General features: G+C 43.3%; 37 protein-coding genes (2 of these 37 only partly in view). 32 read left to right on the top strand and 5 right to left on the bottom strand.

Annotation, left to right across the window (positions count from 1 at the left end; all coding sequences use genetic code 11):
- The 18 genes from SNE26_RS09930 to SNE26_RS09845 form a co-directional block, all read left to right on the top strand.
- Nucleotides 1-1291, top strand: the end of a protein-coding gene (locus SNE26_RS09930; RefSeq protein ID WP_321559205.1) for a hypothetical protein. 2171 nt of this gene lie to the left of the window's left edge; 1291 of the gene's 3462 nt are visible here — the last part of the coding sequence; its start codon lies off the left edge, out of view; its stop codon occupies nucleotides 1289-1291.
- Nucleotides 1292-1295: 4 nt separating this feature from the next.
- Nucleotides 1296-1532 carry a hypothetical protein gene (locus tag SNE26_RS09925; RefSeq protein ID WP_321559204.1) on the top strand — a complete coding sequence of 79 codons (237 nt, stop codon included), beginning with the start codon at nucleotides 1296-1298 and terminating at the stop codon, nucleotides 1530-1532.
- Nucleotides 1533-1908: 376 nt separating this feature from the next.
- Nucleotides 1909-4077: an alpha-galactosidase gene (locus SNE26_RS09920; RefSeq protein WP_321559203.1), complete on the top strand. Its 2169-nt coding sequence runs from the start codon at nucleotides 1909-1911 to the stop codon at nucleotides 4075-4077.
- A gap of 536 nt (nucleotides 4078-4613) precedes the next feature.
- Nucleotides 4614-5423: a DUF4350 domain-containing protein gene (locus tag SNE26_RS09915; RefSeq protein ID WP_321559202.1), complete on the top strand. Its 810-nt coding sequence runs from the start codon at nucleotides 4614-4616 to the stop codon at nucleotides 5421-5423.
- An 80-nt stretch (nucleotides 5424-5503) separates the two neighbouring features.
- Nucleotides 5504-6040 carry an RNA polymerase sigma-70 factor gene (locus SNE26_RS09910; protein ID WP_321559201.1) on the top strand — a complete coding sequence of 179 codons (537 nt, stop codon included), beginning with the start codon at nucleotides 5504-5506 and terminating at the stop codon, nucleotides 6038-6040.
- A 180-nt stretch (nucleotides 6041-6220) separates the two neighbouring features.
- Nucleotides 6221-7108, top strand: a complete 888-nt coding sequence (locus SNE26_RS09905; RefSeq protein ID WP_321559200.1) for a FecR domain-containing protein — start codon at nucleotides 6221-6223, stop codon at nucleotides 7106-7108.
- Between the two features lie 129 nt (nucleotides 7109-7237).
- Nucleotides 7238-10636 carry a SusC/RagA family TonB-linked outer membrane protein gene (locus tag SNE26_RS09900; protein WP_321559199.1) on the top strand — a complete coding sequence of 1133 codons (3399 nt, stop codon included), beginning with the start codon at nucleotides 7238-7240 and terminating at the stop codon, nucleotides 10634-10636.
- An 11-nt stretch (nucleotides 10637-10647) separates the two neighbouring features.
- Nucleotides 10648-12357, top strand: coding sequence for a RagB/SusD family nutrient uptake outer membrane protein (locus SNE26_RS09895; RefSeq protein ID WP_321559198.1), 1710 nt, complete (start codon nucleotides 10648-10650; stop codon nucleotides 12355-12357).
- A 47-nt stretch (nucleotides 12358-12404) separates the two neighbouring features.
- Nucleotides 12405-13961 carry a glycoside hydrolase family 28 protein gene (locus SNE26_RS09890; RefSeq protein WP_321559197.1) on the top strand — a complete coding sequence of 519 codons (1557 nt, stop codon included), beginning with the start codon at nucleotides 12405-12407 and terminating at the stop codon, nucleotides 13959-13961.
- A gap of 12 nt (nucleotides 13962-13973) precedes the next feature.
- Nucleotides 13974-15257 carry a PQQ-dependent sugar dehydrogenase gene (locus tag SNE26_RS09885; protein WP_321559196.1) on the top strand — a complete coding sequence of 428 codons (1284 nt, stop codon included), beginning with the start codon at nucleotides 13974-13976 and terminating at the stop codon, nucleotides 15255-15257.
- A gap of 58 nt (nucleotides 15258-15315) precedes the next feature.
- On the top strand, nucleotides 15316-15729 hold the full coding sequence (locus tag SNE26_RS09880; protein WP_321559195.1) for a cytochrome c: 414 nt from the start codon (nucleotides 15316-15318) through the stop codon (nucleotides 15727-15729).
- 23 nt (nucleotides 15730-15752) lie between these two features.
- A complete protein-coding gene (locus SNE26_RS09875) occupies nucleotides 15753-16970 on the top strand; it encodes a glycoside hydrolase family 88 protein (RefSeq protein WP_321559194.1) in 1218 nt (405 codons plus the stop codon).
- A 2-nt stretch (nucleotides 16971-16972) separates the two neighbouring features.
- Entirely contained in the window at nucleotides 16973-18577 is a 1605-nt protein-coding gene (locus SNE26_RS09870; protein WP_321559193.1) for a glycosyl hydrolase family 28 protein, read from the top strand.
- A gap of 26 nt (nucleotides 18578-18603) precedes the next feature.
- Nucleotides 18604-20661, top strand: a complete 2058-nt coding sequence (locus tag SNE26_RS09865; RefSeq protein ID WP_321559192.1) for a hypothetical protein — start codon at nucleotides 18604-18606, stop codon at nucleotides 20659-20661.
- 18 nt (nucleotides 20662-20679) lie between these two features.
- Nucleotides 20680-21519 carry an ATP-binding protein gene (locus SNE26_RS09860; RefSeq protein WP_321559191.1) on the top strand — a complete coding sequence of 280 codons (840 nt, stop codon included), beginning with the start codon at nucleotides 20680-20682 and terminating at the stop codon, nucleotides 21517-21519.
- Between the two features lies 1 nt (nucleotide 21520).
- On the top strand, nucleotides 21521-23986 hold the full coding sequence (locus tag SNE26_RS09855; RefSeq protein WP_321559190.1) for a glycoside hydrolase family 2 TIM barrel-domain containing protein: 2466 nt from the start codon (nucleotides 21521-21523) through the stop codon (nucleotides 23984-23986).
- A 1-nt stretch (nucleotide 23987) separates the two neighbouring features.
- Nucleotides 23988-26558, top strand: coding sequence for a glycoside hydrolase family 95 protein (locus SNE26_RS09850; protein ID WP_321559189.1), 2571 nt, complete (start codon nucleotides 23988-23990; stop codon nucleotides 26556-26558).
- 91 nt (nucleotides 26559-26649) lie between these two features.
- Nucleotides 26650-28713 carry a TIM-barrel domain-containing protein gene (locus SNE26_RS09845; protein WP_321559188.1) on the top strand — a complete coding sequence of 688 codons (2064 nt, stop codon included), beginning with the start codon at nucleotides 26650-26652 and terminating at the stop codon, nucleotides 28711-28713.
- A 19-nt stretch (nucleotides 28714-28732) separates the two neighbouring features.
- On the opposite strand, the gene SNE26_RS09840 is transcribed toward SNE26_RS09845, so the two are convergent.
- Together SNE26_RS09840 and cobA are read right to left on the bottom strand one after the other, a co-directional pair.
- Nucleotides 28733-29092 carry a hypothetical protein gene (locus tag SNE26_RS09840; protein WP_321559187.1) on the bottom strand — a complete coding sequence of 120 codons (360 nt, stop codon included), beginning with the start codon at nucleotides 29090-29092 and terminating at the stop codon, nucleotides 28733-28735.
- A 4-nt stretch (nucleotides 29093-29096) separates the two neighbouring features.
- Nucleotides 29097-29825, bottom strand: coding sequence for a uroporphyrinogen-III C-methyltransferase (gene cobA / locus SNE26_RS09835; RefSeq protein WP_321559186.1), 729 nt, complete (start codon nucleotides 29823-29825; stop codon nucleotides 29097-29099).
- Between the two features lie 288 nt (nucleotides 29826-30113).
- Here cobA and nirB point away from each other — a divergent pair, with 288 nt between their 5' ends.
- The 6 genes from nirB (at nucleotide 30114) to SNE26_RS09805 (ending at nucleotide 41594) form a co-directional block, all read left to right on the top strand.
- Nucleotides 30114-32609, top strand: a complete 2496-nt coding sequence (gene nirB / locus SNE26_RS09830) for a nitrite reductase large subunit NirB (RefSeq protein ID WP_321559185.1) — start codon at nucleotides 30114-30116, stop codon at nucleotides 32607-32609.
- Nucleotides 32610-32675: 66 nt separating this feature from the next.
- Entirely contained in the window at nucleotides 32676-33026 is a 351-nt protein-coding gene (gene nirD, locus SNE26_RS09825) for a nitrite reductase small subunit NirD (RefSeq protein ID WP_274988601.1), read from the top strand.
- A 597-nt stretch (nucleotides 33027-33623) separates the two neighbouring features.
- On the top strand, nucleotides 33624-35165 hold the full coding sequence (locus SNE26_RS09820; protein ID WP_321559184.1) for an alginate export family protein: 1542 nt from the start codon (nucleotides 33624-33626) through the stop codon (nucleotides 35163-35165).
- A 58-nt stretch (nucleotides 35166-35223) separates the two neighbouring features.
- A complete protein-coding gene (locus SNE26_RS09815) occupies nucleotides 35224-36516 on the top strand; it encodes an MFS transporter (protein ID WP_321559183.1) in 1293 nt (430 codons plus the stop codon).
- Nucleotides 36517-36631: 115 nt separating this feature from the next.
- Nucleotides 36632-40147 (top strand): molybdopterin-dependent oxidoreductase, encoded by a 3516-nt coding sequence (locus tag SNE26_RS09810; RefSeq protein ID WP_321559182.1) that lies wholly within the window; start codon nucleotides 36632-36634, stop codon nucleotides 40145-40147.
- A 4-nt stretch (nucleotides 40148-40151) separates the two neighbouring features.
- The gene (locus tag SNE26_RS09805; protein WP_321559181.1) at nucleotides 40152-41594 is read left to right on the top strand and encodes a rubredoxin; all 1443 of its coding nucleotides are present in this window, start codon (nucleotides 40152-40154) and stop codon (nucleotides 41592-41594) included.
- Nucleotides 41595-41978: 384 nt separating this feature from the next.
- Here the strand turns inward: SNE26_RS09805 and SNE26_RS09800 are convergent, their stop codons facing one another.
- Entirely contained in the window at nucleotides 41979-42956 is a 978-nt protein-coding gene (locus SNE26_RS09800) for a DUF1080 domain-containing protein (RefSeq protein WP_321559180.1), read from the bottom strand.
- A gap of 123 nt (nucleotides 42957-43079) precedes the next feature.
- Here SNE26_RS09800 and SNE26_RS09795 point away from each other — a divergent pair, with 123 nt between their 5' ends.
- From SNE26_RS09795 to SNE26_RS09765, 7 genes are all read left to right on the top strand, one after another.
- Nucleotides 43080-43673, top strand: coding sequence for a sigma-70 family RNA polymerase sigma factor (locus SNE26_RS09795; protein ID WP_321559179.1), 594 nt, complete (start codon nucleotides 43080-43082; stop codon nucleotides 43671-43673).
- Between the two features lie 70 nt (nucleotides 43674-43743).
- Nucleotides 43744-44688: a FecR domain-containing protein gene (locus SNE26_RS09790; RefSeq protein ID WP_321559178.1), complete on the top strand. Its 945-nt coding sequence runs from the start codon at nucleotides 43744-43746 to the stop codon at nucleotides 44686-44688.
- Between the two features lie 124 nt (nucleotides 44689-44812).
- Nucleotides 44813-48166 (top strand): TonB-dependent receptor, encoded by a 3354-nt coding sequence (locus SNE26_RS09785; RefSeq protein ID WP_321559177.1) that lies wholly within the window; start codon nucleotides 44813-44815, stop codon nucleotides 48164-48166.
- Nucleotides 48167-48184: 18 nt separating this feature from the next.
- Nucleotides 48185-49723 carry a RagB/SusD family nutrient uptake outer membrane protein gene (locus tag SNE26_RS09780; protein WP_321559176.1) on the top strand — a complete coding sequence of 513 codons (1539 nt, stop codon included), beginning with the start codon at nucleotides 48185-48187 and terminating at the stop codon, nucleotides 49721-49723.
- Between the two features lie 73 nt (nucleotides 49724-49796).
- Nucleotides 49797-50849 carry a metallophosphoesterase gene (locus SNE26_RS09775; RefSeq protein ID WP_321559175.1) on the top strand — a complete coding sequence of 351 codons (1053 nt, stop codon included), beginning with the start codon at nucleotides 49797-49799 and terminating at the stop codon, nucleotides 50847-50849.
- A gap of 6 nt (nucleotides 50850-50855) precedes the next feature.
- The gene (locus SNE26_RS09770; RefSeq protein ID WP_321559174.1) at nucleotides 50856-52211 is read left to right on the top strand and encodes an ectonucleotide pyrophosphatase/phosphodiesterase; all 1356 of its coding nucleotides are present in this window, start codon (nucleotides 50856-50858) and stop codon (nucleotides 52209-52211) included.
- 45 nt (nucleotides 52212-52256) lie between these two features.
- The gene (locus SNE26_RS09765) at nucleotides 52257-54110 is read left to right on the top strand and encodes an FG-GAP-like repeat-containing protein (RefSeq protein WP_321559173.1); all 1854 of its coding nucleotides are present in this window, start codon (nucleotides 52257-52259) and stop codon (nucleotides 54108-54110) included.
- 374 nt (nucleotides 54111-54484) lie between these two features.
- Here the strand turns inward: SNE26_RS09765 and SNE26_RS09760 are convergent, their stop codons facing one another.
- The gene (locus tag SNE26_RS09760; RefSeq protein WP_321559172.1) at nucleotides 54485-54901 is read right to left on the bottom strand and encodes a DUF1003 domain-containing protein; all 417 of its coding nucleotides are present in this window, start codon (nucleotides 54899-54901) and stop codon (nucleotides 54485-54487) included.
- Nucleotides 54902-55297: 396 nt separating this feature from the next.
- On the opposite strand from SNE26_RS09760, the gene SNE26_RS09755 reads away from it, so the two are divergent.
- Entirely contained in the window at nucleotides 55298-56812 is a 1515-nt protein-coding gene (locus tag SNE26_RS09755; protein ID WP_321559171.1) for a lipase maturation factor family protein, read from the top strand.
- A gap of 161 nt (nucleotides 56813-56973) precedes the next feature.
- Here SNE26_RS09755 and SNE26_RS09750 read toward each other — a convergent pair whose 3' ends face one another.
- Nucleotides 56974-57671, bottom strand: partial view of a RagB/SusD family nutrient uptake outer membrane protein gene (locus SNE26_RS09750; RefSeq protein WP_321559170.1) — the final stretch only. Its footprint extends 1033 nt past the window's final position; the window shows 698 of its 1731 coding nt (coding positions 1034-1731); its start codon lies off the right edge, out of view; it ends in the stop codon at nucleotides 56974-56976.

The raw sequence follows: 57671 nt of genomic DNA, 5'->3' as shown, positions 1-57671 counted from the left end.
CAACAAATTTTATTACATGCTGGTAAAGGATGCCAGTACCGGAACCAATAGTTCATCAACCAAATTCGCGTTGTACGATGCCAGTACCGGATCTATCGGGACAGGGGCAAGCCGTTATGCTTTATCAGGGCAGGGCTTTTTTACAGTGGCTACATCCGCATCCGCTATTAAGTTTGATGAAACAATGAAGGTAGCTTATTCAAGCTACAGTCTTCCATCTACCCCGGTGTTTAACGTGGTTGGTAATCCTGCAAAAAACATTTCAGCTTCCTATGCAGCAAGCAAGGTAACCAATGACATAGAAAGTGATATTCCCCGTCTTACAATGGAATTAGTAAAGGATACCATAGTACACAACTCCACCGATATCAATTTCGATGGAAACGCTACCGCCAAATTTGTTCCCGGCGAAGACGCACCGTACTACCAACCATCGGGGCAGGGTGATTTGTTTTATTCGCTAAGCAGCGATTCGATAGGTTGTTTTGCCAATTACACTGGCAATCTTGAAAAATTAAAACGTGTAAACCTCATCGTTACTTTCTCTAATTATGGAACATACAAACTTACCTCTCCGGTAAAAAAGAATATTGACGAACGGTATTCGATATACCTGAAAGATAAATATACCAATGATTCACTTGATGTTGTGCATAATGCCGAGTATGCATTTAAAGTAGAATCTAATCCGGCAAGCTATGCACATGATAGGTTTTATTTGGCAATTGGTATAGTGCCCGGGCATGATTATCGCTTGCTGAGCTTTAACGGTAAAAAAGTTATTGAAGGAATAGCTCTTAATTGGGAAACCAATAATGAGAGCAACTTTACCAAATTCGCCGTTCAGAAAAGTGCCGATGGAGGCAAAACGTTTTTAACTATCGACAGCCTGCAGTCAACAGGTGCCGGCAAGTATACCTATATTGACCAAACACCGGGCACCGGGCATCTTATTTACCGTCTTAGCCAAAACCTGGTAACCGGCGAAAATAAATTCTCTGACAACCTCAATTTTGAGATCCAGCCGGGTAAGGGCATTAATAAATTCCTGGTATATCCAACCGTGGTTTCGGCCAGTACAGTTAATATAAAGATAGAACAAACATCTTCCAGGCCGATCAGGATTAATATAGTGAGTCCTTCGGGGGCTATCGTCAGAAAGTTATCGGCAACAGGCACAAATACTATACAGGAAAACGTTAATAGTTTGAGCCGGGGACTATACATTGTAGTTGCAGTTAATGAAGGTACTGAAGATAGAATTGGGAGCGGAATGTTTTTTAAACAATAACAACATGTTTGAATTAGCTACGATTAAATTAAAGTGGAAATACATACTGGCAATCATTGCCATTAATTTACTGGCTGTATCCGTAAGCTTTGCCGATCCTGGGGATGGTCTTTGCGATGGTAATGACGGCGGGCCCGACGGTTGTCCGCTGGATACCTGGGTATGGGGATTGATTTTAGTAGCTATGCTGTTTACTGTACGGCACCTGGGCCGGAAGAATAAAATAAAGCAATCCATTTAATCCGGTAGCCTTCATTCAAATAAAGTAATAACAGGTCGGATCCCCCTCTCTTTCTAATCGACCGGCAGTCATAGTATAATAAATCCCGGAAAGCATTTTCGTAAATTATTGCATAGTGTCATAGTACCAAACCTCATGACACTTGTATTATAGTATAAAAGCAGTATGGTTGCTTATGCATGCTCATTGCTTAATATTATAAACCATTGCAGTTATATCCGCTACAAGCTGATGTGTTAGCGTGATATGCCGCATATAAACCATTTAACCAACGGGCTGCAAATAATAATTACACCACTTAAATACCTTCTTTAATCCGATATCAATTTCCTTTGAATATCAAAGGTTTATGCCGTATTAAAGTAAAACTTATGATATGAATAAATTTATACGGGTTGTTTCCCTGGCCCTTTTTTGCTGTTCGGCTATTGCGGATGCGCAAACGGGGAAATCAATATTGATAACTACAAATAATGTAAGCATGGTGCTTACGATTGGCGCAAATAACAGGATATACCAATCATATCTGGGTAAGCGCTTTTTAAATAACGAAGAAACCGGGCTGATCCCTAATGGCAAACATGAAGCATATATTACCGGCGGGATGGAAGATTTGCTGCAGCCTGCCATCCGTTTGATCCATAGTGATCATAATCCTTCGCTTGAGTTGAAATATGTTAACCATACTACAAAAAGCCTTGACGATGACGTTAATGAAACAACCGTTCAATTGCAGGACCCCAAATATCCTGTACAGGTGATATTACATTACCAGGCTTTTAACAGGGAGGATATTATAAAGACATGGACAGAAATTAAAAACAATGAAAAAGGAACGATAACCCTTGAAGATTATGCCTCCTGCATGCTTCACCTGGAGGCGAGGGATTATTGGCTTACCCAGTTTCATGGTGACTGGGCCTCCGAAATGAAAATGCAGGAAAGTAAACTTACCAGCGGCGTAAAGGAAATTGACAGTAAACTGGGTACAAGGGCAGATATGTATCAAACACCGGTGTTTTTTCTGGCACTAAATAAACCGGCAGACGAAACGACCGGTGAACTGGTAGCCGGAACACTGGCATGGACAGGCAACTTTAAGTTCCATTTTGAAATTGATGAGCGCAACGCCTTAAGAATCATACCGGGTATTAACTCTTATGCGTCGGCATATGAGTTAAAAAAGGGAGAAACTTTTACTACACCTGCCTTTATTTTTACTTATTCGGTTAACGGAAAGGGTCAGGCCAGTCGTAATTTGCATAAATGGGCCCGCAATTACGGGGTTCTTGACGGTAATAAGCCGCGCCTTACTTTGCTCAATAACTGGGAGGCTACACATGTTAATTTCGATGAAAAAGAATTGGTTAATTTATTTGACGATGCCAAAAAACTGGGTACCGATCTGTTTTTATTAGATGACGGATGGTTCGGAAATAAATATCCCCGTAATAATGATAAAGCAGGTTTGGGCGACTGGCAGGAGAATAAATCAAAATTACCCAATGGCATTGCTTACCTGGTAAAGCAAGCTAAGGCTAAGGGCCTGAAATTTGGAATCTGGCTTGAACCAGAAATGGTAAACCCTAAAAGCGAACTATATGAGCAACATCCCGATTGGATACTGAAATTACCCAACCGCGACGAAAATTATCAGCGCAATCAATTGGTGCTTGATCTTACCAACCCTAAAGTGGCCGATTATGTGTACCATCTTGCAGATGATATGCTAACTAAAAACCCTGATCTGGCTTATATAAAATGGGATTGTAACCGCAACATGACCAATGCATGGTCGCCATATTTAAAGGACAAGCAATCTGCTTTGTATGTTGATTATACTTTAAGCCTGTATAAGATCCTGGATCGGTTACGTCAAAAATACCCCCATCTGCCAATTATGTTATGTGCCGGCGGCGGCGGGCGTACCGATTACGGAGCCTTAAAATATTTTACAGAGTTTTGGCCCAGCGACGATACTGATCCATTAGAACGTGTGTATATACAATGGGGATACAGTAACTTTTTCCCTTCATTAACCATATCAAGCCATATCACTTCATGGGGTAAACAATCCATAAAATTTAAAACAGATGTTGCCATGATGGGTAAGCTGGGATACGATATCAAGGTTGGCAAAATGACGGATGATGAGCTGCAGTTTAGCCAACAGGCAATTAAAAACTATAACCGCCTGAGCAGTATCATTTGGTTCGGTGATCTGTACCGTATCATTTCGCCATACGAGGAGAACCGCATGGTGGCGATGTATGTAAATGATGAAAAAACAAAAGCGGTACTGTTTAACTATAACCTGAACACGCGTTATAAGGAAGTGTTTAACCGGGTACGTTTACAAGGACTTGACAGCCGCAAATTATACAGGGTAGAAGAGATCAACCTGATGCCGGGCGCCAAATCAAACCTTGCAGAAAGCGGTGGTACGTTTAGCGGGGATTACCTGATGACCATGGGACTTAATTTAACTCATGGAAAATTAATGCCCTTGAGCAGTATGACCATAGAAATAAACGTTTCAAATTAGAAGTATTTCACAACACTAAGCCCTTGCTTGTCGGTTAAAAAGGGTACGTACACGTTAATGTGCATTCATAATAACAACAACTCAAACGTTTGCGTATTTTGTAGCAAATTATCATTTTACTATTAAATTTTATCTCTACTTTAGTTTTGCCAATTATAGCCCGGAAATGCATAATCATAACTTTTATAACTTGGTTGTTTGATTTTGATATTGACAAGGGTATTAATAAGATAAATAATATTGCTGCCATGTTTAAGCTCAGTTAGCTTGTTAGGGCTCAGGGGCCTGAAAAAAATGAATGAGCCTGGTATAAAGTGTATTCGATACACGAAGGTGGGCTGGTGATGTTATTTACTGTTGTTTGATTTCAGCAAACTTAAGTTTGATGCTTTATACCTGAAGCAATTCAATGGTAGCATTTCAAAATGGGAATAAGGAGGCTTTTAATCATATTTTTAATATGTCGGTGGGTATCTGGCAGGTTTTAACTTACAATAATATTAATCATTACAACATACAAGCCGATACGAAATTACATGAGAACGACTAAAGGTTACATTATACTATTGTTACTTAATTTACTGGCAGCCCCAATGGTAATAGCGCAGGGTAAGACCGTTACTTTAGATTATTTTTTCAATAATGAATACCGTAAAAATTCGGCAGGTACTTTGGAACGATATCATTATACCTGGGAAGACCAACGGAGCAGCGGCTATTCTATATGGGGTGATGTTTTTAAAAAGAATGGCGCCATTCTTAAAAGCCTTGAAAATGCACCGAATGCCCCAAATTTAACCGGAACAGATATTTATATCATAGTTGACCCTGATACCAAAAAGGAAACCGCTAATCCAAACTACATTGCCCCCAGGCATATTAAAGCTATTGCCGACTGGGTTACGCTCGGAGGAATACTGGTATTAATGGCAAACGACAGTGCGAATGCCGAATTACCCCACCTCAACAAACTGGCCGAAAAGTTTGGGATCCATTTCAACGATGATTTGTACAAGCATGTAATTGGTACCCGGTTTGAAATGGGAGCGATAACCGTTCCTGTAAATGATCCCTTATTTAAAACGGCAAAAAAGATCTATCTGAAAGATATCTCCACGCTTAAATTATCGTCTCCGGCAGTGCCGCTGTTGACTGATAGTGACCGGGTAATTATTGCCACAGCCAAATATGGGGCCGGAACGGTGATTGCGGTCGGCGATCCTTGGTTATATAATGAATATACCAACGGGCGGCTCCCAGCGGCTATGGGTTTTGATAATGATAAAGCAGCCGATGATTTAAGCAAATGGCTGTTATCCAGGATTCCTGCAAAAGCTAAACAATAGGGCATGCAGTTTAAATACTTATTGTTCAAGCAAAAATCAGTTATATACCGATGATAATTAAAGTCAATTAGTTTAAAGTAATGCTTTCAGAAGTTGAATTAATCGCATTAATTAAAGCAGGGGACATAAACGCCTTCGATGAATTTTATAAGCGGAATTGGAGGGCTTTGTATCAAACGGCCTACCGTTCAACCGGCTCGTCGGATGATGCGAAGGACCTTGTACAAACCGTTTTTATTAATTTATGGAATTGCCGGTATAGCTTGCAGCCGGATAGGTATAATGCCTCTTATCTTTTCAGGAGTTTAAAAAACAGTATCATCAATTTCCACAAAAAGGATTCGGTCAGGAAAAAAAGTATGGACAACCTGTTATATGTGGAGTATGGTGACCAATACACCCATGAAGATAATTTAATAGCAAAAGAGCTTTCGGTTGTAATTGAAGGAGAGATCCGGGAATTGCCAAAAAAAATGCAAGAGGTCTTTATTTTATCGAGGCAGCAAAACTTATCCGTCAATGAAATTTCAGAGGCCCTCAATATTGCCCCCCGTACAGTTAAGAACCAGCTCTCAAACGCATTGAAAATACTGCGGACAAAGCTGGGGATATTTTGAAAATCATTTAAATGCCCTTAATTACGTTACCGCTTTTTCTGCTCATAATGGGCATCAATATTTTATTGTAAAAAAGTAAAATAAATCTGGTACCAAAACCAGTTGGCTTTGTATATACGGTATCAAAGCCCAAAAACTGCTTTAAGCGGTTGAGATAAACTTAAAATAATACTATTCATAATGATAAAATGGCGCAAGCCCGGCCGCGGCCCTCATCCCGGAGATGACCATCTTGAGGATGAAAAAGCTATGCAGGCTATAGAGAAGGAAATGCTTTATCAGATTCATAAAGAAATTTATGGCAGATGGCATTTTATAAAAATATCAGCAGCCAAATATGCCGTTGCCGCTTCACTGGTATTGATGTGCAGCGCGGTGCTTTTTTACTTCAAATTGTCGGTTAAAGATAAAGCCGCCATGATTGCCGTAACTGCAAAAAAAGGCAATCTCAAAACAATAACCCTTCCCGACGGATCAACCGTATGGTTAAACTCAGGATCAACAATTAAGTTTCCCGAACGCTTTGGAAAAAGCAGGGAGATACAATTGGTTAATGGTGAAGCTTACTTCGATGTAAAGCATGATAGCACCTCGCCTTTTATAGTTCATTATGGCCGTTTACATGCACAGGTATTAGGCACAGCTTTTAACGTAAAATTTTATAAGAACATCAGCGATGTAAGGTTAACAGTTACCAGGGGGCGCGTTGCTGTTGGTAATAGTGCCGAAAATTTCGGGGTGCTTACGCCGGATAAAGAGATTATTTACGACCAGGAAAAGGCTACTCATCATATCAGGACAATTGATGCCGAAAAGGTAGCAGCATGGAAATCAAGCGAAGTTAATTTATATAATGTTTCATTTGATGAGTTGGTGATGAGGCTTGAAAATACCTATGATATTCATGTGAACTATAACCATAAAAAGATTGATCATTTAACAACAACTATTCATTTTTCAAATAATAATACGCTGCCGTATGTGCTGGAAATCATTAAAACCATCCATCATTTAAATTATGTTTTGAAAGGAAAGGAGGTTTACCTGGCGAAAAACGAAAACAGTTAAACCCAAAAAGCCAATACCCCCGAAGCCAGGCTGCAGGGGTACAGGCAGAGAGTGCAGATATAAATTATTGGCAGGTTCCAAGCTAATCCAATAATTCATATAGTTTTTAAGAATAAAAACCTCGTAAAGATGAAAAAAAAATCGACTAAATTTTTTAATTTTTTCATGAAGGTATCAATGATTGCTATGGTTAGTTCCATGGTATTTTGCCAGGTATTGCTTGCTAAACATGCAAAGAGCCAGATTTCAGATTTCCCCGTAAAAATTGCGTTTGGCAACGAATCATTGCAAAGCTCAATTGATAAACTTGAAAAACAAACCAATATTAAGTTTTCTTATAACCCGGATGAATTAAAAGGTTATAAAATAAACCCGCGTAAATTCAATGATGAGCCGCTGGGTAAAATCCTTAATTACTTATTTGCCAAAACCCGTTTGTCATATAAAGAGATAAATACCGGAATTGTAATTTATGATAAATCAGCTTCTGTTAAATCCAGTGTACTAACCAATAAAACCAATGAGCAAAATATTGAAGCTGCTGATATTACAGTTACAGGTAAAGTAACCGATTTAAATGGCGGATTGCCGGGTGTTTCTGTAAGTATTGAAGGCCTTGGAAGAGGGGTGATCACTAACCCCAAAGGCGAATACACTATTAAAGTAGCTGCCGATGCTACGCTTATATTTTCTTCAGTTGGTTATAAAACGCAAAAAGTAGCGGTAAACAATCAAACAAGTATCAATGTAACCATGATCAGTGACTTGAAATCATTAAGTGATGTTATTGTAGTTGGTTACGGTGTTCAGAAAAAGTCAGATGTAACAGGTTCAATTGTTTCAGTTAGCGAACAGTCGCTGCGTGACGTCCCGGCCGCTAACCTTGGCCAGGCTTTGCAGGGGCAAGCTGCTGGTGTAGATATTCAGAAAAGCGGAGGTAATAGCCACCCGGGAGCATCTCCTTCTATCTTAATTCGTGGAAACAGGTCTATAAATGCCTCAAACTCACCCCTGATTGTAGTTGACGGGATCCCGTTTAATGGCAGTTTGAATGATATCAACCCTGATGATATCACCTCGTTAGAGATCTTAAAAGATGCTTCTTCTACAGCTATCTATGGTTCAAGAGGTGCAAACGGTGTTTTGCTCGTTTCTACACGCAGAGGTAAAAAGGGCGGCGCAGCTTCTATCACCTATAGCGGATATGCTGGTTTCAATAAACCAATGGGGCAATATAATATTATGAACGGACCTCAGTTTGAGGATCTGAAAAAATGGGGCCTGATCAACGGAAATCCAGGTAAATATACCGGCATTGATGATCCCGCATTTTTAACCGATGGTTCCTTTGCTCCGCAGGAGGTAGCTTCCATAAAAAGCGGGCGCAATACCGACTGGCAGAAGCTTATTTATAAAAATGGCTTTGTAACCGATCATCAAATAGGTGTTGCAGGAGGTAACGAGCTTACCCAATATGCTATATCGGGCGGATATTACAACGAAACCGGGATCTATTTCGGACAGTCATTTGTTCGGTATTCTGTTAAGCTGAGTGTTGATCAGCAACTGGGAAAATATGTAAAAGTTGGTTTAAGCAGCCTGAATACCCTGAGCTATACCAATGGTGAAAATGCAAACCCGCTTGGCCAGGCTTTAAGGGCAAGCCCGCTTTCAACACCTTATGATGATGCTACCGGCAAACTGGTAGGTTTTACCGCCGGAAGTGCTAACCAGGTATGGAACCCGCTTGCAAATTTTGTTCCGGGCGCTGCTGTTGAAACACGTAAAAGGTTTGGAACTTTTACAACAGCTTACCTCGAAGCCAGCCCTGCACCCGGTTTAAAATACAGGTTTAATGGCGGTGCTGAAATAAGGCCTGATATTTACGGTAACTACTACGCCAGTGCTACTACCAATAACCTGGGTGGTGCATCAACAGCAAATAACCAAAGTACTTACAGCTATAATTATACGCTTGAAAACATATTGACTTACGATAAAGTATTTGCGCAAAAACACCATGTTAATTTTACAGGCCTTTACAGTTTGCAGGAGAGCCAGTCGCAGTCAAACTCCTTTAGTTATAATAATATCCTGTCAGATGGAGTGCAGTATTTTAACCCGCAGTACGGAGCTAATTTAAACGGCTCGGGATCATACTCCAAATGGGATATTATTTCGTACATGGCCCGGATTAATTATGGCTATGCCAATAAATACCTGCTTACCTTAACCATGCGTTCAGATGGATCGTCGCGCCTGGCGCCGGGCAATAAATATCATGTATTCCCTTCGGCGGCAATAGCATGGAATGTTACGAAAGAGCCTTTTTTAATGAACTCAAACGTACTGTCAAACCTTAAATTAAGGGCAAGTTACGGTACCGTTGGTAATACCTCTATTAATCCTTACCAAACTTTGGGTGCTTTATCATCGGTTACCTATAATTTTGGCTCTACAAACCTTACCGGAGCTTATCCAACAAATGTTCCTAATCCAAATCTAACATGGGAGTATACTTCTACATTAAATGCGGGCGTTGATTTCGGGCTTTTCCAGGGGCGGGTTACGGGTACAGTTGAAGCTTACCATCAGTATACCAGGTCGTTACTGTTGCCATTGTCGTTACCGCCTACTTCGGGTATTCCAAACAGTATTTTAACCAATGTGGGCCAAACACAAAATAAGGGTATTGAAGTAAGCATAAGTACTATCAATTTACCCGGCAATGGCAGAAACACAGTTAGCTGGAGCACCAATTTTAACATCGCCTTTAACAGGGGCAAAGTAACCAAATTAGCAAGCGGGGTTACCCAGGATATCACAAACGGTTTGTTTGTGGGGCAACCTATTAATGCCATATTTGATTATAAAAAAATTGGTATCTGGCAAAATACTGCCGCCGATACTGCCCAGGCTAAAAGCTTAGGCCTTACAACCACCGGCACAGGTTCTGTAATTGGTACCATCAGGGTAGAGGATGTAAATAAAGATGGAAAGATCAGCGCTGCCGACAGGATTGTGCTTGGATCTGATCAGCCAACTTATACCGGCGGTTTTACCAACCGCATAGGTTATAAAGGATTTGATTTTACCGTAGTGGCTGCTTACAGGGTGGGAGGATTAATAACTTCAAAAATGTTCCAGAGTGGTAGCTTTATCAATACCTTCCAGGGTAATTATAATAACCTGAACGAGGATTACTGGACGCCAACCAATCATCAGAATTATTATCCTAAACCCAATTCTGCTTCAACCAATACGCCTTATTCATCAACGTTAAGTTACTTTGATGGCACTTTTCTTAAGATCAGGAGCCTCACTTTAGGCTATAACATGCCCGAATCCATAACAAAGCGTATCAGTGCCCGGTCGCTGAGAATATATGCTACGGCGCAAAACCCATTTATTCTCTTTTCTCCGTATCGTAATACTTATCACGGGTTGGATCCGGAAACAGCCGGAGCTTTAAACGTAGATACGCCTCCTACAAAGTCATTTACATTCGGTATTAACATGACACTTTAAATTTAAATAAGATGAAAAGGATATCTATATATTTATACACCTGTTTGTTTTTAGGTCTGATAACTACAGCTTGTAAAAAAACACTGATAGAGGACCCGAAATCAACACTTACCCCCGCTTTTTTTACAACAAGCCAGGGTTTTCAGGCAGGTCTCACTGCAGCCTATGCAGGCTTCAGAACTATTTGGGGCCCGGATACCTATTTTGAAATGACCGTCCCCGGTACAGATGAATTTATTGCCGGTAACGATGGTAACAACGGCATGGTAAAATATAACAGTAACTTTAATACTGCCGATGGTACTGTTGCCACCATCTGGAAAAATTGCTACACCTATATCAACACCTGTAATGGTTTGATCGGTAGTGTTCCGGCCGGTATTGACGCCACATCGGCAGCCAGCATGGTTGGTGAAGCCAAGTTTTTGAGGGCAAATTATTACTTTATATTAGTCCAGTTTTGGGGCGATGTAACTTTAAATAAAACATTCCAGTCGGTGCCTACAACTTCGGCCACCAGGGCCAAAATGGCCGATGTGTATGATTTCATAGTTCAGGACTTGAAAGATGCTATAGCAGTTCTTCCGGCAACCCCTTTAACCAATGGTGTGCAAACCGGCAGGGCAACAAAAGCAGCAGCCATGCATATGCTCGCAAAAGTATACTTAACAAGAGCAGGTTCATCGGCTAAACAGGCAGACGATTATAAAAATGCCTACGCTACTGCAATAGACCTTATAACCAATGTTGCACCCGCGGGCGGCATGAAATTGCAGCAGGATTTTGGAAAGGTATTTGCCGAAGGCAATGAAGCCAACAGTGAAATATTGTGGACTGTACAGCACACAACTACATTGGCTTATAACGGTTCGGCTACACAAAATAACAGCGGCCCGGATAACCTGCTATGTCATTTATTTGTGCCTAAGTATGAGGTGCAGCCCGGTATGCAGCGCAGTACCCTTTACGGGCGTCCATACATTCGCGTGGTGCCCACACATTGGCTTACCGATACCATATTTAGTGAAAGGGTTAATGACCAGCGTTATAATAAAACGTTTCAAACCGCCTGGTTATGTAATAATGCAGCCTCAATACCTACATGGTCTAATCCCCTGCCGGCCGGGGCGCCTGCCGGCGCTCAGCCCGGGGGGCCTAAATTTACTGTAGGCGATACTGCTATCTGGATGCCGGGTAAGGCTATGACTTCGGATCAGATCGCCGGTTATCGTTACCAGGTTATTCCGCCTGCTAAGTATAGCATTGCTTTGTCGCCTGCTATGATCAAATATTTTGACACCAAACGGCCCGATCAAAATTCGCCCTCAAGCAGGCCTATAATTATCTATCGCTTAGCCGAAACCTATTTAATTGCTGCCGAGGCATTAGTTATGGATGGCCGTGCCGGCGATGCGGTGCAATATGTTAACGCAATCCGCGAAAGGGCTGCTTATCCTTCGGGCAACGCTGCGGCAATGGATATTACTGCCGATAAGCTGACGCTGGATTTCATTTTGGATGAGCGTTCGAGAGAATTGTGCGGCGAGCTTGTGCGCTGGCTTGACCTGGCAAGGACAGGCAAGCTGTTGGAAAGGGTGAAACTGCATAATACCGATGGTAAAAGTAATATTAAACCATTTCATGTGCTGCGCCCTATTCCGCAAACACAAATTGATGCAACAATTACCGGTACCCCATATCCACAAAACCCAGGCTGGTAAGCCAGGGTTAAATTCAAGGTATATATTGTAAAGTGATAAAAAATACTATGAAAAAACACCACACTGTAATTCGTGTTCTTTTAATTTTTCTTTTGCCCTTTTGCTTTTTTAAAGCTGAGGCAAATGGTAGTACATCGCCGGAAACACCCCCATATAATGTAAAGTTATATGGGGCAAAAGGCGATGGGAAATCTGTTGACACCCCAAATATCAATAAAGCAATTGAAGCTGCGGCCGCAGCCGGCGGCGGAACGGTTTATTTCCCGGCAGGGAATTATTTAAGCGGTTCTATTCATCTTAAAAGTGGTATCAGCCTGTATATCGATCAGGGGGCTACTATAATTGCCGCTCCTATTGACGCTGCCTCAGGTTATGACGAACCCGAAGCTAAAATTGACAATAACTACCAGGATTTTGGGCACAGGCATTGGCACAACAGCCTGATCTGGGGCGAAAACCTGCACGATATTTCCATATTGGGTCCCGGTACTATTTGGGGTAAAGACCTGGTGCGGAGCAATAAAGGGGAGGATGATAAGCGCCCGAACAAAACCATCAGTCTTTATTTGTGCCGGAATGTGATTATCAGGGACATTTCCATATTGCATGGCGGCTGGTTTGGGATCCTGGCCACGGGGATAGATAATTTTACCATCGATGATGTAAAAATGGATACCAACCGTGACGGTATGGATATTGATTGCTGCCGGAATGTGCGCATCTCAAACTGCAGTATAAATTCACCTTATGATGATGGTATTTGTCTTAAAAGCACTTATGGATTTGGATTTGCCAGGGCTACCGAAAATGTTACCATTACTAACTGCCAGGTGAGCGGTTATGATGAGGGCTCATTTTTGGCCGGTACTTTTACCCGCAATGAAAAAAAATATTCTGACGGTAACCCTACAGGCCGCATAAAAATGGGTACAGAATCAAACGGAGGTTTTAAGAATGTCACTATTTCCAACTGTATATTTGATTACTGCCGTGGTCTGGCGCTTGAAACTGTGGACGGTGCACTTTTAGAGGATGTTACCATCACCAATATCACCATGAGGGACATTGTTAACGCGCCAATATTTGTAAGGTTGGGTGCACGTATGCGCGGGCCGGAAAGTGCACCGGTAGGCGCGCTCAGAAGGGTGATCATTAGCAATGTAGTGTGTTATAACGCCGATTATAAACATGGGGCAATTATAAGTGGGATCCCGGGCCATGATATTGAAGATCTGCGTTTGAGCAACATCCGCATTTACTACCGGGGTGGTGGTACTAAAGAGCAATCTATGCGTGAAGTTCCTAGTTTGGAAAAAGAATATCCAGAACCTTATCGCTTCGGTACGATGCCTTCTTACGGCTTCTTTATTCGTAATGTTAAAGATTTAAAAGTGAACGATGTGGAGGTTAGTTACATCACTGACGATTTTCGCCCGCCATTTATTCTTGATCATGTATCCGGCGCCGATTTTCAGCATGTTAAAGCACAAAAATCGGCAGGCTCAGCAACGTTTGTTTTAAATGAGGTAAAGGATTTTAATATCTACAACAGCCGTCCGGTAGCAGATACCAAACTGGCGAATGCGAATAAAAAAGAATTATAATTAAATAACAGCATGAAAAATATACTATTTAGATGGGTGATAATTCTTACACTACTGCCGGTAAGCATAATACTTTATGCCTTGAAACCAGGATCGGAAGTGGTGCCCGATACTGATAACGCGGGCCTAAAACTACCTGCCGGTTTTGGTGCCCTGAAAGTTGCCGAAACCGGTGCAAAGGCCCGGCATTTAGTAGTTACGCCGCAGGGCGATATTTATGTAAAGCTCGCTAAACCTAATAAAGAAGGCAAGGGTATTTTAGTGCTACATGAAACACCTAATGGTAAGGCCGAGCTTAAATCGGGCTTTGGTACCTATGGCGGCACCGAAGTTTATTTGAAGAACGGATACCTGTACGCATCATCAAATACCGAAGTTTTTAGGTATAAGGTAAATGATAACAATGAAGTGATCAACCCGGATCAGCCGGAAAAAATCATTACCGGGTTAAAAGCCGGTCGCCAGCATGAAACCAAATCGTTTGCGCTGGATAATGATGGCAATATCTACGTAAATATAGGTGCCTGGTTCAACGCATGCCAGGAAAAAGACCGTGGCTTGCATTCGCCGGGAATCCCGGGATGCCCGATACTGGATTCGATGGGGGGAGTGTGGCAATTTAAAACCGATAAGTTAAACCAAACCTATGGAGATGGCGTACGGTACGCAACCGGTTTAAGAAACATGGTAGGCTTGGACTGGAACCAGCAGGACAACCAGCTTTTTGTAATGCAGCATGGCAGGGATAACCTCAACAGTTCATGGCCCGAATTATATACCACTAAACAATCTGCCGAATTACCTGCCGAATGCTTATATGCCCTTAAAAAAGGGGACAATGCAGGCTGGCCATATATGTATTATGACCAGATCCAGCATAAAAAGATACAAGCCCCTGAATACGGCGGCGACGGAAAAAAAGAAGCTGATGTTAAGTTTCTTGATCCCGCCGCCGCCTATCCCGGTCATATGGCGCCCAATGGCTTATTGTTTTATACCGGAAACCAGTTCCCGGCAAAATATAAAAACGGGGCTTTTATAGCTTTTCACGGTTCCTGGAACAGAGCCCCTGAGCCGCAGGCAGGATACTTTGTGGTTTTTCAGCCTTTCAAAAATGGCAAGCCTGATGGTGCGTGGGAAGTATTTGTCGATGGCTTTTCCGGCTCACCTGAGAAAACAGCCGCCGGGCGTGCTGATCATCGTCCCTGCGGCCTTGCCCAAGGTGCAGACGGTTCATTATATGTAACAGATGATTCAAAAGGTACCATATACCGCATTATCTATCTTAAAAAGTAATAAACAAATGACTAAATATTTATTGACCCTTTTTTTTGCTTTTAGCTGTTTTCAGCTAATGGCACAGCTTAAAATTAAGGTGAAATCAAAAGCGAAGCCGGTTGCAGGTATGGCCACCTCTATGGCAAATGGCAAGGCCATCTATGTAAACCATTGTTTAACCTGCCACCAGGCCGATGGTGGTGGCGTGCCCAATATGAACCCGCCATTAATTAAAACCTCCTATATAACAGGTGATCATGCACGGTTAATTAAAGTGGTGCTCAACGGCTTTTCAGAAAACGTGGATATTGACGGTGAGTCATATTCAAACGTGATGCCTGCACACGATTTTTTAAAAGACCGGGAAATTGCAGACGTGTTAACCTATGTACGGAAAAGCTTCGGTAATAAGAGTGGTGTAATTACCGCGGCACAGGTAAGGGCAGTCCGCGAGAAAAATAAAAAGAAAGTGGCCATTAAAAACACATAATAATCAAATTAAAAAGAGCTAAAATGAAAACATTTTTATACTTGTTGCTTATTGCTTACACGTCGGCCGCATTTGGGCAGGACGTTAATACTGAAAATATTGTACGCCGTGTTGCCGATAATATTGTTAAGGAAACTTCTTTCCAGTTTGTAAATTCCAAAACAAATGAAAAATACAATTCTACAAAGGGGTTAGCTTCATCGACAGATATTAAGGTGGACAGTAAATACAATAAATGGGCATACGTAAATGGCGTTTTAGCCATAGGCATGGTGCAAACGGCGGATGTGCTCGGCGACAAAAGATATTCAGATTATTCCCAGCGTAATTTTGCATTTATTTTCGATAACCTCGGTTATTTTGAAACCCTTTATAAAGCTAAAGCGGGCAAAGTAGAATACGGTTCTGTATTCAATATAACCAATCTTGATGCCTGCGGTGCTATGTCGGCCGGATTGTTCGATGTTGATGCCCTCGCTCACCGGAAAGATTACCAGGCATATTTAGAAAGATCTGCCGCTTATATCTTAACTAAACAAATGCGCCTGCCCGATGGTACACTTGCCCGTCCGCAGCCTCGTTTCGGTACGCTTTGGGCCGATGATATGTTCATGAGCATTCCATTTTTAGCCCGCATGGGCAAGCTGACCGGAGATAGTAAATATTTTGATGATGCAATTAAGCAGGTTGAGAATTTCAACAAATACCTTTATGATCCGGCCACAGGTCTGTTCTTTCATAATTATTATGCCGACGATCAGACCAATGGTGTAGGCCACTGGGGCCGCAGCAATGGCTGGATAGCTATGGCACAGGTTGAACTGTTAAACAATTTACCAGCAAATCATCCTAAACGCGCTGAGCTGATTAAGTTGCTGTTGAGGCAAATAGTAGGTTACGCCCGCTACCAGGATCAAACCGGTTTGTGGCACCAGTTATTGGACAAACCCGATTCATACCTCGAAACATCCGTTACCGCTATGTACACTTACGCTGTGGCCAGGGCGGTAAACCAGGGCTGGATCAATAACAAATATATAGCCATTGCCCTTGAAGGATGGAAAGGCTTAGCCTCAAAAATAACCGCTGATGGACAACTGCAGGATGTTTGTATTGGTACCAATATGGACACAGCCATTAAATTTTATTACACCCGCCCAACCGAACTGAACGATACACATGGTTTAGGCGCTTTATTACTTGCCGGAACCGAAGTGCTTAAAGCAGAAAGAAAAAAATAACTATGCAGAGGTTAACGGGGTCATTGTTATGTACTATCACAATAGTGCTGATATCCGGCTGTAGTTTATTCGCGGCCGATGTGGATATTACGGCTTATGGCGCTGTAGGCAATGGTACAACATTAAATACCGGGGCCATTCAAAAAGCCATTGATGCCTGTTATAAAAGTGGCGGTGGCAAAGTTGCGGTACCATCAGGCGTGTTTTTAACCGGTACAATTGCATTGAATGATAATATCACCCTACAGCTAAAAAAAGGGGCCGTTTTATTAGGAAGCACCGATATTAACGATTACCGGAACCTTGATCCCTTTGTTGAGGGGCTTGGCATTAGTGTGGGCTGGGCACTGGTTGTCGCGGTTGATAAAAAGAACATCAGCATTGAAGGCGAAGGCATTATTGATGGCCAGGGAGCAAAATTAAAAGCGCAGCAGATATTAACCGATACCCGTGCCGAATCACAACGCTGGGGACGGCGCCCTTTTTTATTGCGGGTTGTACGCTGCCATAATGTTTCTGTAAAGGGTGTTACTTTAAATTACTCAGCCGCCTGGACCTCGCATTATTTTCAATGTAAGGAGGTAAATATTCAAAAAGTAAAAATTGTAAGCAGGGGTGTTGCCCATAATGATGGGATGGATATTGACGGCTGCCAGGATGTTATCATTAAAAATTGCGATGTGGTAAGCGGCGATGATGCTTTATGCTTTAAAACAACATCAAGTAAAATGGCCTGCAGAAATATTGTGATTTCGGGTTTGCGGTTAAAAAGCGGGCAGGGGGCCATTAAAATCGGCACTGAATCTATGGCGCCGTTTGAAAATATCAGGATATCAAAATGTTACATCTATGATACAACCAACGGAGGTATCAAGCTACTCTCTGTTGATGGCGCCAATATCAGGAACATCGAAATTGGTGAGATTACCATGGTTGAAGTAAAAACACCTATCCTGATCCGTTTAGGGGCAAGGTTAAGTGTGTTCCGTAAAGATCAGGATACCCAGCAGCCAATAGGAACTATTGAAAACGTAACCATTAAAAACATAAAAGCAAAAGCAGCGGATACGGCACAGTTGATGCCGCCATCGGGCATCCTGATAACAGGCATCCCCGGACACAATATTAAAGGGCTTACATTAAAAAACATCGAGCTAAACTTGGCAGGCGGTGGAACTGAAGAAAATGCCCGGCAGGTTGTACCCGAAGCTATTGATAAATATCCCGAAGTAAAAACGTTCGGTCCGCTCGTACCTGCCTACGGCGTATGGGCCCGGCATGTAGAGGGGTTAAAACTCGACAATATAAAATTCACATTGGGCCACAATGACCTCAGGCCGGCTTTTATCTGTGAAGACGGAAAAAACATCGAACTTAATTCCTGCATAATCCCTGAAACTACAGGTGCAAAGGCTGTAATAAGGTTAGAGAATGTTGCCGGTGCTCACATAAGCAATACCGTCGTTGCCGGATCTGCGGACGCATTTGTGCGTATTGAAGGTAATGCGAGTAGTAGGGTACAGCTCCTGAAAAATAAAATCCCCAGGATACAAAAAAAAGTGGAGTTATCTGCTGACCTGAAGGCCGGCACAGCCATTTTAGATTAGTCCGAATGGGGAATTGACTATAGCATATGAAGATAGATAAACATAAAATATTTTTAAGCCTCCTGGTCTTTTTGTTCCATTACATGGTTTACGCCCAGCAGGTTGCTTTACCGACACCAACAGACCGTTGGGTAATTCAACCTGATGGTAGCATTAAATGGGCCATTAACGGCCGCTTACCCCATACAGATCATATCGAAATGTCGGGCGAGAAAGTATCTGTGTGGGTGCAGTATGGATTAGATAGTGCCGGCAGCGCCTCTGTTTCAAGAACTGTTGTTTTCCCCACATTCAGGATGCTGCCTGATGGCACCCGTACGCACATCGATTATACATTTCAGGACAACGAACTGCCTCGTTTTTTTGTTAATAACCGTAAATTAAAGTCAGATCTGGCTAACGGGAAAAAATCAGGCGACCTTTCGTATAATATCAAAAGTATCAGCCATAAAGGGATCATGAGAATAGCCGCTACTGCCGGTAATCCTGAACTGGTGAAAATAGACAGGAGCATCTTTCCATCTGTTGACAAACCCCTGGTAATTGAAAAGTTTGTATTTACCAATGTAACTGATAAGCCGGTTACCGTTAGCATGGAATATCTGCGGCGTGAAGAAAGAACGGATAGCGCTAAAAGTAAGGTGAGGCCCCATTCGGTTATCATGGGCACTGTTGATGACGGCAGTAGGATAGTTCAGCCCGGAGCAAATGCCGCATTTTCAGTTTATTACCTGGCTACAGATTTTCCTGCCCAGCCGGTTAAAATTAATGCCGATGCTGAAGAAAAGGCACGCGAAAGCCGGATAAATACTATTTTATCGCCCCTGCAATTAAAAACACCCGATACTTTATTGAATACGTCTTTCGCTTTTGCCAAGATCAGGGGAACGGAGAGCATTTACAAAACCAAGGTTGGATACCTGCATGGCCCCGGGGGGCTTGCATATTATGCCGCCATCTGGGCTAATGACCAGGCAGAATATATCAGTCCATTTTTCGCTTTTTCGGGAGATAGCATAGGTAACCTGTCGGCGATGAACTGCTACAGGCTATTTGCAAAGTATATGAACCCGGAATACAAGCCTATTCCAAGTTCCATCGTAGCTGAGGGAGATGCGGTTTGGAAAGGAGCGGGTGACCGTGGTGACCAGGCTATGATCGCCTATGGTGCATCAAGGTATGCATTGGCTTGTGGCAAACCCGACTCTGCAAAAAAGCTGTGGCCGCTCATTACCTGGTGCCTGGAATACAGTCGCCGGAAGTTGAACGACCAGGGAGTTGTTACTTCGGATCATGATGAACTGGAAGGCCGCTTTCCATCTGGCAAAGCCAACCTGTCAACCAACAGCCTTTATTATGATGCGTTGATATCCGCAGCATACCTTGGCAAACAATTACATCGGCCCAAAGCCCAAACTAATGATTATTTAAAGCAGGCCGCAGCGCTTAAAATTAATATCGAAAAATACTTTGGGGCAACTATCGAAGGTTTTGAAACCTATAAATACTACGAAACCAATGATGTACTGCGTGCCTGGATCTGCCTTCCGCTTACGATGGGTATTTTAAACCGGAGCGAAGGAACCATTAATGCCCTGTTTTCACCCCGCCTGTGGACGGCCGATGGTTTAGCCACACAAGCCGGCAAAGAAACTTTTTGGGACCGCTCCACGCTGTATGCGCTTCGTGGCGTATTGCAGGCGGGTAAAACCGAAAAGGCAATGGAATACCTGCGTTATTATTCGCGCAGAAGGTTGTTAGGTGAGCACGTGCCTTACCCGGTGGAAGCTTATCCCGAGGGTAACCAAAGACATTTATCGGCCGAGAGCGGACTTTACTGCAGGATCTTTACCGAAGGTTTATTCGGTATCAGGCCAACAGGCTTCAGCAATTTTGATTGTACACCCCGCTTACCAAACGGATGGAATGAGATGGCATTGAATAATATCCACTCATTTGGGCATGTTTTTAACCTTCAGATTTCACGGCAAAGCAAAGAAAAGCTGCTTATTACCATTACAGAAGGCGGTAAAGTAATTAAATACAGTATAAAAGATGGTGGAACACAATTAGTTGTATTGTAAGCTATATAAACAAAAGCTATGAAAAAAATATTGAAATGCACATTGCCCGCTTTAATGGCCTTGATGGTACAGGGGGCTTTTGCTCAAACGCACCAATTGGAAAAACTTTGGGAAACTGATACCGTTGTACGAATCCCTGAATCGGTTTTACCTGATTTTAAAAAGAAGGTTTTATATGTATCGGAAATTGAAGGAAATCCAAGCGCAGTTGATGGTAAGGGAGGAGTTGCAAAGATCGGGCTGGATGGAAAGATCATTGATCTTGATTTTACAACCGGTTTAAACTCACCTAAAGGCCTCGGAAGAGTTGGTGATCAATTATATGCAGCCGATTTATCGGAAGTGGTGATTATTGATATCAAAACAGGCAAAGTGGTTAATAAGATCCCGGTTGATAGTGCAAAAATGCTAAATGATATTACCGTAAATAGTAAAGGAATAGTTTATGTGTCGGATAGTAAAACCAAAAAGATCCACCGGATTGACAAAGGCCGGGTAACAACTTTTTTAACAAATGTAAATGGGGTAAACGGGCTTAAAGCGATCAATGATGATCTTTATATCCTCGGCGGACCAAAGTTCCTGAAAGCGGACAGTAAAGGTAATTTAACCCAAATAACCACGCTCAGCTGCGGAGGGGATGGTCTTGAGCCTGTAGGTAATGGCGATTTTTTGATCACCTGCTGGTCGGGCCACATATTTTATGTAACTGCCGATGGCAAAATAGAAACGCTGCTTGATTCGGAGGCGCAAAAGTTAAATACTGCCGATTTAGGCTACGATACAATTAATCATATTTTGTATGTGCCAACTTTTTTCGGAAAAAAGGTAGTGGCTTACAAACTAATCACCCGTTAATATGCAGTTGAAAAATTGGAGACTGTATTTAATATTGGTTTGTGTTTTAAGTACTAATCCTTTATTGGCGCAGCAAAGTATCCGTTTAAATACAGGCTGGGAATTTATACAACGTGATTTAGGCGGCATCTGGGAAGCTATCCGTCCCGAAGATAAAGGCATCCCGCATGATGTTCCGCACTGGCAGCAGGTAACGCTTCCGCATTGTTTTAATGCTCGTGACGCGGTTGATCCTGATGTGAACTATTATCAGGGTACTGGTTGGTACCGCACACAATTAAGCATTAATAACCCCTATGAGGGAGGCCGAGTATTATTGCATTTTGAAGGCGCCGGGCAAAAAACCGACGTTTATGTATATAATACGAAGGTGGGTTCACATTTGGGCGGATACGATGAATGGACAGTAGATATTACTAAAGCTGTTGATGATTTTAAGAAAACGGCTATTTGTCAAACGCAATTTAAGGGAAATGTCCCTATCGAGATAAGATGTGATAACTCCCGCGACCTTGAAAGTATTCCATCGCGTTTATCAGACTTTACTGTATATGGTGGGGTCTACAGATATCTTAATTTAGTATATACACCCGCTGTTTCGCTCGATAAAGTTTTTGCCAAAGCCGAAGTTGATAAAGATGGCAAACAAGGCAGGTTAAATGTAAGTGTCCGGATCTATGATCCTGAAAATATAAATACTACCGAAGGGGATATAAAGATCATTGATCCGCAGGGCAAAGTTATTCGGCAATCAAAGTATAACTTATCATCTACAGCAGGGCAATTGTCCATCGGTTCATTTATGGTTAAAAAGCCGCAGTTATGGTCGCCGAATACCCCTCTATTATATACTGTTGAGGTTACTGCCCATGCAAATGGAGGCACTTTTACCCAAAGAGAGAAGATAGGCTTTCGGAATTTTGAATTTGTGGATCATGGCCCTTTCATGCTTAATGGTCAGCGCTTATTGTTAAGGGGCACTCACCGGCATGAAGACCAGGCTGGTGTCGGCGCTGCCATGACTGAAGGTATGATTCGGCAGGAAATGCTGCTGATGAAAGATATGGGCGTAAATTTTATTCGCCTGGGGCATTACCAGCAATCGCGTATTGTACTTAATCTGTGCGATAGCTTGGGAATTTTAGTCTGGGAGGAAGAGCCCTGGTGTCGTGGTGGTTTAGGGGGCGAGGTTTATAAGAACGAGGCTCGGCAAATGCTCACCAATATGATTGAGCAGCATTATAATCATCCGGCTATTATTTTATGGGGATTAGGGAACGAAAACGATTGGGAGGGAGATTTTCCGGAGTTTGATAAAGAAAAGATCAGGGCCCTTATGAGCGAACAGAATGATCGTGCCCACCGGCTTGATCCTTCGCGCAAAACCACCATTCGCCGATGTGATTTTTGTAAGGATATTGTTGATGTGTATTCGCCATCTATATGGGCAGGCTGGTACCGTGGTATTTATAACGAGTATAAGCAAACAACTCTTGACGAATTTAACAAGGTAGACCACTTCTTTCATGCGGAATGGGGCGGGGACAGCCACGCATTACGTCATTCCGAAGATCCCGATAAAGCTTTTGTGAATATTAAAGCGGGCGGTGGTGCCGATGAACGTGCAGGCGATGCGTCACTTTCCGGCGGCGACTCAAGGGTTTCAAAGGATGGCGACTGGAGTGAAAGTTATATCTGCAACCTTTTCGACTGGCATTTAAAAGAGCAGGAAACAATGCCATGGCTCACAGGGTCGGCTTTTTGGGTATTCAAAGATTTTGCTACACCATTAAGACCTGATAATCCAATACCGTATATGAATCAGAAAGGCGTTCTGGAACGGGATATGACCAAAAAGGAATCATACTATGTTTTTCAGTCGTACTGGACTACCAAACCTATGGCCCATATTTACGGGCATACCTGGCCCGTGCGATGGGGAAATGAAGGGGAGCAGAAAGTAGTTAAGGTTTATTCAAATTGCGAAACAGCCGAGTTGTTTTTGAATGGCAAAAGCTACGGTGTAAAAAAGCGTAACAGCCAGGATTTTCCGGCAGCGGGCCTGCGTTGGGTACTGAGCTTTAAAAAAGGCAGCAATAATATCCGCGTAGTGGCTAAAAAAGGAAAAGCTACCGTAACCGACGAAATTACCCAGGTTTATCAAACCGATAAATGGGATAAACCGGCTAAACTGATAGTTGATAAAACAGCCGACGAAAATGGCTTGGCTACTGTACAAGTTAAAGTTTTGGATAAAAATGGCATCCAATGCCTTGATGCCGTAAACTGGATCAGCTTTTCCTTAAGCGGAGATGGCATCTTACTGGATGATCTGGGTACATCCGGCGGGTCGAGAAAAGTGCAGGCTTACAATGGTCGCGCTATTATTAAGGTACAAACCCAAAATGGTAAAAGTGTGGTTGGCGTACAATCGCCGGGATTACAAACTGTATTTATAAATCTTTAATATGCATCAGCTTAAAAGGTATTTAGTTTTTGCAGGTTTAATAAGCGCTAAACTTACTGTTGCTCAAACACAAAGCAATAGTGCTGCTTTAAAACTCTGGTATACCAAACCTGCAGTTGCCTGGGAAGAAGCGCTGCCTTTGGGTAACGCAACTACAGGAGCTATGGTATTTGGCGGTGTTAATCACGAACGTTTCCAACTGAATGACCATAATCTTTGGTCGGGCTACCCCGAACCGGGAAATAATCCGCAGGGACCGGCCCATTTGCCTGAAGTGCGCGCAGCAGTTTTTCAAGGCGACTTCGATAAGGCGGCAGCAATATGGAAAAAATATTTACAGGGGCCTTACACTGCCCGGTATCTACCTTTAGGTGATCTGTTGCTCAATTTTAACCTGGCCGACAGCACCTCCACTGATTATTATCGCGACCTGGATCTAAATAATGCCGTATCCACAATAAGGTACAAGCTAAACGGAGTTAATTTTTCGCGTGAAACGTTTATAAGTTACCCTGATAAGGCGATGCTGGTACGTATTACTGCCGATAAAAAAGGGGCTATTAGCTTTATCGCCAACCTACAAAGTAAATTACGCTTCACTGTTACTGCTGAAGGTGGCAACAAATTGGTTTTGACCGGAAAAGCGCCGACCTACGTGGCCAATCGTGATTATGAACCCCGGCAGGTAATTTATGACGAGCCTAAAGGCGAGGGCATGGATTTTCGCATCAATCTTAAGATAAAGAATTATGGAGGCAAAGTAACTGCTGTTAACAATGCCCTGCGGGTTAGCGGCGCAAACCAGGTTATTCTTTATTTAACCGAGGCTACCAGTTTTAACGGTTTTAACAAGTCGCCTGGCTTACAGGGTAAAAATCCTGCTATCGAGGCTGATGGAAACCTGTTGGCGGCCGGAAAAAAAACATATGAGCAGCTTAAGCAAAAACATATTGCCGATTATCAGCATTTGTTTAAACGTGTGAGTCTTAATTTAGGTGCAGATGGTGCAATGGTAAAGCAACCTACAGATGAGCGGCTTAAAAATTTTAACATAGCGAAGCCTGATAAGCAATTGCAAACCCTGTATTACCAATTTGGGCGTTACCTGCTCATTGCCAGTTCAAGGCCGGGAAGCGCTCCGGCCAATTTACAGGGGATCTGGAACGACCAGGTGATCCCGCCATGGGGAAGTAATTATACTACCAATATCAATACCGAAATGAATTACTGGCTGGCCGAGAATACTAATTTATCGGAATGCCATCAGCCTTTATTTAACTTTTTGAAAGAGCTTGCCGTAAATGGTAAAATCACCGCTAAGGTTAATTACGATATTAATGAAGGATGGGTTGAGCATCATAATACCGATATCTGGGCTAAAACATCAACGGTTGGTCATTTCGATCAGGATCCTAAAAGCTCGGTGAGGTGGTCGGCCTGGCCAATGGGCGGGGCATGGATGAGCCTTCATTTATATGATCATTACCTTTTTACCGGCGATAAAAACTTTTTAAGTAAAACTGCTTACCCTGTTATGAAGGGTGCCGCGCAATTTATGCTGCATTGGCTGATTACTGATCCTAATACAGGCTATCTTGTAACAAACCCATCAACCTCTCCCGAGAATACAGTAAAGATCAACGGTAAAGAATACCTGGTGAGTATGGCCTCTACCATGGATATGTCAATTATTCGCGAATTGTTTCAGGATTGCATCAACGGCGCCCAGACCCTGGATATCGATAAAGACTTTGCCGCCCGGGTAAGGGAGGCGTATAGTAAGCTGTATCCATTTCACATTGGCAGGCATGGCCAGTTGCAGGAATGGTTTAAAGACTGGGATGATACGGCAGATACCCACAGGCATATCTCACAACTGTTCAGCCTGTTTCCCGGTAGGCAGATCTCCGTATTTAACACACCCGAATTAGCCGCCGCCGCAAAACAATCTATGATTTACCGCGGAGACGTAAGTACAGGCTGGTCAATGGCCTGGAAGGTGAACTGGTGGGCACGGATGCATGATGGTAACCATGCTTATAAAATATTGGCTGCTGCATTTAATTATATGGATCCTTTACAAATAAAAGGCCAGATGAGCAGAGGCGGCACCTATCCTAACTTGTTTGACGCACATCCACCTTTTCAGATAGATGGAAACTTTGGAGGAACAGCCGGCATGACCGAAATGCTGCTTCAAAGCCAGGATGGTGAAATAGAATTATTACCGGCCCTGCCCGATGCCTGGCCCGATGGCAGTATCAAAGGAATCAAAGCACGGGGAAATTTTGAGGTAGATATCGACTGGAAAAAAGGAAAGCTGAGCAAAGCGATCATCAAATCAAATATGGGGGGTAACTGCAGGTTACATACACCTATCCCCGTAAAGATTGCAGAGGTAAGCAGCAAGACTGCTGTTGGTACAAATAGCAATGCATTAAACGTTTCGCCCGCGACGCCGGTTTATCAAAAAGCGGATAGCGCCAGTCTTCCCGACATATCATTAAATAAAGGTTACTTAATTGACTTTGCTACACAAAAAGGCAAAATCTATACTATTATACCCAGGTAATACCATGAAAAATTTAAATTGCTGTTTGCTGTTTTGTTTATTTTTAAGTTTCGTTACTGCGGTTAATGCGCAAAACATAACTTGGACGGAAGTGGAGCCAGGGATTTGGAAAGGTGTAATTGGTAAGCCCGAAGAGTTTGATCTGTTGAGAGCTTCAGGCGTACAACCATATCATGCCGGTTTACAGCAATTGCCTGCAGCTGGTTTTCCCCTGCAGCAGCAGGAAATTACCGGCAACGTGAAAGATGGGAAAACCTATCTTAGGTTCCCTCTCGAAAAAAAAGAACAATTGTTTGGCTTCGGTTTAAATTTTCAGACTGTATTTCAACGCGGAAAGGTGCTTACCCTGCATGTTGACAATTATGCAGGCAAGGATAATGGCCGCACACATGCGCCAACTCCATTCTACGTGTCATCAAAAGGATATGGTGTGTTTATCAATTCGGCAAGATATATCAGCGTTTATGCAGGTACGGCGGTAAATCGCGATAGCAAAATCCCCCCTGATGTGAAGGATCGAAATCTCGATAAAACATGGAGCTCGCACCCGTATTCAGACGGAGTGGAAATGCTGGTACCTGCTGCGGGTACGGAGATCTATGTATTTGCCGGGCCAACCATGCTGGATGTTGTAAGGCGTTATAATTTGTTAAACGGCGGCGGCTGTTTGCCGCCGCGCTGGGGACTCGGTTTTACTCAGCGAATGCAGCGTTTAACCAACGCACAGGGCGTTGAGAATGAAGCAAAGGCTTTTGAAGATAAAGGTTATCCGCTTGATTTTATCGGTCTTGAACCAGGCTGGCAGAGTAAATCGTACCCTTGTACTTTTGAGTGGGATCCAAACCGCTTTCCCGATCCCAAAGCTTTGGTACAGAACATGCTGAAGAAGAACATAAAACTTAATTTATGGACTAATCCTTACGTATCACCTGAAGCGCCGGTTTATAAAAGTATTTTACCTTACAGCGGTTCTCATACTGTTTGGAATGGTATAGTGCCCGATCTCAGTATGCCAGAAGCCAGGAAGATCTTTTTTGGCGAATTGGAAAAAGGGAAGATAGATATCGGCATCAGCGGGTATAAAATGGATGAGGTTGATGGAGGCGACAATTATTTATGGCCTGATGTAGCTGTTTTTCCATCCGGTCATGCTGCCGAGCAAATGCGCCAAACTTATGGATTGATGATGCAGCGTTATACCAGCGAAATTTACCATCAGCGCAACCAGCGTACATTTGGCCTGGTACGTGCATCAAACGGAGGCGGGGCATCGTTTCCCTATGTGATCTATAACGATTACTATGACCATCGTGATTTTATCACAGCACTGGTAAACAGTGGTTTTGCCGGTGTGCTGTGGACTCCCGAAGTACGATCATCCAAAACCGGGGAGGAGTGGCTGCGCAGGTTCCAGTCAAATGTATTTTCGCCAATGGCCATGATCAATGCCTGGGCAAGCGGCACCAAACCATGGTCGTTTCCCGAAGTCGCCGCACAGGTGAAAATTATGGCTAACCTGCGGATGCAGATGATGCCATACTGGTACAGCGAATTTGCAAAATATCATTTTGAAGGTATCCCGCCTTTCAGGGCCATGTATATGGAAGAGGGTTTTGGAAATCCTGAAGCTAAAACCGAAAAGAAACCACTAAACCTGGAAGAAAACCCTTATGAAGAAGCGATAACTAAAGAAGTTAAAGACCAGTATATGGCCGGTGAATATTTACTGGTAGCCCCGGTATTTGCAGGTGAAACCACCAGGAAGGTGATATTACCCAAAGGTAAATGGTATGATTTTTATACCGGGAAGTATGCAGGCGGTGGTGAAGTGATCAGCGTTACGCCGGGCCTGGATAAAATCCCTGTCTATGTAAAGGATGGTGGAATTATCCCAATGATGCCTGTAATGCTGCACGCTCCGAAAGCAGGACAGAAGGTAGATCTCGAGATCAGGTATTACGGCGATAAGCCCGGTGCCTATTCTTTATATGACGATGACGGCGAAACATATGACTATGAAAAAGGGAATTACACGTTCCGTAAAATTACAGTAATTAAAAGGAATGGGAAATTAACGGGTGCTATCACACCTGCCGTAAAAGGTAAACCCGATAATATAGGAAAAGTAACCTTCAAAGCCATGACGGGGCAGTAAATTGTTAATGCCCCGCTTTTTAATGCTGAAGCTTCAAAGTCAATGGGTTAGGATAATTGTCGCTTTGATCTTCGGCCACATTATCCAGGCATTTGAAATCTTTTTCAATAAGCAGGTACATTTGGTCGGTATTGTTTTCATAACCAACCCGTTCGGTGCTTGTCCATTCAATGGCCATGGTAACCGGCATATACATAATTATGGTGTTATCGCTAAAACCAGCGGCTAAAAATTCAGTTGCAGAGCGTTGCAATGCATATTTAAATACTTGTGAACCAAAGTTGGTGCATTCTTCCAGGTAGCCATCCCTGTCAAAGGTTTCCACATCTGTTTTGGTTAAGCGGTACCGCAATGAGTTTCCTTTTATCCTGATCTTCATTTTTTTAATTTTTTACGTTAACAACATCGCCTATAATAATAATAGCGGGATAAGTAAGCTGGTTATCTGCAGCAATAGCTACGAGATCGCTTACTTTTCCTTTTGCAGATTTTTGCTGGGGCAATGAAGCATGTTGTATAATAGCTGCCGGTGTATCGCCTTTACCGGTTTTTATATAGGCTGATGCTATTTCTGCCAGTTTTTTCATCCCCATATATATAACAACTGTTGCATTGCTGTGCATGGCGCAGGTTAAATCGGCAGATAGGCTGCCATCTTTTTTGGTGCCGGTAACCATCCAAACGCTTTCGCTTACCTGTCGGTGGGTTAGGGGGATGTCTTCCAGCCCGGATGCCTGCATGCTGGTTACACCAGGTATATAATGTGTGGTGATACCATGTTGACGGGCATACATGATTTCTTCAAATCCGCGGCCAAATATAAACGGATCGCCTCCCTTTAACCTTACCACATTACCTTTAGTAAAAGCATAATGTTTTATCAGTTCATGAATTGTTTCCTGCGGCGTATAATCGCCATAAGGTTGCTTGCCAACATACACTTTTTCGCAATCATCCCGGCTTATCGCCAGTAACTCTTTGTTAGCCAGGTTGTCATATAATATCACATTTGCCTGCTGTAATACCTTAAATCCCTTGATAGTCATCAATTCTGGGTCGCCGGGGCCTGCTCCAAGTACAAAAAGTTCCGGATTTTGTATTTGTTTTTGCATTTTGTTAAATTAGTGATTAAAAAATAGACTTTTAAGCCTTTAAATTTTGATGATTTTGTGAAAATTGCAAAATCAATTGAAAAAATCTATTTAAATAGTGATATAAATTATATTAATAGCACTAATTTATGAATTTAAATGTCAATAATCATGATTTATTTAATAAAAAATTGAAATTAAATTTTTATTTGATGTTTTTTTAGTTATAATTGTGATATAAATGAAATCAAGGTCGCAGTTGATTCATTTTTAGTTTGAAAATTGCTTTAACATTTAAAAAATTTCGATATGTCAAAACCAACCATCATTGTTGTTGGCAACGGTATGGTAGGTTATAAGTTTTGTGAGAAACTTTTAGCCAGATCAACTCAGTTCCACATAATTGTTTTTGGCGAAGAGCCGCGTCACGCTTATGACAGGGTGCACCTGAGCGAGTATTTTAACGGTAAGACAGCCGACGATCTTTCGCTCTCCACTTTATCGTGGTATTCAGATAATGGTATCGCGCTGCATTTGGATGATCCTATTCAGGAAATCAATCGTACCGAAAAAACAATCCACTCTTTAAAAGGCGTAACACTTAAATATGATTACCTGGTTTTGGCAACCGGCTCATCGGCTTTTGTGCCCGATATTCCGGGGATTGAAAAAGAAGGCGTATTCGTGTATCGCACTATTGAGGACCTGGAGTTGATTAAAGCCTGCGCTGTTAATGCAAAATCCGGAGCTGTAATGGGCGGCGGTTTGCTGGGACTGGAGGCTGCCAAGGCTTTAATAGATCTTGGTATTTCTGAAACTCACGTTATTGAATTTGCACCGCGCCTGATGCCGCGTCAGATAGATTCTGCAGGGAGCAGTATGCTGCAAATGAAATTGAGCCAGCTGGGTTTGCATATCCACCTTAATAAAAGCACTGCAGCTATTACCGGCGATAAAAAAATTCATGCGTTAAAATTTAACGACGATAGCCAGCTTGCGGTAGATATGCTGGTTATATCGGCTGGTATCCGTCCTCGCGATGAGTTAGCCAAACTGGCCGGTTTGCACGTAGGTACCCGTGGTGGTATTGTAGTGAACGAAAAAATGCAAACCAGCGATGAGTTTATCTACGCCATTGGTGAGTGCGCTTTGTATGAAGGGATGATATATGGCCTGGTTGCTCCCGGCTATGAGATGGCGGATATTGTAGCTGCTCATTTAACTGAGGCTGATAAGAGCTTTTATGGCTATGATATGAGCACCAAGCTGAAGTTGATCGGCGTTGATGTGGCCAGCTTTGGTGATGCCTTTATTACTGAACCTGATTGCCGTACCATTTTGTTTGAGGATACGCATAAAGGGATTTACAAGCGCATTAATATTACAAACGATGGCAAGAACCTTTTAGGTGGTATTTTAATCGGCGATGCGGATGCTTATAATATGCTGCTGCAAACTGTTAATAATAAAATAGTGCTGCCGCCTGATCCGGAAGATTTGATATTAGGATCAAGGGGAGGTGAAGCCAACGCGGGGGCGGGTGTAATGAGCTTGCCCGACGATGCGCTGATCTGTTCATGTGAGGCGGTTACCAAAGGTGCTATTTGTTCGGCAGTGAACGATGGTGGTGTTACCGGTATCGATGGGATGAAAAAATGCACCAAGGCTGGTACAGGCTGCGGTGGTTGCGTGCCATTAGTTAAGGATTTAATTGCCGGCACCATGAAAGCAAATGGCCAGTATATTAAAAATGTTATCTGCGAGCATTTTGATTACTCACGCCAGGAATTGTTTGATCTTGTTAAAATAAACGGGCTTAAAAACTACGACCTCGTGCTTGATCATTACGGCAAGGGTGATGGCTGCGAGGTTTGTAAACCGGTTGTTGCCAGTATTTTATCCAGCTTATGGAATGATGTTATTGTAAAACAGGAAGTAATACAGGATAGCAATGATCGTTTTTTAGCCAATATTCAAAAAGGGGGTACTTATTCTGTTGTGCCCCGTATCCCGGGCGGCGAAATTACACCCGATAAGCTCATTGTAATTGGTCAGGTTGCCAAAAGATACGGACTATATACTAAAATAACAGGCGGACAACGTATTGATATGTTTGGCGCACACCTGAGTGATCTGCCTTTAATTTGGGAAGAGCTTATTGATGCCGGCTTTGAAAGCGGACATGCTTATGGTAAAGCGCTCCGTACTGTAAAAAGTTGCGTGGGCAGTACCTGGTGCAGGTTTGGCTTGCATGACAGCGTAACTTTTGCCATTGAGGTGGAGGATAGATATAAAGGGATCCGCGCGCCACATAAAATTAAAGGTGGTGTAAGCGGCTGTGTGCGGGAGTGTGCAGAAGCACAATCAAAAGATTTTGGAATTATAGCTACAGAAAAGGGTTGGAATTTATATGTATGCGGCAATGGCGGTTCTAAGCCGCAGCATGCCCAGTTGCTGGCTACAGATATTGATAAGGAAACCGTGGTTAAATATCTCGACAGGTTCCTGATGTTCTACATCAAAACAGCCGACCAGCTAACCCGGACAGCAACCTGGCTTAATAAGCTCGACGGTGGCATGAGTTATCTTAAAAATGTAATAGTGAATGACAGTCTCGGGTTGGCTGAGCAGTTGGAAGAGGAAATGCAGGCATTGGTGAATACTTATCATTGCGAATGGAAGGAAGCTATAAATAACCCCTCTATGCGCAAGCGTTTCGCTCACTTTATAAATGCACCTGATGAAAAGGATCCTAATGCGCAATTTGAGCCAATGCGCGAACAGGTTCGCGCTAAGGAATGGTAGGTTTTATTAGAAAATCCCGGATTTTTAGTTCAAAGTTAGATTGATCATTATTAAAAAGAAAACACAATGGAAGCAACAATAGCAACACAATGGATCATGGCCTGTTATGTTGATGATGTGCCTGAAAATGGCGGATCATGTATTAAGCACGGCGACGAACAGATAGCAATATTTAATTTTACACGTCGCAACGAGTGGTATGCTACTCAAAATCTTTGTCCGCATAAACAGCAAATGGCCATATCGCGTGGGATGATTGGCAGTGCCGGCGAAAGTTGCGAACCAAAAGTTGCCTGTCCTTTTCATAAAAAAACATTTTCACTGCTTACCGGTGAGTGTTTAGGCGAAGAGGAATTGGTTATAAAAACCTATCCGGTAAAAATAGCCGACGGAAAAGTTTTTGTAGGGATTGATTGAATACAGATGCATTAAGGCGGAAAATAGAATGGAATTTATATTAAGCGCCGTTGCCGAATAGGGCAATGGCGTTTTTTTATGTGTTTTTGTTTGAAGTTGCAGTGTATTTTATACACCAATGCAATAGTTGATAGTGTTATACTTGTTTTTACTATCTTTTTTGATGTTATTTTTTGATTATTTAATGTTTAAAATAAATTATGTGGTCTTTTTATTGAAATAAATGATTTTTTATGGCTGTTTTGTTTAGTTAAAATGATTTTAATTTAGTTTTTGTAATGATTTATTCATTTTTTATTTATTAATAAATTGTTAAAAATGTATTTCTGTTGTTTTTGACTGTTTGTAATTTGAGTTTTTATCAAAAAAAATAGTTTTTAATGATTTTAATCATAAAAATTCATTTTAAAAGTCAATTATTTGTTCTTAATCATTAAATAAGTTATATTTATCATAATTAAACAGATAAATAAATCAAAAAAAGATTGAGCCTATGGTAAAAATCAAAAATGCATAAAAAAGCCCTGCCGGGAGGTCGCATTCCCAGACAGGGTTAAATAGTTTTTAATCGCTTTAACAAATAAAAAACCAATTCAAATGTACAAAAATGTATCTAATCAATACACTATTGGAAAAATTCTATTAATTATATCATGTTTTGTTTCTTATAATGCCTCTGCGCAGCTGTCTTTAACCGGGCAGATCAAAACAAGGGGCGAATTACGTGATGGTTATGGAACTTTAGAACCGGTAGGTAACAAAAATGCAGCCTTTGTGTCACAACGAACGCGGCTCACCTTTAATTACAAAAGCAGCAAGCTTATTTTTCAAACATCGGTACAGGATGTAAGGCTTTGGGGCCAGGATGCCTCAACTATTACTATTAATGACGGCAGCCGGTTAAGCTTGCACGAAGCCTGGGCCGAACTGATCCTCTCCAACAAAAAAGACACTTCCTTTAAAAAATCACCTGTCGATTACTTCGCTATAAAAGCTGGCCGGCAGGAAATTAGCTATGACGATGAACGCTTGCTCGGTGCTACCGACTGGATCCAGCAGGCCCGCAGGCACGATGCCATCGTATTAAAACTTCTTCAATCAGGCTGGCAGGTTGATCTCGGCGCTGCCTTTAATCAAAGTTCTGATGCTATTAATTATAATGGCACTTATTATACCCCGGCCAATGTACCAGCTACAGTAAAGGATAGCAAAGGTAATTTGGCTAATACCCCTGCCGGGCTTATCCCGTTGGTGAATGCTTCGGGCGTTAGTGCCAAAAACGGCAATCTTTCATTTTTAAATCCTCCCGGCACTAACGGGCAAAACCAAAACTATAAAGCACTTGAATATCTCTACTTTGCTAAAAAATTCAATAAAACTAAGGTAACCGGCCTTTTCCTGGCCGATCAATTTGCCAAATACAAGCTCGATTCGGTGAAAAACACTTCTGGCGAAGATGTCGGTTACATATACGGTCGCAGGTTTAACCAGCCAGGAGTTAACACTCGTTATACAACCGGCTTGCTCATCAATCCCGTATTTGGCGGTAAAGATGAATGGGCTGCTACCGGCGGATTTTACTACCAGGGCGGGTACGACCGGGACGGTGCTGAGTTAAGCGCCTATACATATACCGCATCTTTATCATACAAAAACAGCAACATGGCTTATACGGCCGGCTGGGATTACCTGTCAGGAAACGATGCGCTGTCCACTTCAAAAACCAATCATAGGTTTGACCCATTGTATGGTACTCCGCATAAATTCTGGGGCTATATGGACTATTTTTATGCAGGTAGCGGATCCCCAACCGGCGGCTTGAGCAACCCTTACATTAAAATCAAATATCTTTCAGATAATAAGCGCTTTAGCGTTGATTTGGCCAATCATTACTTCTTGTTGGCTAAAGATCAGAAAGGGGCAAACGGACAGCCTATTGACAAATACCTGGGTACCGAATTTGACCTCACCAACAGCTATAAGCTTAACAAGTTTACCGCTGTTGACCTGGGCTTATCCTACATGGCAGCAACCCACAGCATGGAGTATGCTAAAGGTTTAACACCGGATAGCAGCAAACTGCACCCGTTTTGGGCGTACCTGCAGCTTAATATCAAACCTGAGTTTTTAAACAAGTAATACGTGGGCGAAAATCCATAAGATAATATTAATGACCTGCTTTTAATTTAAAACGATCATGGAAAAACAACTTACCAAACTCAACATATTTTCATTAAAGGGTGTACAAATGCGCACCTTTCACATCACATGGCTCATGTTTTTTGTATGCTTTTTTGGCTGGTTCGGCCTGGCGCCATTAATGCCAACTATCCGTGCCGAACTGCATCTAAGCAAAGGACAGGTGGGTAATACCATCATTGCATCGGTAGCCGCAACCATTATAGCCCGTCTTATTATAGGCAAGCTTTGTGATACCTGGGGGCCGCGCAAAACGGCAGTCAGGTTATTAATTATTGGGTCCTTACCTGTGTTTTTGGTAGGCCTGGCACATGATTATACTTCATTCTTGCTGTTTCGCCTGGCTATCGGTGTAATAGGTTCGTCGTTTGTAATTACCCAGTTCCATACTTCTATGATGTTTGCGCCTAATATAAAAGGTACGGCCAACGCGGTAACCGGTGGTTGGGGCAATCTTGGCGGTGGCGTAACCAATATGGTGATGCCTTTAATATTCGCCGCCATAGTAGGCGCCGGCTTCACCAAGGCCGAAGCATGGAGATACGCGATGATAGTTCCGGGTGTAATGATGCTGGTAATTGCCTTTGTATACTGGAAGTTTACTAAGGACACGCCTAACGGTAACTATGATGAAGTGGGCTATGCCAAAACCAATCCATCAAAAACCGACTGGTCGATATTAGCCGACTGGCGCGTTTGGGCGCTTACCCTGGCCTATGCCATGTGTTTTGGTATGGAGATCACTTTTGACAACGTAGCTTCATTACATTTTGTGGATACTTTTCACCTGTCGCAAAGTTCGGCTGGTTTCTGGGCAGGTATTTTTGGATTCATGAACATTTTTGCTCGCGCATTAGGCGGTATTGTATCTGACAAAGTTGGCGGCAAATTCGGAATGCGGGGCAAAGGTTTATTGCTTGCCGGCGTACTGCTGCTGGAAGGTATCGGCCTTGTTCTGTTTGCAAATTCGGGAAGCCTTACAATGGCTATTATTTCCATGCTTTCGTTTGCGCTGTTCCTTAAAATGTCAAACGGTGCTACTTATGGTATAGTTCCGTTCATTAATAGTAAAAATGTGGGGATGGTAAGTGGTATTGTAGGTGCCGGCGGTAACCTCGGAGGGATGCTGTTTGGATTTCTTTTCAAATCAGAGCATATCACCTATATAGAGGCATTTACCTACATCGGTATAACCGTTATGGTAATTTCCGTGATTGTGCTGATCACCCGTTTTCAAAAACAGGCCGAGCCTCAAACAGCAGATGAACCCGCTTTAGCCTTAGGAGCTTAAAGCAGAAGGCCGAAAGCGAAAAGCTGTAAGGTTAAGCTTTCGGCTTTGAATATAGAATAACGATAATAATAAAAGAGCTTTTGGCTTTCAGCCTTAAGCTTTTAGCTTAAAAAAAATGTCTAACAAACGCCCTCAAAATTCATTTAAAAGTACTTGCTGCTACTGCGGGGTAGGCTGCGGCGTGGTAATAAATAAAGAAAAAAATGGCAGTATAACGCTTGAGGGCGATAAAGACTATCCTGTAAATAAAGGGATGCTGTGTAGTAAGGGGCTTAACCTGCATTACACAGCCAATGATAAAACCGACAGGCTGCTGTATCCTCAAATGCGTTATAATAAGAGCATGCCCCTGCAAAGGGTAAGCTGGGATGATGCACTGGAGCGTACAGCAGCCATTTTTAAAACGTTCATCAATAAATACGGGCCGGATTCGGTTGCATTTTACGCATCCGGGCAATGCCTTACCGAAGAATATTATGTTGTAAATAAGCTGATTAAAGGCTTTATCGGTAGTAATAATATCGATACCAATTCGCGTTTGTGTATGAGTAGTGCGGTTGCCGCGTATAAAATTGCTTTGGGCGAGGATACCGTACCTGTTTGCTATGACGATATTGAGCTGGCCGATTGTTTTTATGTTACGGGAGCCAATCCTGCCTGGTGCCATCCTATTTTATGGAGAAGGGTTGAAGCACATAAAGCTGCAAATCCCGATGTAAAGATCATCGTAGTTGACCCTCGTGTTACGGATACCTGCAGCAACGCCGATCTGCATCTGCAGTTAAATCCGGGTACCGATATCACCCTCAACCATGCCATTGGCAGGGTATTGATTGAGAACGGCGACATCGATATTGATTTTGTGACCAAACATGCTGATGGTTTTGAGCAGTACAGTAAATTAGTATTTGAACGCACGCTTGCCGAATCATCTGTTATTTGTGGTGTAAGCGAGAGTGACATCAGGTTAGCTGCCAGTTATATCGGCGAAGCCAAAGGCTTTATTTCGATGTGGACAATGGGGCTAAATCAAAGCTCTGTTGGGGTAAATAAAAATTTGAGCCTCCTAAACCTCAGCCTGATAACAGGCCATATTGGTAAACCAGGTTCAGGCCCGTTATCACTAACCGGGCAACCAAATGCCATGGGGGGGCGCGAAGTGGGAGGCCTTGCTAATCTTTTACCGGCGCATCGTGTATTAACCAACCCTGCAGACAGGGCAGAGGTACAGAAGTTTTGGGGAGGAACGGAAATAGCCGCCAAACCCGGCCTTACCGCCACCGAAATGTTTGAAGCCCTGAATGATGGCCGCCTCAAAGCCATCTGGATCATGTGTACCAACCCCTTAACCAGTCTGCCAAACGTGCGCCTTGCCGAAGAGGCTTTGAAAAAAGCAAAGTTTGTAGTGGTTCAGGAGATCAGCAACAAGCCCGAAACACTGGCTTATGCCGATGTAATCCTCCCCGCAGCCGCCTGGGCCGAAAAGGAGGGGACTATGACCAATTCTGAAAGGCGTATCAGTTATTTGAGCAAAGTACTTGACCCGCCGGGCGAGGCTATGCCGGACAGCGAGATCATTTGCCGTTTTGCTCAAAAAATGGGGTATAAAGGCTTTGATTTTAAAAATGCTGCCGAAATTTATGCCGAGCATGCTAAACTCACCGGGAAAACCAATATTGATATCAACGGGCTTACGCACGAAACTATCATACAACAGCGGTCGGTGCAATGGCCTTACAAAAAACGTAATGCAATACCAGGAACACCCCGTCTATTTACCGACAAGCAATTTTATACAGAAACAGGTAACGCTAAGATAAGCGCGGTACCGGATGCGCACACCAGCGAAACTACTGACGGCGACTATCCTTTCATTCTGACTACCGGCCGCATCCGCGATCAATGGCATACTATGAGCAAAACCGGTAAGGTGAATAAGCTTAACCAGCATATTAAAGAGTCATTTATCGAGATCAATCCTGCTGATGCTGAAGCATTGGAGATCAGGGAAGGTGATGTCACTATCATTACATCCCGAAGGGGTGAAGTGAGGGTAAAGGCCAGGATTACCGAACAGATAAAGCAGGGTGTTGTTTTTGTGCCGATGCATTGGGGCAAGATCCTTAACAACGATCTGCACCGCATTAACAACGTTACCAATGACGCTCTTGACCCGATATCAAAAGAGCCGGATTTTAAGTATTGCGCGGTAAAAATTCAAAAATACAAAAAGCCTTTTCAACGAATTGTGGTTGTTGGCGCCGGTGCCGGTGCGCATGGCTTTGTACGATCATACCGGGAGCTGAACAAGGATGACGAGATCATCATTTTCAGTAAAGAAGATCACCCTTTTTACAACCGTGTTATGCTGCCCGATTATATCAGCGGCGAACAGCGCTGGGAGCAGTTGGTTAAAATGACCGATGAAGAAGAGCCTGAACTTAAAATAAGGCTATTACGCGGCGTAAGTGTCGAGAAAATAGACCGTGTTAACAAATATGTGCTGGATAGCCGGGGCGTAAAAACATATTACGATGTATTGCTGCTGGCTACCGGTAGCCGGGCGGCAATTCCTAAAAATGTACCATCGCTGCCGGGGATTTTCAGCATGCGTAGCCGTAACGATGCCGATAATTTTAAAAAACATGTACCCAAAAACGGGCACGTGGTTATTGTGGGTGGTGGCTTGTTAGGCCTGGAAATGGCCGCCTCATTGCGTGAAATAGGAATTACGATCACCATCATTCAGCGTACATCAAGGTTTTTAAACCGCCAGTTGGATGAATTGGGCAGCAGGCTCCTGCACGAAGAAATGGTTGACCAGGGTTGTGATATTTTTTATGACGATGAAGTACAGTTATTTTACGGCCGCAACAAGCTTACCGGGATCGGTTTAAAAAGCGGGCGCAAAATTGATTGCGATGCCATGATCCTGGCTATCGGTACCACGCCAAACCTGGAGATAGCCAAGGATTGCGGTCTTGAAATTAAGCGTGGCGTAATTGTAAACGAACGGTTGCTCACCAGCGACCCCAATATATACGCCATAGGCGAAATTGCCGAATTTAACGGTACTTTATACGGTATAACTGCCGCTGCGGAGCAACAGGCGGCTGTTGTTGCAGGTTATATGAATGGCGATATCGCCAGTTACTATAAGGGCAGCCTGTTTATGAATATTATTAAAATTCATGGTTTTGATTTGTGCAGTATCGGTTTATCTGATTGCCCTAATGAAAAAGACTATGAGGAAATTGTATTTATAGACAAGGCCAAGCGCTATTATAAAAAATGCATTATTCACCAGGACAGGCTGGTGGGCACCATTTTAATTGGCGATAAAGGCGAGTTCCAGGAATTCAGGGAACTGATAGCCAACAAAACTGAGCTCAGCGATAAGCGACTTAAATTACTTCGCAGCGGCAAAACGGCCGAGCCTGTTTTAGGCAAACTGGTTTGTAGTTGTAATAATGTGGGTGCCGATAATATCCGTAATAAAGTAGCCGGCGGCTGTACACAGCTGGCTGATGTTTGCAGCCAGACCGGGGCCGGAACAGGTTGCGGATCATGTCGCCCGGAAGTAAAACGACTGCTTGAAGAAGTGCTTCAGCAGCAATTAGTAAAAGCTTGAACTAATGGATAATAAGCAACTAATTAAGATTAATTTGCCGGGAGGTGTAGCATCTGCCGGTGATTTTTACGAGATGCTCATCATCGCGCAAAATGCGGGTGCTAAACAGGTCCGTTTTGGAAACCGGCAGCAACTATATTTTGAAATTGAAGAAGCACAACTGGAGGACCTGGAATTTGATATGCTGGGTGCCGGTATTGACCATGAAATTAACCAGGATACTTACCCCAACATCACCAGCTCTTACATTGCTGATGGTATTTTTAACCAGGAGAACTGGCTCAAAGAAGGTGTTTATAAAGACATATTCGACCTGTTTGATTATCAACCCGAACTGAAAATAAACCTGGTTGACAGCAACCAGACTTTTGCTTCGTTTTTTACAGGTAACCTTAACTTTATTTCTTCGCCGGTAAGTAACTACTGGTATTTGTATATCCGGTTCCCTAAAACTAACATCCTCTATTGCTGGCCCGTACTGGTTTATTCGGATGATATCCCTGCCATAGGCAAAGCTATACAGCAGGTAATATTTGCCAACAAGAAGCTGTTTTACGATCAGGTTGAAATTAATCCCGATGAGCTTTATCAATTGGTTACTGCCGGCCACCAGTTTGTGACCCAGGAAATTGATCAGCCACTTATTATTCCTGAATTTCAATTACCCTATTATGAGGGTTTTAACAAGCAAGGCAATAAATACTGGTTGGGTATTTACAGGCGCCATGAACTTTTTGATATTGAATTTTTGAAAGACATCTGTAACCTGTGCATGCAAACCAGGGTTGGGCAATTATATTTTAGTCCATGGAAATCTCTGCTCATTAAAAATATAGAGGCCAGGCACCGTCCATTATGGGGCAACCTGCTTAATAAATACCGGGTAAATATCAGGCATGCTTCAAATGAGCTTAACTGGCAGGTTGAAGACCTTTGCAGTCCCTGTCTTGAACTTAAACAGCAATTGGTAAGCGAATTTGAAGAGGCCGATTTGCGAACTTATGGCTTGAGCTTTGCTATTAAGCGATCGCCTAAATCGGGGATCTATGGTTCTGTTATGATCCGCGCACGGATGCCCGATGAGTTTGAAATTGTGCATACCCGCGACTTTAATCACAACACCCGCGAATTTGTGATATATAAACAAGGTGTAGCAAAAGCAGATTTAAGCAGGCACCTGACAGCGCTTTGTGCTATGTTTTATGAACAGCAAATCAATAATCTATCCCCTTTACAGGTAAGCAAAACCAATACTGAAGTTAAATCCTCGAATCAAAAAACTGTTCATCAATGTAAAAGCTGTTTCACCATTTATGATGAATTGTATGGGGATATCTTTAATAAAATAGAGCCTGGAGTAGCCTTTGAAAACTTAGGCGATTATGAATGCCCAACCTGCGGTGCCGAAAAGGAAAATTTTGCGGAGCTGATATATCAGGCTGATTAATTAGCCTCACCCAAAGAGGCTGTATCATAAATTAAATTGACCAACCCGGGTGTTATGTTACCTGTGAATTGAAATTTAACTGATAATATTTACACAAAAAGGGGGTTAACCTATTTTTAGCATAAAAATCATTCAATTACCTGATTGTAAGCAATTTAATTAAATATTAACCCTGAATTGTGTTAACCCTGTTAACCCCCCCTTTTGTTGGTAGAGTCAACCCAATTCAAAAGTATATATCGATTAAGTATCTGAAATAAGTTAAAAAAGAGGCTGATCGTGATTATGATACAGCTGCTAAAAAAGCTGCTTTCAAGTCTTCCGTTTCGGGGGAGATTTAGAGGGGGCTAATTGCTTAGATCCCCCTATGACGATTTTATTAATTTATTTTGCCGGAGTAACGATAATGTTCCTGTAATCGATAGGGCCGTGGTCTCCCTGGATCAGCAATGGCCCCGGTTCACCTTCTTTGCTATCGATAGCACCGCCGGTAATGCCCGGTATCTCCTGCTGACATATTACCATAGTGCCATTGGCTACGATGGTAACTAATCGCCCTACCAGTGTAATATCGTATGACTGCCATTCTCCGGCATTTTTCGCCATCATTTTGTTAGGCGGCAGGAAGCCATAAATAGCGCTGAACTGGTTGTTGATAGGTTCAGGTTCGCCGGTTTTAGTGTCGATAACCTGCACCTCGTAACGTCCTCTCAGATAAACACCACTGTTACTGCCTTTTTGATAGCGAAATTCGATATGCAGTTTAAAGTCGCTGAATTTTTGATCGGTAATAAGATTTGCTCCGGAGTGCTTGCTTCTTAAAATACCCGATTCAACTACCCATTGGTTTTTGCCGTCGGTATGCCAGCCTTTGGTATCTTTATCGTTAAACACTTTAACAGGCTTCCCCCAAACCGGTGCCTTTGCCCTTGCCATTAAAGGAGCCCTTACGCCGGTGAAATGGTATGTAACCCCATCTGTGTATACCATTGTCCCGGTTAATTCTTCGCCTTTAAGCTCAAATTCAAAATCCATGTTCCGGTTTCCCTCCTCCCATTGTGGGGGGATAGAAAAACTGTATTTGCCGTCATGTGGTTTAACCTCCGAAATAGGGCGCGCGCTACCGAAAGCGTAGGTAAAACGGCCAATCAGGGTATGTGTGCCTGATTTTTGAACTTCAAGCCATGAAGGCAGGCTTTTGCCGCCTTTGTCGATAGTTATATCCCATCGACCGATAATAGCAGGGTCCTTTGCCTGTTGAGCTTTGGCCCCCGAAATTATTAAAAGCAGCAATCCCGCAATCAGATGCATGCGGATAAGCCTGTTGGTTAAGTTGTTGTTAGTGGTAGTTTGGTTTCTCATAATTTTTAAATCTACAAACTATCATCCAATATTTTGTTAGACGGTTAGTTTTTTGTAACAACCGTGCAGTGATCATTTTCTTAAAGTTTAGTTAACATTAGTAATGTAGGTTTGCGGTACCCAATGATAGAAATTGCCGACACTATTTTACTTTCGCGAATCCGGGAGGACGATCATTCGGCTTTTGACCTGCTGTTTGAACGTTATTGGGAGCGGTCATACAGGGCTGCTAAGGCCAGGCTTGACGACGAAGCACAGGCGCAGGACCTTGTGCAGGAAATTTTTATCAGACTCTGGCAACGCAGGCACACCCTTACTATCCAAACTACTTTCGAGCAATATTTATTAAGCGCGGTACGCCTGAGTGTGATCAGTTACTTCAGATCGCAAAAGGTTACACATATACGCCTGGAGGATGCGCTGCAACGGGTGGAGTTGCTTGAAAATTCCATACATGACCATACCGGCTATCTTGAGCTGGAGCAAACGCTTGAACAAGCGGTTAAACACATGCCCGAAATGCTGCAAAAGGTTTATGAGCTGCGCAGCGAAAACCACTCGGTAAAAGCGATTGCCAGTGAGTTGGGACTGGCCGAACAAACGGTAAAGAATTATATCTCTGAAGTATTGCGCCGGCTGAGAATAGTTATCTCTGAAAAACACCCCGAACAAAGCGCAGCTTACTTAGCACTGATATTGTTTGCGCTTTACAATTAATTAACAAAATGTTGATGTAAATTATAAGTACCTCCAGGGCTTTTTGGCGACTTACTGTTGAAAACCCGCTATGGAGCTACGTAAATTTATAAAACAACTCGGCCGGTACCAGAAAGGTACTACTAACGAAACCGAAAAAGCCATAATTGAGGCCTGGTATGACTCGTATGAAGCCGGGGGCGAAAAACAGGCTTTATCCGCCAGTGAGCTTGAGCATGTCAGAAATGCCATGCATACAAAGATCAGCGGTTCCATCAATAAGCCTGCGCCTGCGATCTGGTTCAACTATCGCATTGCTGCAAGTATTTTATTGTTGTGCTGCTCAGCTGCGCTGGTTTATTTTTTGCTAAAGCCCGCAGCAGTTGCTCCCGAAACTTATACCACTTTACGCACACTTAGCGGCGAGATCAGGAAACTGACACTGCCGGATAGCTCGGTTATTTGGTTGAACGCACAAAGCAGTATCCGGATCCCTTCAAGTTTTGATAAAACTATACGCCAGGTTTATTTGGATGAAGGTGAAGCTTTTTTTGAAGTAAAGCACAACACCCGCAAACCATTCAGGGTTATCACTGCCCCGTTGCAGGTGCAGGTTTTAGGAACCTCGTTCAACATCAACGCATATCATAGTCTGCCTCATGTTAAAATTACGGTTGTTACAGGTAAGGTGGGCGTAAGTAAAGGGACAAAACTGCTTTCATTCCTCACACCCGGACAAGAACTTAGCTATTTGACCGATAAGGGCACTTTTGAACAAAAGAAAGTTGATGCCAGTCAAAGCCAAAGCTGGAAAGATGGTGACACCTATTTAAACCGTGTAAAATTTGAGGAATTGTCATTAGTTTTCAAAAACCTTTATGGCCTTACATTAAAAGCAGGCAGTAAGCGGGTGCATGATTATTTATTCACCTTACGCATTAAACGCAACACATCAGCCACAGAAACGCTGAAACTCATCAGCGCCATACACAACGCACATTTCAGAAAGGAGGGTACCAACGTAATTATTTATTAACCCTTAAAAAAGAAACCGGTCCCTGTTACAGCAGGAGCCGGCTTTAATTTCAGCAGGTGAAGGTTTGCCGACCCCAGCCTGCAATGCTCAGCAAAATTTGACTTATTACAAAGCAATCAAAAATATGAATTTCCATACACAGTTATGCAGACAGTTTATGCGTATCTCTTTTTTACTAATTTCCATATCAATAACCATCGGCCTGGTATCAGTAAAGGCTACTGAGTTAGTAGCCCAGGGGGTAAACACCAGGCTTGATATCAGCATCGGGAACGAAGACCTTTCTTCAGTTATTAAAAAGCTGGAACAAAAGGCCAACGTGGCTTTTGCCTATGACGAAGTTTTTTTAAAACTTGCCGATAAACATACCCGCGCGGCGAACTATCAGAACGAAAGCCTGAAAGATATTCTTACTGCTCTGTTAAAAGGGCAGGAGATAGGCTTTAAAGAACAAGCCGGTAACATTATACTATACAGGCAGCTCACAGGGCATATAAGCGGCAGGGTAACAGATGAGGGCGGACAACCCTTGCCCGGTGCTTCGGTAAGAATTATTGGCACCTCGCTGGGAATAATGACAGACATAGACGGGAAATATAACATTAGCTTGCCAGAGGGCACTTATACTGTAGCCATTTCATTTGTGGGCTATACCCGTGTTGAATCTGCCAATGTCACAATCAACGGTAACCAAACAACTACTTTAAATATCAGCCTTGTGGCCGGTAACCAGCTAAGAGAAGTCACTGTAAGTTATGGTAAACAACGCGCAAGGGAGGTTACAGGCTCGCTTACCCAGGTAGATGCTGCTCCGCTTCAGGATATGCCTGTGATGCAGTTTGCCCAGCAATTGCAGGGTAAAGCAGCAGGTGTCCAGATTGCACAAAGCAGCGGGCAGCCGGGCCGGGGTGTGGAGTTCAGGATTAGGGGTGCGGCTTCGTTTTATGCAAGCAACCAGCCTTTAGTAGTAATAGATGGGATCCCTGTTACAGGTAGCATCAATAACATGAACCCTGCCGAGATCGAAAGCTTCAGTATCTTAAAAGATGCTTCGGCTACGGCACTTTACGGTTCGCGCGCAGCCAACGGCGTTATCCTGATCACCACCAAACATGCTAAACCCGGCGATGCACAGATTGAATTTAATGCTAATTACGGTGTGCAGAAAATACCGGGCGAGCGTGTTCCAAAAATGATGGACGCTCGTGGCTTTGCCCAGTACATGAATGAAAAATTTGCCGACAGCCGTAAATATGAGCCAGGTTACATAACTGCTACCCCGGCCGACTATTTGAACCCGGAACAGTATGGTGAAGGTACCAACTGGTATAAACTGCTTACCCGTACAGCACCGATACAAAGTTATGATATCACCATCCGCAGTGCGCGCGAAAAATCAAGCTCGACTGTGATGGCCGGTTACCAGGAACAACAGGGCGTGCTGATCAATACCGGCACCAAGTTGTTTTCATTACGTATCAACCAGGATCTTTCTTTAAGCAACAATAAATTAAAAATAGGATTTAACCTGGCACCAAGCTATCGCCTTGACCACAATAACCGCCTGGGTACCGATGGTGTTGGCGGTTTATTTGAAAGGATCTTTGAAGCCAGTCCTTTAAAATCGCCTTATAACGCCGATGGCAGTTATAACCGGGATACTTATTCGCCGGGTATGGTGGCTTATATAAATCCACTGGCCCAATTCAATCTTACTAATGACGATTATAAAACTACACGTATACTGGCTAATGGTTATTTAAATTATGAGTTTTTAACAGGCCTCAGCATTAAAACTAATGTGGCGGTTGATAAAGGCGCTGAAACACGACAGTATTTCCAGTCGGGTGTGGTTACTTCAACAATAGGCCAGGCCACCGGAACAAGCAGTTCTGTGGATAATGGATCGTACACTGCCGAAGCGAACCTTGTTTACCGTAAATCTTTCGGAGATCATAACATCGAAGCATTGGCAGGTTACTCTGCTCAAAAGTATAGCGGCACTAATAATACGTTAACTGGGGTAGGGTACCCGAGCGACGACATTCCATATTTAAACGCAGCTACAAGTTTATCAGAGGGCGGCAGTTCATATAGTGCTTATTCGCTGCTATCAGGTATTGCCCGTATTAATTACAATTACAAAGGCAGGTACCTGCTGCAGGGAGCTATTCGCCGTGACGGATCTTCGCGCTTTGGTGAGAATCAGCGCTATGGTAATTTCCCTTCGGTATCAGCCGGATGGGTAGTAAGTGATGAAAAATTCATGGAGCGTTTCAGCTTTCTTAACCTCATGAAGGTTCGCGCAAGCTATGGCGTAACCGGTAATAATTTCTTTCCGGGTTACTATGCTGCACAGGCAACTATCGGAAAATATTATTATGAATTTGGTGGTGCGTCTGTGGCTGGTCAAACCATCAACCGGTTAGCTAACAGTGATCTTCGCTGGGAACGCAACAAACAGTTCGATCTCGGCCTGGACTTGTCATTGTTCAATAATAGGTTGAGTTTCACGTACGATTATTATCACAAAATATCCGATGGGCTTATCATGAATCGCCCGATACCTAAAGCTTCTGGCTTTACCAGTATTTTGGATAACGTAGGCGCGATTGAATTATGGGGGCACGAGTTTACTGTTAACTCAAACAACCTTACCGGTAAATTGAAATGGACAACCAACCTTAATGTTTCTTTTGATCGCAACCTGATCAAAAACCTGATTTCTCCGGGTTATATCCGCCGTAACAATACTGTATCGTCTGATTATTTCCGCCAGCAGGAGGGACACCACCTGGGCGAGTTTTACGGTTTTGTGTTTTTAGGGCTGTATAAAGATGCTAATGACCTGGCAAATTCGGCCAAATACGGAAGCGCTTCAGATGTAGGTACTATCAAAGTTAAAGATATTAATGGCGATGGTGTTATTGACGATGTGAACGACCGTACTTTTATCGGCGATCCTACGCCCACGTTTACCGGTGGCCTTACCAATAACTTTGTTTACAAAAACTGGGACCTGAACATCCACATGGCCTTTTCTGTTGGCGGCAAAATATTAAATGCTGCTAAATGGGCTTATCAAACCAATCTTGATGGTTCACGTGTGATGCTTGCTGCCGCAGCCGACCGCTGGAGGTCTCCTGAAAACCCCGGTTCAGGCGTTTATCCGCGTACAAAAACGGGCACTACGGCAATGGGCAGGCAAGTTAACTCACAATGGGTTGAAGATGGTTCGTACCTTACTGCAAAGAATATCTCGTTGGGATACCGGTTCAATCTGGGTGATAAATTTTTGGTACGCAACCTGAGGGTTTATACATCGGTACAACAGGCTTTTGTATTTACTAAATATTCGGGAATGAACCCTGAAATCAACTTTGCTGGGCTTGACCCTACACTGGGTATCGGCGTTGATGAAAATGCTTACCCTATACCACGCACCTTTTCATTTGGTGTTTCAGCAACTTTTAAATAATCTCCCAAAGACCATTGTATGAAAAAGACATATATCATCCTTGCTTTAACAGCGCTCACCGCAGCTTCGTGTAAAAAAGACTTTATCGACCTTACACCCAAGGATTCCTACACCGATGCTATATTTTATAAAACTGTCGATCAGTTTAAACAGGCCGACATTGCGGCTTACGCACCTCTGCGAGATGTTTTGGTAAATGATTATTTTACCTCAGAAATGCGCTCGGATAACACCATTTACCAGGCTTATCCCAGCAACCGCGGTACCGCATATCTATACCGCGAAAGCATTTCAAACTTTACAAACACATCAACTAATGATTATGTGAACGCCGTTTGGCAGCATTGCTATACTGGGATCTCTCGCACCAATATTGTAATTAACCGGTTAACGACAGCCGATTTTGATGCGGCAACTAAAGCACCGATTGACGGACAGGCCAAGTTTTTAAGAGCTTTTTATTATTTTAAGCTGGTTAGATTATTTGGCGGTGTGCCTTTATTTTTAAAGGAAGTAACCAAGGCCGAAGACGCCTTTTTGCCACGCTCGGCAGCCGATGCGGTATATACGCAGATCATTGCCGATGCAAAGGATGCCATAAGTGAACTAAGCGTTCCGGCTAAATTTCCACAAACAGGAGAGGCAACCAAAGGTTCGGCAACGATGCTGCTGGCTGAAGTTTATGCCACTCAAAAGAAATGGGCAGATACTGAAACGCTACTCAGCACACTTTCCGGCATGGGTTACGGGCTGAATGCCGATTATGCCGACGCGTTTAAGCCGGGAAATAAAAACAGCAAGGAATCTATATTTGATATCCAGTTTTTGGAAGGGACTGTTTTAGGAACCACACCAAACCCACTGCCTTTTCATTTTTTACCACGGAGTACCAATACCTCTATCGTCACCGGCATCAACATCAACAACAGCTCAACAGGCGGCTGGAATACGCCTACACAGGATCTGATCAACGCCTATGAACCAAACGATAAGCGCCTTGACGCATCGATAGGGATTGTTGAGGGTACTTATAACGCCAGCGATCTGTTTGTTTACTCGGCCAATAAAAGTATTATTGGTTATACACCTGCTGCAGGTAAAATGGGCGTTCCTTATATTAAAAAATATGAACATCCGCCACTCATTGCAGTTACCGGCTCAAGCGATAATTTCCCTGTTTACCGTTATTCTGACGCGTTGCTGTTATTAGCGGAGGCACAGAATGAGCAGGGTAAATCGCCATTAACAGCATTAAATACGGTAAGGTCACGGGCTGGATTGCCGACAGCAACTGCTGCCGACCAGGCATCACTGCGTGATATTATTGCTCACGAACGCCGGATCGAACTTGCCTTTGAAAATCACCGCTGGAACGATCTGGTACGTACCGGAAAGGCTATTGTTGTGATGAATGCTTTTGGCGCTGTACTAAAAACACAGGTAAATTACCTTACACCTGATACTTACAATGTAACAGCCAATAAGTTGCTGTATCCAATCCCGCAGCCCGAAATTGATTTAAACCCGGGTCAAATGACTCAAAACCCCGGTTATTGATCTTTCAATGCTAATATCCCTGCTTTCAGATTGCTGAAGGCGGGGATATAGTTTAATCTTCAAACAAAAAATCATGTTACTGAAATACAGAAATGCATTATCAGCAGGGCTTTGCCTTGGCTTATTGTTGCTCAATTATCATGCACAATCAAAAGAGATATTACCCTCAAGAGATACCGTTTTAAATACTCCCGGTCCTGCAGCGTTAGTTAAATCTGGTGATTTTTCAATTGCTGTAATCCCCGATTCGCAATACTACCTGGCGCAGGCCCAGCTCGGCGGCACGTTTGATATGTTCAAAGCGCAGATTGACTGGATCCAGAAGAACCAGGTTAAAGAGAATATAGCTTATGTTGCTCACATGGGTGATATTACCGAACATGGGGATAATCCGGTTACAACTAAAAGTGAATGGTATCTTGCTAAAACCGCGCTTTATGGCCTGGAAAATCCTGTTAGTATCCCTTACGGGCTGGCCGTTGGCAATCACGACCAGTTTCCATCACAACATCCGGTTACCGGCACTACAAATGGGTATAACCAATATTTTGGCGTAAAGCATTTTGAAGGCCGACCTTATTACGGCGGTCATTACGGTAATAATAATGATAGCCACTTTGACTTGTTTACTGCAGGCGGTGTTGATTTCATTGTAATGTTCCTCGAATTTGATGCTTTTAATGAAGATCAGGCAAGCTTGTATGGCTGGGCCAACCAAATTTTAAGTAAATATGCCTTCCGTAGGGCAATTGTTGTAAGTCACTCTATTTTACACTTTAACCCGGTAACGGGTTCCAACACGCCGCAAGCTCCTTTCAACGCACAGGGCAAGGCTATTTATGAAAGCCTTAAAAACAACTCTAATTTGTTCATGATGCTTTGCGGCCACGTCGGTGATAACGGCGAAGGTTACCGTGTTGAAACCTATAACGGCCATACAGTTAAAGCTTTCCTGAACGATTATCAAAGCAGGCCAAACGGTGGCAATGGGTTGATGCGTTTGTATAAATTTTCGGTTAGGCATAATGAGCTCTCGGTTAAAACATTTTCGCCGTATGCCAAAACAAGCGAAACCGATGCTGACAGCCAGTTTACGGTTCCTCTATTTGATAACCCTGTTAAATAAGCAGCTATGAAGATCTTTTTTAAAACGCTGGCAATAATTGCCTTAACAAGTCTCCATGCCCTTGCGCAAAAGCCAAAGCATGTTGTGATCATCAGTATTGATGGCTTCAGGCCCGAATTCTATAAGGACCCATCATGGGGGGCTTTCAACTTACAGCGAATTGCAGTAAAAGGTATTTATGCCGATGCCGTACGCGGGGTATTGCCAACGGTAACTTATCCTTCACATACAACTATAATTACAGGTAGGTTCCCGGCCAAACACGGTATTTATTATAATAATCCGTTTGAAACTACTGAACAAGCCGGTGAACTTGGTTATACAGATGCCCATCGTATTAAAACCGAAACCTTGTGGGATGCAGCACACAAAAAAGGTTTAACGACAGCTTCGGTACTTTGGCCGGTATCGGTAAATGCACCGATTGATTATAATATGCCCGATGCGGCACGCAACACCAAACTGGCTGATCCGCTGCAGCCTTTCAGGCGCTGGTCGACCCCCGCCGGATTATTTGAGGAAATGGAACAATACGCCACCGGGCACCTGTGTAACGCCGACCTTGATGGCGCCCTGAACACCGACGATAACCTGGCGCGCATGGCTGCCTATCTCATAGAAAAACATAAGCCCAATCTTATCACAATCCATTTAGTTTGTGTTGATCATATGGCACACAGCGAAGGCCGTTTAGGTCCCGATGTAAAAAGAGCTGTACTTGGTGTTGACCATAACATTGGCCGTATTATAGAGGCTACGCAAAGGGCTGGGATCCAGGATAGCACCGCTTATCTCATTGTAGGTGATCACGGCTTTGTGAACATTCATACACAGCTGGCGCCAAATGTTTGGCTTGCTGAAGCCGGATTGGTAAGTAAAAAACTGCAGAACGCCGATTGGAAAGCTCAATTTTTCCAGCAGGGCGGCACTACGTTTTTATATATAAAGGATAACGATGTGAAGACAGTTAAAACAGTGCGTAACTTATTAAATGAAGTACCCGCTGCACAGAAAAAATTGTACCGTGTTATTGAACGGCCCGAACTTGATAAATGGGGTGTTGACCCTAAAGTAGCGCTGGCTTTGGCAGCTATCCCGGGTGTATCTTTTAGTAATGCCACCGAAGGCAATCCTGTTAAACCCGGCAATGGCGGCACTCATGGGCATTATTCCAACTTCCCGGAGATCAGCACCGGATTTTTAGCTTACGGCGTTGGCCTGGCTAAGGAAAAGGTCATTCATGAAATGGGCCTTGAAGATATTGCACCAATTGTTAATGAGCTCCTCGGCCTCGATATGAAGGATTTTGACGGCGTACTTTACCCCGGTCTTTTAGCTCCCGCCGAAACGAAAACCAATTAATAAATCATCTTCCATTATAAATCTCATAAAATACATCAACCTGTCATGAAGAAAAACAACACAAATTTCGGCAAAGCAGCAGCCTGCTTTTTAGGCGGTTTGTTGCTTTTTTCAGGCTGTCAAAAATCGCAGCTTGAAGAATTAAAAACGATGAACATCAATTTACCGGTCGCATCCAAATTTTCGGTAACAGAAACAACTCCTGAAATCAGGGTATTATCCTTTAATGTAAGGCACAATGACGCTTCTGATCCGCAATCAATAACAGAGCGTCAGGGTAATATCCGCCAGATTATTGTTGATAATAACCCCGATATCTTCGGGATGCAGGAGTTTTCAGATAACTCGTTCGAAACCTGGTTCATTCCGCAAATGGCAAGCCTGGGTTATGGTGTGTATTACGATGAATCGGCCGGTATGGGTACGCCTAAGGTTATTTTTTATAAAACCAACCGTTTCACCATGCAAAGCAGCGGTACCGTTGTGCTTGGGCCAACCAATACCGGTACCTGGGTCAAATTGCTTGATAACACCACTTCGCTCAAATATTTTGTAAGCAACAGCCACTGGCAGTTTGATTCGCAACCTGTGAGGCAACAAAACTCAGAAGCGTTGGTAGCCGCGGTTAACCAATACAATACCGAAAACCTGCCCGAAATTGTTTTTGGCGATTTTAATGCACAGCCGGGCACTGCCGAGATCAATAACCTGAAAAGCGGTTTGGACCTGGTAGATGCCCTGGGTGATACCGACGGCGATCTTACCTTTCATGGCTGGACTGCTACAGGTACCGGCAAGATTGATTGGATGATGAGCGACAGGAGTATGTCATTTACCTCATGGAAAGTGATCACTACAAGCTATAACGGCTTTTGGCCATCAGATCACTGGCCGGTAATGGCAAATTTTGTGCCCGGCGTTTTTGGAGGCGCTCATGCCGATGCCAACGGAAAAAGTGTAAATGCCAATACCAAATTCTGGTTCGCGGATATCAACGGAGATGGCAAGGCCGATAAGGTATACTGGAACTCTACCTATGATAGCGGTCGCCCCCAGATCTTTCTTTCCAATGGAGACGGTACTTTTGCCTCTGCTGCTGTGGTTCATACCGCCGGGGCCTCCACTTTAACAACAACCCGCTATTATTATGCGGATGTGAACGGGGATGGCAAGGCCGATGAGATTCTTTGGGACCCAACATTAAACTCCGGACATACACGTGTTTATTTAGCTACAACCAACGGCAATTTCAGCTCAACGGTGATCGATAACCCTGAAGGTACAAGTGCGGGTACCACTACCATTTATAATTTTGCAGATGTGAACGGTGACGGAAAAGCTGATAAGATTTATTGGAATGGTACTTTTGATTCCGGTCATACCCGTGTTTACCTGGCTACCGCAAACGGTAATTTCAGCGGAACAGTGGTTTCCGGTACTGAAGGCGCGAGCACCACAGGTGGTTCGGTATTTTACTATGCTGATGTGAACGGAGATGCCAAGGCTGATAAGATCCTTTGGCAACCAAGCCTTAATTCGGGCAAACCCTCTGTCTACCTGTCGGATGGTGATGGCACCTTTACCGCATCCACGTCATTTACCGATGCCGGTGCATCAAGCGTTTCATCTGCAACAGTGTTTTATTTTACCGATGTAAACGGCGATGGCAGGGCCGACAAGATTTACTGGAACCCCGGTAACTATTTAGGTAAGCTGAAAATTTACTACGCTACCACTGCGAATACGTTTGACGGGCCTTATTACTCACTAAGGGGGACTTCACAAAGCGGAGATACCGATTTCTTCTTCGCCGATCTTAACGGTGATGGTAAAAATGACCAGATCAGGTGGAATTACGCTGAAAATAGTGGAGAATTAAGGAATTACTTCGCAAAGTAATTTTGATTAGTACCAGGCTTTAAACTCAATAAATATTCGGATCGCAAAGAGGCTGTATAAATCAGCCTCTTTTTTTTGACTTATTCAGCTACTTAATCGATATATAGTTTTGAGTTGGCTCCACTAACAAAAGGGGGTTAACAGGGTTAACACAATTCAGGGTTGATATTTATTTAAATATCTGAAAATCAAATAATTGAGTGTTTTTTATACGAAAAATGTGTTAACCCCCTTTTTGTATAATGACCCGTCCGGAAATAGCTATACAGATTTTAAATATTATCGGCTAAATTTCAATTCACAGGTAACACGTCATCAAGGATGGTTAATTTGATTTATGATACGGCATCTTCGCGTTTTTGTCAGGCAATTGATTATTTCTTATCTATTTTCTCAAGCAGCGCCAAAATTTTGTCGAGCTTGTCTACTTCAATAGCATTTAAGCGCAGTTGTAACTCTTCAATCTCTTTTTTTGCTTCTACATTGGTACGAAAATCCTCATTGGCCTGGGCGCGGTCGCGTTCATTCTGGCGGTTTTGGGCCATCATGATAATCGGTGCTGCATATGCGGCCTGGGTCGAAAACAATAAATTCAATAAAATGTAGGGGTAGGGGTCCCAATGGTCAACAAAGGCCATAACGTTTAGCGCCATCCACAATGCAACAATTAAGGTTTGAATGATAATGAACCGCCATGAACCCATCCCGGCCGCTACAGAGTCGGCTAATCGCTGACCAAAGTTCATGGAATCGATATGCCTTTGATACCAGTTTTTTTTCTTGTTTACCATTTTTAAGAATTAAGCTTTGTGTAATAAATATATAAATTTAATTGTCATGACTGATTTTGTTGGGCCGTACATACTGTGAATAATACGTTTTCATTTTGACTTAGCCTTTCTACATGTTGAGGCACTGTTTTATAATAATCATAATATTTAGCGAATCAATAGCATTTTCATTCCGTTGACTAAAGTCAACGGAATGATGAATGGATGTCAAACGGCTTTAGCCAAAATGTCGCATGAATAGTTGGGCTAAAGCCCCGCTGTTCATTTTTTTCCTGACCGTTGACTAAAGTCAACGGCAATGAATAGGACTTGCATTTTTATCAGCATTCTTGTTGGTAATCAAATATTTCTATTCTGTAATCTCCAAATCTCTGTAACTTTAAAATACATTTCACTATGTTAGATGACAGTGAACATAACTCAACACCTGAGTACTGGCTTACGCGCTTTGTGCTCCTGCGTTTGCTGGGCGTGGTTTATGCGGTTGCATTTCTTGTAGCTATAAATCAAATACTGCCATTAATCGGTTCACGTGGCTTGTTGCCGGTAGATAATTACCTGCAACAGGTAAGTATCGCACTGGGTTCAAAAAGCGCGGCTTTCTTTCGGTTACCATCTGTATTCTGGTTCTGGCATTCTGATACGGCATTGCTGGTGGTAGTATGGGCGGGCTTCATCATATCATTAGCCACCATCGCCGGTTATGCCAACGCACTTTCAATGGCTGCGTTGTGGGTGTTGTATCTCTCCCTTGTGCATGTAGGACAGGATTGGTATAGTTACGGCTGGGAGATCCAACTGGCAGAAACCGGCTTTCTCGCTATCTTTTTGTGTCCCTTGTTGGATATGCGGTCGTTTCCTAAACGCCCGCCGCCATTGCTCATCATTATCCTGTTTCGCTGGCTAATTTTTCGGGTTATGTTTGGCGCAGGGATGATCAAATATCGGGGCGACGAAGTTTGGCGCAAAGGAACGGCGCTGTATTATTATTTTGAAACCCAGCCAATCCCGGGGCCGTTTAGCCGCTGGTTTCATTTTCTGCCACATTCATTATTGTGGGTGGGTGTCTGGTTTAACTGGCTGGCCGAACTATTGGCGCCATGGTTTGTTTTCGGCCCGCGGGTATTCAGGCACATCGCCGGTACCGTTATCATACTATTCCAACTCGCAATCATCCTGAGCGGGAACCTCTCTTTTCTGAACTGGCTAACCATTGTGCCTGCGCTGGCTTGCCTGGATGATGGTTTTTGGGCGAAAATTTTACCGGGCATACTTGTTCGCAAAGCAACGAAAGCTGCGCAGGAAGCAGAGGTTTCGACGCCGATGCAATATACTGCGCTGATAGTGGTTTGTGTTGTGGGATTGCTCAGTTTTCAGCCGGCATTCAATCTCTTATCGTCCAAACAGATTATGAACACTTCGTTTGATCCCTTAGAACTTGTCAACACTTACGGGGCATTTGGTAGTGTAGGACAGGAGCGATACAATGTAGTTTTTGAAGGTACAAGAGACCTCAATCCCGACAGCGCAAACTGGAAAGCCTATCCTTATAAAGGCTTGCCTGTAGCGCCTGATCAGTCGCCCCGGCAGGTGGCGCCATACCAGCTGCGGTTGGACTGGCAGATGTGGTTTGCAGCGATGTCCACAGCTGATCAGTACCCATGGACATATCACCTGGCTTGGAAACTGCTGCATAATGATCCGGGGGCGGTAGGTTTATTTGCCGGGAATCCCTTCCCCGCAAAACCGCCACGTTATATCCGGGCTGTTATTTACCGTTACCGTTTTGCCCGCCCCGCGTCCGGTGCCGGCCTTTACTGGGAGCGTGAAAGGTTGGGGTTATGGTTGCCCGTGCTTTCTGTACAAAATCCGCAATTGATAGCATACCTGAAAGGCCAGGGCTGGCTATAGGTTGCGGCTATAGATAATTTTGCAGAATATAGTATTGTTACTAATAAAGTCAATTTCCACAAACAAGCCGCAAATGTGATCAGGGGGATAAGGGCCTGCAATAAAAAAGGTGCCGCCCCGATTCAGGGCGGCACCATGATCTATATTAATTTAAACTAAAATTAATAGCCCGGGTTTTGTTTAAGTTGCGGGTTAACATTGATAATATCCCGCCCGATAGGAAAGATCTCTGTATGTTTATCCCCATCAGGTTTTTTATCCCACCAGGTTCCTGTGTTAAATACGCCCCAACGGATGAGGTCCGTACGCCGGCGGTTTTCTCCAATAAATTCTCTGCCCCATTCGTCCAGCATTTCCTGGTCGGTAAGCTGACTGCCGTCAGGGTTATATAAACTTGTTGATCCGGCCGGGAAATTACGTTTTCTTACCTGGTTCAGGTAATTAGCGGCGCCGGCTTTATCGCCTGCCCGGTAACGGCACTCAGCCAGGGTGTAGTAGATCTCCGAAAACCGGATCTCGGCATAGGCAGACGTAATGCGGTTTGGATCAGGCGTAGGATAAAATGGATATTTTACCAGGAACACTCCTGAATTGTGATCGGCATGGTTCATGTTTGATTCCTTATCAGTTATTTTTGTTCCCGGCTTTGCCCCCTGGAACATACCCACCTGGTCGCGAATGAACAATGGATAAGGGCCTTTGTTACCTTTCACGGTATCAGTACGGCTTACACCATTTACCATATGGGTGTAAGGCAGGTAGCCATACAAAAACATGCCTTCACGCTGGCTGTTGCCCAGGTTCTTGTATTTTTTTAACCGCAGATCGTCGGGGTATTTCTGAAACTTCACAAAAGGTT

The organism is Mucilaginibacter sp. cycad4, from assembly GCF_034263275.1.
Taxonomy (GTDB): domain Bacteria; phylum Bacteroidota; class Bacteroidia; order Sphingobacteriales; family Sphingobacteriaceae; genus Mucilaginibacter.
This window is presented reverse-complemented; position numbering and strand designations above follow the sequence as displayed.

Bases quoted from the DNA above. Each gene is read 5' to 3' on its own strand.
- SNE26_RS09910 (WP_321559201.1), top strand. From the start codon at position 5,504: ATGCTTTCAGAAGTTGAATTAATCGCATTAATTAAAGCAGGGGACATA.
- SNE26_RS09795 (WP_321559179.1), top strand. From the start codon at position 43,080: ATGATAGAAATTGCCGACACTATTTTACTTTCGCGAATCCGGGAGGAC.
- SNE26_RS09925 (WP_321559204.1), top strand. From the start codon at position 1,296: ATGTTTGAATTAGCTACGATTAAATTAAAGTGGAAATACATACTGGCA.
- SNE26_RS09790 (WP_321559178.1), top strand. From the start codon at position 43,744: ATGGAGCTACGTAAATTTATAAAACAACTCGGCCGGTACCAGAAAGGT.
- SNE26_RS09815 (WP_321559183.1), top strand. From the start codon at position 35,224: ATGGAAAAACAACTTACCAAACTCAACATATTTTCATTAAAGGGTGTA.
- SNE26_RS09775 (WP_321559175.1), top strand. From the start codon at position 49,797: ATGTTACTGAAATACAGAAATGCATTATCAGCAGGGCTTTGCCTTGGC.
- SNE26_RS09800 (WP_321559180.1), bottom strand. From the start codon at position 42,956: ATGAGAAACCAAACTACCACTAACAACAACTTAACCAACAGGCTTATC.
- SNE26_RS09755 (WP_321559171.1), top strand. From the start codon at position 55,298: ATGTTAGATGACAGTGAACATAACTCAACACCTGAGTACTGGCTTACG.
- cobA (WP_321559186.1), bottom strand. From the start codon at position 29,825: ATGCAAAAACAAATACAAAATCCGGAACTTTTTGTACTTGGAGCAGGC.
- SNE26_RS09900 (WP_321559199.1), top strand. From the start codon at position 7,238: ATGAAAAAAAAATCGACTAAATTTTTTAATTTTTTCATGAAGGTATCA.
- SNE26_RS09870 (WP_321559193.1), top strand. From the start codon at position 16,973: ATGCAGAGGTTAACGGGGTCATTGTTATGTACTATCACAATAGTGCTG.
- SNE26_RS09905 (WP_321559200.1), top strand. From the start codon at position 6,221: ATGATAAAATGGCGCAAGCCCGGCCGCGGCCCTCATCCCGGAGATGAC.
- SNE26_RS09865 (WP_321559192.1), top strand. From the start codon at position 18,604: ATGAAGATAGATAAACATAAAATATTTTTAAGCCTCCTGGTCTTTTTG.
- SNE26_RS09880 (WP_321559195.1), top strand. From the start codon at position 15,316: ATGGCACAGCTTAAAATTAAGGTGAAATCAAAAGCGAAGCCGGTTGCA.
- SNE26_RS09785 (WP_321559177.1), top strand. From the start codon at position 44,813: ATGAATTTCCATACACAGTTATGCAGACAGTTTATGCGTATCTCTTTT.
- SNE26_RS09805 (WP_321559181.1), top strand. From the start codon at position 40,152: ATGGATAATAAGCAACTAATTAAGATTAATTTGCCGGGAGGTGTAGCA.
- SNE26_RS09890 (WP_321559197.1), top strand. From the start codon at position 12,405: ATGAAAAAACACCACACTGTAATTCGTGTTCTTTTAATTTTTCTTTTG.
- SNE26_RS09765 (WP_321559173.1), top strand. From the start codon at position 52,257: ATGAAGAAAAACAACACAAATTTCGGCAAAGCAGCAGCCTGCTTTTTA.
- nirD (WP_274988601.1), top strand. From the start codon at position 32,676: ATGGAAGCAACAATAGCAACACAATGGATCATGGCCTGTTATGTTGAT.
- SNE26_RS09780 (WP_321559176.1), top strand. From the start codon at position 48,185: ATGAAAAAGACATATATCATCCTTGCTTTAACAGCGCTCACCGCAGCT.
- SNE26_RS09820 (WP_321559184.1), top strand. From the start codon at position 33,624: ATGTACAAAAATGTATCTAATCAATACACTATTGGAAAAATTCTATTA.
- SNE26_RS09810 (WP_321559182.1), top strand. From the start codon at position 36,632: ATGTCTAACAAACGCCCTCAAAATTCATTTAAAAGTACTTGCTGCTAC.
- SNE26_RS09885 (WP_321559196.1), top strand. From the start codon at position 13,974: ATGAAAAATATACTATTTAGATGGGTGATAATTCTTACACTACTGCCG.
- SNE26_RS09875 (WP_321559194.1), top strand. From the start codon at position 15,753: ATGAAAACATTTTTATACTTGTTGCTTATTGCTTACACGTCGGCCGCA.
- SNE26_RS09850 (WP_321559189.1), top strand. From the start codon at position 23,988: ATGCATCAGCTTAAAAGGTATTTAGTTTTTGCAGGTTTAATAAGCGCT.
- SNE26_RS09920 (WP_321559203.1), top strand. From the start codon at position 1,909: ATGAATAAATTTATACGGGTTGTTTCCCTGGCCCTTTTTTGCTGTTCG.
- SNE26_RS09770 (WP_321559174.1), top strand. From the start codon at position 50,856: ATGAAGATCTTTTTTAAAACGCTGGCAATAATTGCCTTAACAAGTCTC.
- nirB (WP_321559185.1), top strand. From the start codon at position 30,114: ATGTCAAAACCAACCATCATTGTTGTTGGCAACGGTATGGTAGGTTAT.
- SNE26_RS09855 (WP_321559190.1), top strand. From the start codon at position 21,521: ATGCAGTTGAAAAATTGGAGACTGTATTTAATATTGGTTTGTGTTTTA.
- SNE26_RS09915 (WP_321559202.1), top strand. From the start codon at position 4,614: ATGAGAACGACTAAAGGTTACATTATACTATTGTTACTTAATTTACTG.
- SNE26_RS09760 (WP_321559172.1), bottom strand. From the start codon at position 54,901: ATGGTAAACAAGAAAAAAAACTGGTATCAAAGGCATATCGATTCCATG.
- SNE26_RS09895 (WP_321559198.1), top strand. From the start codon at position 10,648: ATGAAAAGGATATCTATATATTTATACACCTGTTTGTTTTTAGGTCTG.
- SNE26_RS09840 (WP_321559187.1), bottom strand. From the start codon at position 29,092: ATGAAGATCAGGATAAAAGGAAACTCATTGCGGTACCGCTTAACCAAA.
- SNE26_RS09860 (WP_321559191.1), top strand. From the start codon at position 20,680: ATGAAAAAAATATTGAAATGCACATTGCCCGCTTTAATGGCCTTGATG.